Origin of the sequence: Desulfovibrio sp. ZJ369 (assembly GCF_011039085.1) — a bacterium.
GTDB lineage: Bacteria > Desulfobacterota > Desulfovibrionia > Desulfovibrionales > Desulfovibrionaceae > Desulfovibrio.
In genome coordinates this window covers 1-57,671 of sequence record NZ_JAAKEI010000016.1, presented here as the reverse complement: position 1 = coordinate 57,671, position 57,671 = coordinate 1, and the positions used below count along the sequence as shown (strand labels likewise).

Below are 57,671 nucleotides of genomic sequence, written 5' to 3'. Positions count from 1 at the left end.
TTCAACACCCGGCTTGAAAGCGTTCGGGAGCCGACTTCTTACTTCCCTCGTACACCGTCTTTTCCTCATCGTAAATGATCGGCTGATCCGCCCAGGTTTTCCCGTTTTTTTCTTCAGCCATCGCGCAGCGTAATTGCTTTCGCCATTTTGAGGCGTTTCCAGGTTCAGGGTCAGAAGGCCGGGCTCTGGCCAGGCAAGGCAGCTAGAGCATTTTCTCTTTGAAAATGCTCTGCTGACGCGAAAGCGGCAGCCGCCGCAACGCGGCGTACATTCAGGCGAAAACCGCGTTTTTCGCCTGAATGCCACCTTTGACTTTCATAAAAAGTCAAAGGTAATCTGCTCTAGGGAGCCGTGGGATCGCAGGAGGGGGCATTTGCGGATGCGGCCTATTTGTCTTAACCTCTCACTATGCGTTACCTTTCCGTAGAATTTTTCTTTCGGGCACGAACCGTGGCCCAGTTTCCATGGTATACGGGCTCCATGCTGCGTGGCGCTTTGGGCAACAGCCTGCGTCATGCCGTCTGTATGATGCAGGGCAAAGATTGCCCTGACTGTATGCTTGCTGGTACATGCGCTTTCCCCAGGCTTTTTACCTTTGTCAACGCGCCGGAAAACAGCCAGTCTGCCCCGATGCTGCCCCCTCCCTTCTGCATTGAGGCGCCACAAGGGGCAAGGGGGGATCTCGCGCCTGGGGACACCTTCAGGTTCACTCTGAAATTATTCGCCTATGCCGCAGATTACCTCCCGTATTTCATCCACGCCTTCAAACTGGCCGGGGAACGGGGTATGGGGCGCGGCATTGCCGAAGGGAAGGGCAGGCTTTCTCTTTGTGATGTCAGGCAGGGCGATGTCTCGATCTATGACGCGGAGAGCGAGAGGCTGCTGCCTCACAAGGCGGAAGATCTCTCGCTTCCCCGTCTTGGGGACTCCCATGTAACAGGGATGGTGAGCGTGGAGTTACGTACTCCATTGCGCTTCAAGCAAGCGAACCACCTCGCTGCGGAGCTGGATTTTCCGCTACTGGTACGGCTTATCTTGCGAAGGGTGGCGAATCTGGAGGCCCTGGAGGGGAGGTCGTTTCGTCTGCCCCCGGCCGAGTTTGCCGCCTTGCGAGAGACAGCCGCCACTGTCCGGAGCGAGGCTACCCATCTGCACTGGCATGACTGGCGCCGTTATTCCGGGCGGCAGAACACGGCCATGCAGCTTGGGGGACTGATGGGACGCGTCAGCTATACGGGACCATTGGCGGCATTTGCCGAATATCTCGATTTCGCAGCCAGGGTTCATCTGGGAAAGCAGACAAGTTTCGGCCTGGGGGCACTGAGTCTCAGCTGGGAATGCGCCAATGGATAGCATCCTGCTTGCGGTGAGCGGACTCCGGCCACAAATTTTTACGGAAACGCTCTATGCACTGCACAGTGAGGGGCATTTCCCATCCCGCGCAGTGATTCTTACCACCCAACAGGGGGCGGAACTTGCTCGATATGCACTTTTGGGCAGGGACGGACATATAGCGCTTTCCTTCACGACTATGGGCTGCCGTCAAGCGCCAACCCGCTTTCTGAAAAAGGAGAGCATTAACAATATGATGTAAATGTGTTATATCCTTCCAAAAGGAGGAGCGCATGGAAGCAAAGCCCGACTGCCCCAAGTGCCATGCCAGCACGGTATACGGATAAGTGGAAGGTTTATCCTCTGGAGACAGGCGAAAACGATCTGCTTCAGGGGAAAAGTGGCACAGTCCGCATAGAAAGGAACAATTGTCGCCAGCGTCACTGGTTTGCCAGATTCCGCCGAAAGTCGGTCGTTGTTTCACGAAGTCTGCACATGGTTGACTTGACGATGGCTCTTTTTGCCAGGTTTCATGTGAATGGAACTCTGGATGACATTAAAACATTATTTGATTAATACTCTCCGGAATTTTTACGCAACGACTCACACGGCCTGCAACAGCTCACTACGGTTTGACGCAGCAAGAGTGCGGACAGACCGCGCCTTGACAGCCCTCAACGAGCGTCGTAACAAAATTACGTTACGAGAAATCAAAAAAATGGAACAGACAGCATGCAGACCACATTTTCCGTGCGCTGCCGCGCATGCCTGACCATGATCCTGGCCGGGCTTTTTTTCAGCCTGCTTTTTCCGGCAGGCGGCAAGGCCGGGCCACTGGAGCAGCCCGCTGAGCTGCGCGTGCTGGCCACGACCTTTCCCGTCTATCTTTTTACCCGCAACGTGGCTCACAGCCGCCCTTATGTCCATGTGGAACTGCTGATCCCGGCTCCGAGCGGCTGCCCCCATGATTACAGTCTGACTCCCCGGGATATGCAGAAGCTGGATCAGGCTCAGGTGCTGGTGATCAACGGCCTTGGCCTGGAGGATTTTCTGGGCGCGCCACTGCAAAAAAACAATTCCCTGCGCGTCATCGACAGCAGCGCTGGCATTGCGCCGCTGTCTCTGCCCCCAGGCGCGCAGGCGCACGGACACGGGAAAGACAATAATAACGATGTGAACCCCCACCTTTTTGCCAGTCCTCAACAGGCTGCGGCCATGACGTATACTATCGCCAACGGCCTGGCGCGCATTGACCCCGCGGGAGCCGCAGCCTACCGCGCCGCGGCCGAGGCCTATGCCGCGCGCCTGCTGTCCCTGGGCAGACGCCTGCACATGCTGGGCGCCTGCGCCCCGCGCAAGGGCATTGTGCTCCAGCACGACGCCCTGGCCTATCTGGCGCATGACGCGGGCCTGGACGTCATGGCCGTGATTCAGGAAAGCGAGGATACGCAGCCCTCAGCGGCACGATTGATCGCGCTTGCGAAGCTGATCCGGCGGGAAAAGCCCGTGCTGATCGCCGGCGAGCCGCAGTATTCGGACAAGCCCGCGCTTGCGCTTTCCCGGGAAACCGGCGTGCCCACGGCTCTGCTCGACCCTGTGGCTTCGGGCCCGGCCGATGCCCCCCTGGATTATTACGAAACCGTGATGTCCGCCAATTGCCGAACCCTTGAGCACTACTTTGATCCGCGCTGAAGCTCCGGGCCCGGCCGTGCGCTTTGAGCATGTGAGCGTGCGCCGCGGCCAAAAACAGATCCTTGAGGATGTCTGCGCCGAAGTGCCGTGCGGCGGCAGCACCGTGCTGGTGGGCCCCAACGGCGCGGGCAAGACCACCTTGCTGCTGTGCCTGATCGGCGAGATTACGCACACGGGGAGCATTTGCCGCTTCACGCGGGGTAAAACCGGCGCGGCGCCGCGCCTGGGATATGTGCCGCAGCAACTGTATATGGATCACAGTCTGCCGCTGCTGGTCAGTGAATTTCTGGCCCTGGGCCGCCGACGCAGCCCGCTCTGGCTGGGTCTGCGCCGGAATGAGCGGGCGCGCAACCGTGACTTGCTGGAGCTTGTGCGGGCCGGTCATCTTGCGGATCGCCGTGTGGGCGATCTTTCCGGCGGCGAATTGCGCAGAGTGCTGCTGGCCGCGGCTCTGGCCCGCGAGCCGGATCTGCTGGTGCTTGACGAACCGGCTGCGGGTGTGGATGTGCACGGAGAGCGCCTCTTATGGGAAGTGCTGGACGCGGCCCGGCGGAAACAGGGCTTTACGCAGCTCATGGTCAGTCACAATCTCCCCCTGGCCGCGCATTACGCCACCCATGTCATCTGCCTGGACAAACGCGTGCTCGCGCAGGGGCCGCCGCGTTCCACGCTGACCTCAGCCGCTCTGCTGCAACTCTTCGGCGTGCCCATTCATCTTTACCCGGATCAGTGCGGCGTCGGCGATCCGCCCTGCCCGCAATGCGGGGCCCTTGGCGGAGCGGATCATGTGGCGCAGAACTCCTTGCAGCAAGCCGCGCCCTGCCTGGGCTGCGCCGCTTTTGCGGCGCCGGGCCCGGCAGAGGCGGCCACCGGCACCAGGCCCTCTGCCACAGCAGCCGCACGCGGATCACAGCCGGACCTTGCGCCCAAGGGAAAAGCCCATGTTTGATTTTTCCCCGGTTTACTCGCTGATCGCCCTCCTGCCCCTGGACTGCCTGCAAAGCCGCTTCATGCAGCAAGCCTTGCTCGGCCTGCTTTTGCTGACGCCCATGGCTGCGGTGCTGGGCGTGCAGGTGCTTAATTTCCGCATGGCCTTTTTTTCGGACGCCATAGGCCATTCCGCGTTCGCGGGCGTGGCGCTCGGCCTGATCCTGGCCGTGAATCCGCGCCTTTCCATGCCGCTCTTCGGCGTGCTGGTGGGCCTTGCGATCATGGCCGTGCGCCGCAAGAGCAATCTCTCCGCGGACACGGTCATCGGCATTGTCTTTTCCGCGGTGGTGGCTTTCGGGCTGGCGGTGGTCAGCCGCTTTCACGGCGTGGCCCGCGACATGCAGCAATTCCTGTACGGGGATATTTTAACGATCAGCGAGACCGAGATTACTTTTCTGGCCCTGCTTTTTCCGGCCCTGATGCTTTTTCAGGCCGTGGGCTATAACCGGCTGCTGCAAATCGCGCTGCATCCGGTCACGGCAAAGGCGCATGGCGTGCGCGTGGCCCTCTGGCAATACCTTTTCGCCGGGCTGCTGGCGCTGGTGGTGATGTTCTCGGTCCGGGCCGTGGGCGTGCTTCTGGTCACGGCCATGCTGATCGTCCCGGCGGCCACGGCCCGCAACCTGGCGCGGACGGCCGGCGGCATGTTCTGGTGGGCCCTGCTGGTGGGCCTCAGTTCCGGCTTTGCAGGGCTTACGCTCTCGGCTCAGGACTGGCTTGCCACAGCCAGCGGGGCCACTGTCATTCTGGCAGCCTGCGCCTGGTTCGCGCTCAGCGCCGCGCTGGCGGCCCTTCGCGGACATCGGCGGAATTGACCGGCCCTTCTGCGGCGGCGGAATCCGGGCCCGAACATCTTTTACGCGGATGACTCAAGCGGCGGCAGGCCCTGGCGGCTCAAGCGGCGCATGGTGGCATAATAGGCGATGCCCAGCGGCAGCGCCGCGCCGATCCAGGCCAGAGGATTGGCCAGGCATACGCCGTTAAAGCCCCACCACACGGCCAGCACAACTGCGGCCAGAGCCCGCATAAGCAGTTCCATGACGCCCGCCAGGGTGGGCACCAGGCTCTGCCCCAGGCCTTGCAGCGTATTGCGATAGATGAACAGCAGGGCCAGTGCCCAGTACATGCTGCCGTTGACCAGCAGATACGTCCGGCCCATTTCAATGACCCTGCTCTGCCCTTCGCCCACAAAAAGCGCGATCAGATAATGCCCGCCCATAATGTTGGCCGTTGCGATAAGGATGCTGAACCCCACGGACATCAGACAGCATTGGCGCACGCCCAGTCTGATCCGTGCCAGATCGCGCGCGCCGTAGTTCTGCCCGGTATAGGTCGCCATGGCCAGGCCAAAGGACATCATGGGCAGCACGGCCACCATGTCGATTTTCTGCGCGGCGGTATACGCGGCCACGGCCAAAGGCCCAAGGCTGTTCAAGGCGGCCTGCAGAATGATTGCGCCCACAGCGATCACGGACATCTGAAACCCCATTGGCAAACCGATATACAGGGGCTTCCAGAAATCCTTGAAGCCGAGCTTCCAATCTTTGGTATGAGGGCGCAGCATGGGCAGTTTTTTGATGATGTAGCCCGCGCACAGCACGCCCGCCACGATCTGGGCCAGCACAGTGGCCCAGGCCGCTCCGGCCACCCCCATTTTGAAGTAAAGGATAAACAAGAAATCCAAAATAATATTCAGGATGCAGGCGATGATCAGAAAACAGAGCGGCGTTCTGGTATCGCCCAAGGCCATGATCATGTTTGAAAGCAGGTTGAAAAGCACGCCCGCGCCGATGCCCCACGAAATGACGATAATATACCTGCAGGCGTCTTCCATGATTTCCGGCGGCGTGAGCATAAGCGTGAGAACCGCGCGCGAAAGGAGCACGCCGCAGACCGTAAGGATGACCGCGGCAAGAGCGCTCAGGATAATGCCCGCGCAAAAGCTGCGCCGCACGCCGACTTTATTGCGCGCGCCGTAAAACTGGGCCGTGACGATGGAAAAGCCGGATGTCATGCCCATCAGAAAGCCGACGATCAAAAAAAGCAGACCGCCGGTGCTGCCCACGGCCGCCAGAGCCGTGACGCCGATGGTCCGGCCGACTATCAGCGTGTCGGCCATATTGTAGATCTGCTGAAACAAATTGCCTATGAAGAGCGGCAAAGCGAAGAGGAAGATCAACTTTGCCGGATTGCCCTGGGTCAGATTTTTCGCCATAGATATCGTCGTAGAGTATTTTGCTTTTGAAATTTTCCAATTTCAAAAGCGGCGCTGCCATCATTTCCCCGCAAGCGGGACAAGCGCCTGAAAAACGTAGTTTTCAGGCTCATTCGGCGCGGGCGACAGCTAACGCTGTCGCCAGAGCTGTTTAGCTAATTTCATTAGCAAACAGCTCTAAAAAGCAGATCCGCCGCCACGGAAAAGGAAAATATCAGCTTTGCCCAGGCCCCGGCGTGGCAGTCTGCCGTGAGTGATTGTCCTGTTTTGCCTTTCAGGCCCGGCCCGCGAGATCGGGGCGCGCATAGCCGCCCGCAACGCCGCCGGGGCTGAGCATAATCTGCCACAACTGCAGATCCCTGGCGCGGAAGGCCCCGGCGCAGCTCAACAGATAATACCGAAACATGCGGAAGACGGTCTCGGAGCAGGTAAATCTGCCCTGCTCGCGTCCACGGCTGAAATTCCGCTCCCAGGCCATCAGGGTTTTGTCGTAGTCGGCCCCGAAGTTATGCCAGTCTTCCATGATGAAGCGTCCGGATATGGCCTCGCCAATCTGGGCAATGCTGGGCAGGATGCCATTTTTGAAAATATACTTTTCGATCCAGGGGTCAACGGACAACGTTTTTTTGTTGGAACCAATGGTATGCAGCAAAAAGAGGCCGTCCTTCTCCAGCAGCCTGCGGGCAGTCTCCATGAAGACAGCATAGTTTTTATGCCCCACATGCTCGAACATGCCCACTGAGACAATGCGATCATATTTGCCGGACAGCGAACGGTAGTCCTCCAAAAGCCATTCCGCATCCAGACCCTCACTGTGGGCTTGCGCATAGGCGGCCTGGGCTTTGGAAACCGTGATGCCTGTCACATGAACGCCGTACTGCGCTGCCATATAGCGCCCGAGACCACCCCAGCCGCAGCCGATGTCGAGCACGCGCATGCCCGGCCGCAGGCCCAGTTTGCGACAGATCATCTCCATCTTGTTTTGCTGGGCCTGCTCCAGATTTTCGGCGTCTTTCCAATACCCGCAACTGTATTGCATGCCAGAGTCAAGCATGGCCGCAAAAACGTCGTTGCCGAAATCATAGTGGCCCACGGCCACCATGCGGGCGCGCGCCACGCTTTGCAGATTGCGCAGGCGATACGCGACAATGCCGAGCAGAACCGGCAGATTCAGATGGAAATATTTTTCCAGCTGACCGTGGAGGACCCTGTAAAAAAACTGATCCAGGGCTTCGCAGTCCCACCAGCCTTCCATATAGGCCTCACCGAGCCCCAGACTGCCCTGCCGGATGACCCTGGACAAAAGACGATCATCGTGAATCTGAATATCCGAGGGGCGGGAACCGTTAATCCGCACATCGATCCTGGCCAGCATCTCTTTGATGACCGACTCTGTCATGGGTATCCTACTCCACTTCTGACTTTTACTTATTTTTTCCGCCACTGAGCGGCGTCAAAAAAATGCCGTTTAAACCCCGGTGGCGCGTCACATATCAGAGAGCCACGGCATTTCATAGATTATTTTTTACTCTTTTTGACTTATCCCCAACAAGGCAAGATGACAAGTGGATACCCGGAGCCCGACAGCATAGGGCCGTAACCATTGACTGCATCGCTGCCCATGTCGCACTGCTGTCCCTTCCCTTGCCGGGGGCGCAAAGAAGCAGGCTTTGCGCTGCGGAACAGATTTTGCTAATATATTAAAAAATCAAAAAATGCTGAAAAAGCCTCCTTGCAACACAACAGGGTATGTGAATGACGCACACTCTTCTGGTCACGGGCGGCGCGGGCTTCATCGGCTCGGCCGTGGTGCGCGAGGTGCTGTTGGCGAGCGCATGGCGCGTCGTCAACGTGGACAAGCTCACCTATTCCGGCAATCCGGCGTCTTTGGCTGATGTGGCCGATAATCCGCGCTACCACTTCATACACGCGGACATTGCGGATCCCGCGGCCATGCGCGCCGCCTTTGAGGTCTTCAAGCCTGCCGCTGTCATGCATCTGGCGGCCGAAAGCCATGTGGATCGGTCCATCGACAACCCGGCTGCCTTTCTGGAGACTAATGTGCGGGGCACGTTCGTGCTGCTGGAAGAAGCGCGCCGCTACTGGAAAGGCCTGAAAACCGCGGAGCCGCAAAAAGCCCGCGATTTCCGCTTTCATCACATTTCCACGGATGAAGTTTTCGGAGATCTCGCAGAGACGCAAACCGCTTTCTCCGAGAGCACGCCGTACGCCCCAAGCTCGCCCTATTCCGCGAGCAAGGCCGCATCTGATCATCTGGTCCGGGCCTGGCAGCGCACCTACGGTCTGCCCACCCTGGTGACCAACTGCTCCAATAACTACGGGCCGCGCCAATTCCCGGAAAAACTTATCCCGCTGACGATTCTCAATGCCCTGGCCGGGCGCGAGCTGCCCATCTATGGCGACGGCCGTCAGGTACGCGACTGGCTCTTTGTGGAGGATCATGTGCGCGCGCTTTTGCTTGTGCTGGCGCACGGCCGGGAGGGCGAGACCTACGCTGTGGGCGGGCATTGCGAAAAACAAAATGTGGAGGTGGTGCGCGCCGTTTGCGAGATACTGGAGGAATTGGCGCCGCAAAAACCCGCCGGTCTCGGCAGGTATGCGGATTTGATCCGTTTTGTGCGTGATCGTCCGGGTCACGACGGGCGCTACGCCATTGACGCCGCAAAAATCAGAAGGGAGCTGGGCTGGCGGCCGCGGGAGGATTTTGCATCCGGCCTGCGCAAAACCGTGCGCTGGTATCTTGAAAACAAAGCCTGGTGGCAGCCCATTCTTGACGGCACATACCGTTGCCAACGGCTGGGCGTCGCCGTCTGAGGTCAGCATGAACTACAAAGGCATTGTTCTGGCCGGCGGCACCGGCACCCGGCTGCATCCCATTACGCTCGGGGTTTCCAAGCAGCTTTTGCCGATTTACGACAAGCCCATGATTTATTATCCCTTGTCGGTGCTCATGCTGGCGGGCATTCGTGAAATACTGGTCATTTCCACGCCCGCCGATCTGCCCCAATACCGGCGTCTGCTCGGCGACGGCTCCCGCTTTGGCCTGGAGCTGAGCTACGCCGTGCAGCCCGAACCCCAGGGCATTGCGCAGGCTTTTCTGATCGGCGAAAAATTTCTGGCTTCCTCGCCGGTATGCCTGATCCTGGGCGATAATATCTTTCACGGCCAGCATTTTACCGAAAAGTTGCTGCGCGCTGTTTCCGTGACGGACGGAGCCACCATTTTCGGGTATCTGGTCAAAGACCCGGAACGTTTCGGCGTGGTCTGCTTTGACGAAAAAGGCAACGCAACTTCCATTGTGGAAAAACCGGAAAAGCCCCTTTCTCCCTTTGCCGTCACCGGGCTGTATTTTTACGATCAGACCGTCGTCGAGCTGGCCAGAGGCATCAAGCCCTCGGCACGCGGCGAACTGGAAATCAGCAGCATTAATCAGGCCTATCTTGAGCAGGGACGATTGCGCGTCGAAAAGCTGGGGCGCGGCTTTGCCTGGCTGGATACCGGCACGCACACGAGTTTGCTGGAAGCATCGTCCTATGTGCACACCATTGAGGAACGCCAGGGCCTCAAGGTGGCCTGCCTGGAAGAAATCGCCTGGAGACAGGGCTGGATTGACGACGCGGCAATGGAGCGGGCCGGCAAGATGTTTGCCAGGACCGACTATGGCCAGTATCTGCTGCGTCTCTTGCAGATGCGTTGACGCAGTGGAACCGCCAAGGAGAGAATATGGAATTTACTGTCCTGGCCCCGAACGGACCTGTCTTGCTGACCCCCCAAGTATTGGGCGACGAGCGGGGCTTCTTTCTGGAAACGTTTCGGCAGAATGAATTTGAAAGCCACTGCGGCCCATATACCTTTGTGCAGGACAATCACAGCAAATCCCGCCTTGGCGTGCTGCGCGGCATGCACTACCAGCTTGTCGCGCCCCAGGGCAAACTTGTGCGTGTGACGCTTGGGCAAGTCTATGATGTGGTTGTGGACCTGCGCGTCTCCTCGCCTACCTTCGGCAAAAGTTTCGGCGCGCTGCTGGACGATCAACAGCGTCGGATGCTCTGGGTGCCTCCCGGATTTGCCCACGGATTCATTGTCACAAGCCCGGAAGCGGAATTCCTGTACAAGTGCACGGCCTATTATGCGCCGGATGACGAGCATTGCCTGCGCTGGGACGACCCGGCCCTCGGCATTGACTGGCCGCTGCCTGCGTCCGGGCCCATTGTTTCGGCCAAAGACAGGCAGGGGCTTTCCTTTGACGCCTGCCCCAAATATCGTTGATCGCCATGAGCAAACCGGACACGCCGCTTGTCAGCGTCATTATCCCGGCCTACAATTATGCCCGCTTTTTGCCGTGCGCCGTCAAAAGTGTTCAGGCCCAGAGTACTGACGGCGTTGCAACGGAAATACTCATTGTGGATGACGGCTCCACGGACAATACAGCGGCCGAGGCTCAGGCCTTTGGCGCGGCCGTGCGCTATATTTATCAGGAAAATCAGGGTCTCTCGGCGGCGCGCAATACAGGCCTGCGCGCGGCGCGCGGCGAGTATCTGGTTTTTCTGGATGCCGATGACCTGCTCGGCAAGGGCAATCTGGCCAGTCACCTGCGCCTTTTCGCAGCCCGCCCGGATCTGGAGATCAGCGTTTGTCTCTGCCTGCAGACCTTTGAGAGCCGGGAGGCGTCGGATGCCTTCTGGCCGCTGATGCAAAAGCATCTTGATCTGCATTTATGCAATGCCAATATTTCGCCGGTGCATACTTTTATGCTGCGCTCGCAAACAGCAGCCCAAGTCGGCTTTTTTGACGTTTCCCTCGGCGCCTGCGAGGATCAGGATTTCTGGCTGCGTTGCGCGGTGGCGGGCAAAATTTTTGCCTGCAACCCCGAAGGTCTCGTGATTTACCGCAAACATGGCCAAAGCATGACCAACCGGCATGTGCGCCAGCTGGTGTATGACGCGGCCATGCATTCAAAAGTGGGAAAGGCGCTGGACGAGACGCCGGACTTTCCGAAGGCAGGCAAATTTTCCGGCTGGCTGGCGCATGCCGCGGGCACGCTGGCCTGCGCCAGCCAGGTACTCGCTTTCAATCCTGCCCTGGGGGAGCGTCTGCTGGCCGAATTCGCGCGGGCCGTGGAGCAGGCTGCGCAGGCGCGCGCCTTGTGCGCACATGGCCGCGAGGAAGCTGAGCTGGAACACATCCGCCTGTGTCACGCGCTGCAAATCCTGCTCAACGGAACTGTCTGCAACAGGCGGCATTTTCCGGCTGCGCACAAGGCCCTGTATATGGTCAGACGGATGTTTAAAGACGTTTTGCGGGACACTGACCCCTCCGCTTTGCAGGCCCGGCATCGCAAGCTCCTGCGTCGCCTTTGCGTGGAACCGGAAAAAATGCTTGCCGCTTTGGCCAAAGCTCATGTCATCTATCAGCCCGCGCGCGATGTATGAGGGCTGCTTCAGCAAAAACCCTGGTCTTAGAGCATTTTCACTTTGAAAATGCTCTGCTGACGCGAAAGCGGCAGCCGCCGCAACGCGGCGTACATTCAGGCGAAAACCGCGTTTTTCGCCTGAATGCCACCTTTGACTTTTATAAAAAGTCAAAGGTAATCTGCTCTAGGATCCTTTCCGAGGGCGTTGCCGCCGCCTTGGGCGCTCGTCTGACCGCAGCAGCCCTGGTGGAATGACTTTCAGCATCAGGCGACAGCCCTGAACCGAGGAGAGATCGATGCGTATTCTTTGTCTGGCCGTGTTGATCGCGGATTTTCCCCAATTATTGAAAAAATTCGATTCCCAGATCCGGCAGTTGCGGCTCTATAATGCCGATACGCTGGGCTTTGCCATTGGCCCCTCCAGAGCCGAACAGACGCGGGGATACAGCTTCCGGTATCTGAGCCTGCCCTTCAATTTAGCGGACTATATGGCCGCGGCCGACTCTCTGGCTCAGGACATCAGACCCGATGTCATCTACTTCCGCTATCCCGGCGCCACGCGACGTCTCTGGCAATTTACGCTCCGCCACCCCAACGTGGTTTTTGAGCACAACACCGTGGAAGAGGCTGAATTCACGAAGCAAGCGCGCCTCAATGAAATTCGTTGGGGCCCGCGTGTGCTGGCCAAAGCCGCCGGGCTGTGCGCGGTGACGCACGAAATTCTGCGCTATGAGCAGCAGCGGGCAGGCAATAACAGGCCGGGGCTGATGCTCGGCAACGGCATTGAGCCGCAAAGCGTGCCCAAGCTTGATTTTGCACTGCCGGACGAGGGCATCCATATGCTCTGCGCAGCGCATTTTGCCCCCTGGCATGGCGTAGACCGCCTGCTGCACGGCATGGCCGCCTATGACGGCCCGCAGCGTTTCATCCTGCATCTGGCGGGCAGCGGCGAGTCATTGCCCCAATATCTGGATCTGGTCCGACGCTTGAACCTGGAGAATCAGGTACGCTTTCACGGCAGGCTCAATCAGGGCGAATTGGATAAGCTGGCCGCCACCTGTCATCTTGGCGTGGGCAGTCTGGCGCTGCATCGCATGGGCATGGCCGAGCACGCGTCCCTCAAACATCGGCAATACTGTTTGCAGGGCCTGCCGTTTTTCTTTGGCGGACGCGACGTGGATTTTGACCCGCTGCCGGATTTTGTCCTGAGCGTGCCGCAGAATGACGCGCCCATCGACATGGCTCCTTTGGCTGCCCTGGCCCGTTTTCCCGAAGAGCATCCGGAGGCGCGGGCGCTCATGCGCCGTTATGGCGAGGAGCATCTCTCCTGGCAGAGCAAAGGCGGCCGGCTCCACGAATTTTTGCATGCCTGCGCCGCGCGATCAGGCGAAACACGCTCTTTTGCCTGCGTGAGCGAGGGCTCGCCGCGGAAGAATACCGCGCTGCCACGGCCGGATGCCGTCAGCGCCGTCATCGCACTTGGCAACGACTGTTCAGGTTTGGAAGCGACCCTGCAAACGCTGCGGGAACAGGAGCCCTGGCAGAACCTTGCGCCGCAGTTGGAAGTTGTGTTCTCCGGCCCGCCCCATCTGACTGAAAAAGCGGCAGCCCTCTGGAAAAGCCTGGGTGACGGGGTCACGACTCCTGTCGAGGCTTCAGAGCCTGGGCAACAGCCATTTCCGAGCAGGCCTGCCGATCATTGGGAGGCCTGGAATACGGGCATAATGGCCGCCCGTGGCCCCTGGCTGCTGCCGCTGCTGCCCGGCGACGAACTGAACCGGGATCTGCTGCGATCACTCGCGTATTCCGTGCAATCACGGCCTGAGCTGAATATGATCACGGCCAGGGCTCAGGATGCCGAGGGCCGGACGTGCCTGCCACAGGGACTTGAGGAAATCCTGGAGGAAAAGGCTGCCGCGGGCTGTTCCCTGTTTCGGAAAAGCCTTTGGGAAGATGTGGGCGGCTACAAAACGCTGCATCCTTTTGGTCTGACGGATGCGCTCTTCTGGCTCGACTGTCTGGGCAGCGGCCAGTTGCGCCGCCATCTGCCGCGGGTCTGCCTTGTACGCGCGCTTCCCGGCTCCGCTCTGAACCCGGAGATTCCCGAAGCTCTGAAAGCGGATGCTCTGGCCATGCTGGTGACCATGTCTCCAAAGGCTTTTAGCCCGGATGACGTGCTCAAGGCCCAATCACGGCTCCTGCATTTTGAGCCTGCGGCGCTTCCGGCGTTGCTGGCCTGTGCGGAACGGCACCCCGGCCAGGCCTGGCCGCGGTTTTGTCTCGGTTTGACCCACGAAGGCCGGGGCAATCTGGCTGCCGCGGTTGCCTGCCAACAGGCGGCCGCCGATCGTGATCCCGAAGATTGGCAACCTCATTTGCGCCTGTATCTTCTGCACAGGGCTCTGGGGCTTCATCCGCAGGCAATTCTGGATAAAAAAGCCTGCCTGGAGCGCGCGGACAGCCTTAGAGCATTTTTTGATTGAAAACATCCATTTTCAATTAAAAAACGCTCTAGCCGAAAGCTTTTCCGGTTTTTTCCGCCAGCCACTTCAGATAGTCCGGATAGTGCCGCCGCAACAGCCCGAGAGCGTTCTCTTCAGCCAAAAGGTATCGCCTGGGCGTCACTTTGCCGGTGCCCACCCAGTGCTTGAGGTAGGGCTTGAGTTCAAAATGCCGCGCTTGCAGGCCCAGGGCGTGCAAACCGCGGAACCACTCCACGCCGATATCCAGACAGATGGGGCCGCATTGGCGGTAGGCTCCGGGCGGCAGAACAGGCCCGAAGGGCACGCAGTGAGGCCGGGTCTTTTCCAAATCCAAGAGGCAGGCCCACTCGTTGATCCGGCATTCGGGCAGGGGCCAGGGTTGCCGATCAAAAATGCCTTCAAAGCCCTGATCATAAGGCCGCACGAAAACGCCTCTGGCCCGGGCCAGCGCGTAAAGACGCCGCAATGCCGCACAGGAAGGCTGAAAATCAAGGTAGCTGCGCGGCCCGCAGGCGCTGCGCCCAAGCGCTTCCTGCATCAACGCCTCATGGCTGGCCGGGCAGTTCCAGCACTGGCCCAGCGCGCCCAGGGCAAAGGCAGGGCCCATTTGGGGCAGCATTGCGCCCAGAATATCCTTGAGCACCAGCACGTCGTTGTGCATGAGAAAGAGCTTGCGGCTCGTGCTGTGTTCAAAAGCATACTGATAGCGGATGCCCAGGCGGTAGGCGGGATCGGAAAAACGCGCGGGATCCGCGGCCTTGAGATCCAGCCAGTGATCCGGCTGAAAAACCTTGCAGCGCTCGCCCACAAGCTCGCGCAAATATTGAGCGATATGATAGGTGCTGATGCTGTCGTGCCGTGAGCCGTAGGGCTCGAACTGCAGCCAGATCTCATTGATGTGCGGCCCGCTGTGCCGCAACAGGGACAAAAGAGACAGGGCCGTCTGAAAGGGCTTGGCGAAAATGTTGACCGCCACGTCCACGCGCTCTGTCGGCAAAGAATCCGGCAACACAGGCCCGCTCCTGGAGCATTTTTTGATTGAAAATATCCATTTTCAATCAAAAAATGTTCTAAAAAAGTCCGGTCACGCGGCCGCTTTCCACATCCACATCAATATTACGGAACGCGGGACGTGAGCCGGTGCCGGGCATCAGGCTGATGTCTCCGGCCACCGGGCAGACCAGGCCCGCGCCGCCGAAGAGCAGCACATCCCGCACATGCAGCCGCCACGAGGCGGGCACGCCCTTGCGCGTGGGATCATCGGACAGAGAATACTGGGTCTTGACCATGCAGACCCCGAGCGAAGCAGCGTCCGGGCGCTCCTGCAGGGCCTTCAGGCGCTGCGCCGCCAGCGGCTCAAAGTCCACGCCGTCCGCGCCGTATATCTCGCGGGCAATGCGGTTGATCCGCTCGGTAAAAGGCAGGCTCCAATCATACAGGGGCTGAAAATGCCGCTTTTCGGAATTGCAGGCGTCCATAACCGCGTCGGCCAGTTCCAGCGCGCCTTCTCCGCCCTTTTCCCAATGCCCGGAGACAGCGACACGGGCCCCCGCAGATTCGCAGATGCGGCGGATGGCCGCGATTTCCGCCGGGCTGTCCGTATGAAACCTGTTGATGCAGACCACCGAAGGCACGCCGGAGCGGCGCACAATGCCGATATGGTGGAGCAGATTGACGCAGCCCGCTTCCACCAGGCCCACGTCCTCGCGGGTGTAGGGCTCCGGCAGCGGCTGGCCGGGCCGGGGCCGGGGCGCGCCGCCGTGGTTTTTGAGCGCGCGCACCGTGGCCACAATGACCGCCGCATCCGGCGCAAGCCCGCTGTACCGGCACTTCAGGTTCCAGAATTTCTCATAGCCCATTTCAGCGGCAAAGCCGGATTCCGTCACATGCACGTCGCTGAGCTTGAGGCCGACCCTGTCCGCGATGACCGAGCTCTGGCCCAGCGCGATATTGCCAAAAGGCCCGGTGTGCACCAGTACGGGCTGGCCTTCGATGGTCTGGATCAGATTGGGCTTGACGGCCTCCACCAGCCATGCGGTCATGGCCCCGTCCACTTCCAGGTCGGCCGTGGTCACGGGGTTGCCGTCCCGATCCAAAGCCAGAACCATGCGGCCCATGCGCTCGCGCAAATCGCGCAGATCGCGGGCCACGGAGAGGATCGACATCACCTCCGAGGCCACGGTAATGTCAAAATGCGAGCGCATCATGAAGCCGTCGTTGCGGCGTCCGTCGCCTTCAATGCCGATAATCACGTTACGCAAAGCCTGGGCGCAGAAATCCAGCACCCAGCCCGTGCCCACGCGCGTAGGGTCCACATTCAGGCGGCGTATGCCGGAAAGCCGCGCCAGCGTGGCGTCGTCGTAGTTGCGCTCATGCTGCATGCGCGCGGTCAGGGCAGTCATGGCCAGATTGTGCGCCGCGCCCACGGCATGGATGTCGCCCGTGAAATTGAGCGAATACGGCGTGAGCGGGATGCACTGCGAAAGGCCGCCGCCGGCTGCCGAACCCTTCATGCCCATGGTCGGGCCGCCCGAAGGCTGGCGGATGGCGGCCGAGGATCTGTAGCCCCGCCGGGCCAGGCCCTGCACCAGGCCGATGGTGGTTGTGGATTTGCCCTCGCCCAGGGGCGTGGGCGTGATGGCGGTCACGTCCACATATTTGCCATTGGGCCGATCCGCCAGACGCCGCAGCACGGATTGCTGCTCGATTTTGCCCATATAATGCCCGTAGGGCAATACTTCCGCGGGCTCAAGGCCCATTTCCGAGGCCAGAGCGTCAATGGTTTTCATGCGGGATTCCGCATCCAGGGCGATTTCCCAGTCCGGGTGCTTGGTGGGATCAAGAGTCATGGCTGCTCCGTGCAAAATAAAGTGACAGGGCTGAAATGTAAGGCCCGCCCGGCACGGCGTCAAGCCTCGCAGCGCTTGCGCCTCTCTCTGACGAGACAACGGTATCTGAAAACAGATTCAAAAATATCATTGCCGCCCAACATCTTGCGGAGCATGACGCCATCCGCTAGCATGTTTCACCCATGACGGACGCAAGGGGGGGCGCATGGCATCCGATACGCGGCTTCAACTGGTCAATACCTATATTGCCGACATACAATGCGCGGGAACCGAAAGCGCCAAAAAAGAGCGCCTTATTGTCCTGCTGAAGGATCTTTTCCCGGGTGCCGAGGCGGACGCGCTGATCCGGGACTTCGTGGCCGGAGCCGAGCGCGGCGTGACGAATATCGAGCGTGCCGCGGGCCCGGGGCGGGGAAAGGCCGACACGCAATATCACTCGATCATTATTGAATTTGAAAAGGATCTGAGCCGCACCGGAGATCATGCCGCGGATCAGTTGCGCGAATATCTGAGCGGCAACTGGAATTCAAGCGTCAGACTGGAGTTTACGCTGATCGCCAGCGATTGTCTGACCTGGAAGGTCTACGCCCCGGACTTCCACAGCCTCATTGAGTTGGAAAGCCTGCGCCCCGGCGACATCGTGCTGGAGGAAATCGACAGCATCAGTCTCTGCCTTTGCCCCGATGCGGAGAAGGCGCAGGAACAGGCCGACGCTTTTTATTTTTTTCTGGATCGCCACCTCTTCCGCCAACAGCCCCTGCCCGCAACATTGGATGCCGTGCGCAAGGCGTTCGGTCATGCCTCCAGCGTCTACCGCGCGGCCATGCGCATTTTGCACGCGCTCTACAGGCAGCAGGAGGGCAGCCCGGCCATGCAGACGGCCTACAAGGAGTGGCATCGTTTTCTGAGCATTGCCTACGGCCGCTTCGCCGCTTCCGAGCGGGCCTTTCTGACCCAGTCCTATTTGAGCGTGCTGGCCAAGATGCTGGCTTTTGTGGTTATCGAACGCAGGGATTTTCTGGACAAGGCAGCCATCCGCGCCATTCTGGACGGCACGGCCTTTCAGCGCCACAACATTGAAAATTTCACGGACGACGATTTTTTTCGCTGGACAGCGGAGTCCGGGCATTTCGAGGCTCTGAGCCCGCTTTTTTACGCCATTGCCGATGAGCTGGCGCACTTTGACTTCAGCGCCGTGCATGAGGACATTCTCAAAGGCGTGTATCAGGAACTGGTGGATGAAGACACCCGCCACAGCCTTGGCGAGTTTTACACGCCTGACTGGCTGTGCGCCAAAATCGTGGGCGAGCTCGGCCTTAAAGCCGGGGAGAAAATTCTGGATCCGGCCTGCGGCAGCGGCTCCTTTCTCAAGGCCGCGGCCAATGAACTCTGCCGGCTCAATCCCCACATCACGGCTCAGGAGCTCAACGACAGCCTCTACGGCATCGACATTCACCCTCTGTCTGTGCAGATCGCCAAGGCCACCCTGCTGACCAGCCTCGGCCACAGGCTCCATGCCGCGCCGCGCCGCCTGAGCCTGCACATTTATCTTGCCAATACGCTTTTGCTGCCCAATGAGGACGTGGGCATGCGCCTGCTGGGCAAGCAGTACAAACTGCGCATTGCCAATCAGGAAGTCTCCCTGGCCGCAGAGATCTTTGATGATGAAAAAGAGTATGACAATCTGATTTTTTACTGCAATCTGTTTGTCCAGCGCGATGCTCCCGCGCGCCAGCAGAAGCAGCGCCGCGACATCGAAAATTTTTTCCGCCTGAGACTGAAGAAAAAAGAAACCTGTCTGCTGGAAGGGGCCTGGCGCATCTATTCCGCTCTCTACGCCGCCAGGGTGGAGGATCGCGACGGCATCTGGGCCTATGTGCTGCAGAACTCCCTGCGGCCCTTCTTTTTGCGCGAAAAATTCGACGTCATTGTGGGCAATCCGCCCTGGCTGACCTTTGCGGATGTGGAAAACGGAGAATATCAGGAAGACCTGCGCCGTCTGGCGGACTTGTACGCCCTCAAGCCGGATACGGCCAATATGCCGCATTTGGAACTGGCGGCCCTTTTTCTGGCCCATGCCTGCAATTACTTTATGAAGCCGGGCGGCCGCCTGGCCATGGTCATGCCCAGGGCCTTTTTTTCCGGCGGCCAGCACGAGCCTACACGCAGGGGCAAAACCAGAAAGGTGGCGCTCACGCAGCTCTGGAATTTGCAGGATGTCTCCCCGCTTTTCAAGGTTCCCTCCTGCGTGCTCTTTGCCCGGCGCAAAACCGGAGACGGCGCGCCCGGCCCCGGAAAATTGCCGGGCCGCGCGCTCTCCGGCAAACTGCCCGGCCACAATATCCCCTTGCCCGCGGCAGCCCCGCATATACGCGAAGAAGGCGGGGTCTTCCATCTTTCGCATCTGGGCGAGGCCACGGCCTGGACCTTTGGCGAACGCATCGCCCTTTCCGGGATCAATCCGTACAAAAGCCAGTTCCGGCAAGGGGCCACCATTGTGCCCCGGACTTTCTATTTTGTGGATATTGACCAGCCCTATGCCGGCAGCCTGCAAAACCGCCTTTTGCTGTTCAAATCCTCGCAGGCCGCGTTGAAAGAAGCCAAAGCCCCCTGGAAAATGACGATCCAGGGCACGGCCAGCACCCGCTTTCTCTTTCGCACGGCCCTTGCCAACAACATTCTCCCTTTTGCGCTCAACGGCACGCGCCTGGTTCTCTTGCCCTTAGAGCTCAAAAAGGGTCAAGCCGTCCTGCTCACGCCCGACCAGATCGAGCAGCACGGCGAAGCGGAAACGGCGCAGTGGTTTCGACAGGTGGAAAACCATTGGGAAGAGAATAAGACAGAACGCGCAAAAGAAATGACGATGCTCAATCGTCTGGATTTCCAACATGGCCTTTTGAATCAAGCCAAATTGACGGGGCAAAATATATATAACAGATTTTTTGTACTCTATAATACTTCAGGCACAAATGCCTGTTCTGCTGTCATTGACCAAAAAAAATTTGCTGACTTTCCTTTTTTTGCCGACTATACGACATATGTTTTTATTACCAACAGTATGGATGAAGCCCAATACCTTTCTGCATACCTCAACGCGCCGCACGTTAATACTGTCATAAAACCATTTCAGGCGTCCGGCCAAATGGGAGAGCGTCATATCTGTAAAAAAATCCTGAACATTCCCCTGCCGCTCTTTGACGCCAAAAATCCTGATCACCGGGCTCTGGCGGAGCTGGGGGCGCGGGCCGCCCAAAAAGCCGCAGCCTTTGTGGCCGCGCTCGATCTCGGCGAGGACGGCGGAACCCTGCCGCCCCACCAATTGGGACGCCTGCGCGGCGAGATCCGCGCTCATCTGGGCACGGAACTGCAAGCCATAGACGCGGCCCTGCGCCGCATCTGGAAAATGGCCTGACACAATCTTCACACCACAACCCCGGACAAAAGATGCGTTTCACAGCCCGCAGCGGACGACTGACCCTCACCCTGCGCCTCTGCCGCATGGGCAGGGACTGGCAGGCCGTGCTCACCGGCGGCGATGCGCATCTGGGCGGCACGGCGCTGGCCGTGCCAGAGGCCGCGCCCGCCGGCCCTGCCGGGGCTGCGGGGGTCACAGTCAGGGTACTCTCCCGCGACACGCGGCATAAGGATCATGAGCTGGCGGCCTTTCTCGCGCGCGCGCTGGCCGCGCAACTGGCCTGTGCCGTGTGCGTCAGCGCGGGCGTGCATTATGATCGAATCAGCAAAGAGGAGATCCGTGAGGCGCGACTTCTGACGGAACGGCTTGCCGGGCGCTGCCTGGCCGCGCTGGCCCGTGCCGGGAGGACATAGAGCATTCTTTGATTGAACATATTCATCTTCAATCAAAAAACGCTCTCATCTCTACAATACTCAGACTGGATACGAGGACACTATATGTTGACAGTCAAGGATCTGGAAGAATTGGAAGCCTATATGCGCTCCGGCGAGCTGGAGGCGGATTTTAAAGACGGTTGCGAAAACGACCGCTACTATCTTTTGGAACTTCTTGAAAAACTGATGGACATGGGCGAATTGGCCGACGCCACAGCCACGCGCCTGATATTCCGGGGTTTGCCGCTGCCCCCGCCTTCGGAATAGCCCCGTCGGAATAGCCCCGGCTGTGGCGCGCGTCAAACAACATCCGGCCGGAACCGTATGCCGGGCAAAGGCGAAAACTGTTCCGCGCCCCGCACGATATTGCGCGGGCTGCCGGAAAACACATCTGCAAACATGCTGCGAACACGTCACGGCAGATGTGCTTCAGCCCGTAAAGCGCCCTGTACTGCCTCGCAAAGCCGGGCCACGTCTTCGGCCGGGCTGATGAAGGGCGGCATCAGATAGATCAGGCGGTTAAAAGGTCGAATCCAGACGCCCTGCTCCACAAAATAGGCTTGCAGGGCCGCGGTGTTCACAGGCTGGCGGGTTTCCACCACGCCGATGCCGCCCAAAACGCGCACATCGGCCACGCCCGGCAATGTGGCGCAAGGGGCAAGCCCGGCGCGCAACGCGCTTTCCAAACCTGCCACCTGCTGGGGCCATGCGCCCTGCTCCAGCAGATCCAGAGCCGCATTGGCCACGGCGCAGGCCAGGGCATTGGCCATAAAGGTAGGGCCGTGCATGAAAACCATGTTGTCGCGGCAGATGTCCTGAGCCACCTGGGCCGTGCAGGCCGTGGCCGCAAGCGTCAGCACGCCGCCGGTCAGGGCTTTGCCGCAGCAAAGGATATCGGGCGTGACGCCAGCCCATTCCGCGGCAAACATCTTGCCGGTGCGCCCGAATCCGGTGGCGATTTCATCAAGAATCAGCAAGGCGCCTGCCTCTCTGCAAAGCCCGGCCAGACCGCGCAGGTACGCGGGATGATAAAACCACATGCCGCCCGCGCCCTGCACAACCGGTTCCAGAATCACAGCCGCAATTTCATCCCTGTGCATTTTGAGCAGACGCCGCGCGTCGTCCAGGCATGTCTCGTCAAAAGGCGCGTCAAAACGGCAGGCAGGCCGTTCCATAAAGATCTGTTGCGGCAGCAAGGCACTGAACAGGCTGTGCATGCCCGTGACCGGATCGCAAACCGACATGGCTCCCAGGGTGTCGCCGTGATAACCGCCGCGCGGCGTCAAAAAACGCGTGCGCCGCGCCTCTCCCCTGCCCTTTTGGCACTGGAGGGCCATCTTCAGGGCCACTTCCACGGCCACTGAGCCGGAATCCGCAAAAAAAACGCGGCTGAGCCCAAGCGGCATTATCGACAACAGCCGTTCAGCCAGAGTCACGGCCGGGGCATGCGTCAGCCCGCCGAACATCACATGCGGCATGCGCCCGGCCTGGGCGCGCAGCGCCTGGATCAACCTGGGGTGATTGTAGCCGTGCGCCGCAGCCCACCAGGAGGACATGCCGTCAATAAGTTCCCTGCCGTCGGCCAAGACAATGCGGTTATGGTGCGAACGCCGGGCCACATGCAGGGGTGGGGGCTGCACGGCCGAGGCATAGGGATGCCAGACGCAACGGTGATCGCGCGGCAGCAGATCCGCGGGGGGCGCGGGCCGCCCGCGCTGCCCGCTCCGCTTTTGCAGGGCCTGGGCCAGGGGCAGCATGCGCCGGGAAAGCAGTTGCCAGCCCGCTGCGTCCAGCCGCGCCAGGCGCGGCAGTTCCAGTACGGGCGCGTCGCTTCCCGCAGCCTGCAAACGCGCGCGCAGCAGAGCCGCATTGTCCTGTAAAATAAGCTCCTGTTCGGCATTGGCCCTGCCGTGTTCTTCGGGCAAGGCCGCCGTCAGGGCCAGAGCAGCCACGCGCAAACCGCGGTTCCGCAAAGCCTCCAGGGAAAGCAGGGCATGGTTGAGCGCGCCCAAATAATTGCCGCCCACCAGGAGCACAGGCAGATCCAGGGCCGCCATCAAATCCAGCATGTCCTCGCGCTCATTCAGCGGCACGCGCAGGCCGCCCGCGCCTTCCACCAGCAAAAAATCCGCAGCGCTTTGCCGCGCCCAGTGCGCGCGGATGCTGTGGCAGAGTTCTGCCACCTCCAGCCGTTCTCCAACCCGGGCCGCGGCCAGATGCGGCGACGCGGGCAGGGGAAAGCAATGCAGGGCCACAGCCGGAGAGAGTTGCGGCATGCAGGCCAGATCCGCCACAGCCGCCGCATAGACCGGAGCATCGGCCAGGGGCGAAGTCTCGGCTTCAGAAGGCGCGACACCGGTCTGCACGGGCTTTACGGCCTGCGCGGCAAGGCCGATCCCGCGCAATGCGCGCAGCAGCGCCGCAGCAGTCACGGTTTTGCCCACATCCGTGCCTGTGCCCGTGACAAAAAGGCCGCTCAAAGCACGGGAAGCGCCCATGCCCCGCGCAGTACCGGCATTACGCATAGCCGGCCGCCTCCAGGCCCTGGGCCGCAAGCATGGCGAGATCTTCTTCCACGCCCTGCCCCTGGGTGGTGAGGTAGTCGCCGGTCATCAGGGCATTGGCCCCTGCGGCGAAAATTTCCGATTGCCGCTTGCCCAGCACCAGCGGGCGGCCGCCGCAGATCCGCAAGGTGGCCTGCGGCAGAATATGCCGGAACACGGCAATGATCCGCAGTGCTTCGTCCGCGCCGAGAATTTCCTGACCCGCCAAAGGGGTCCGGGGATGGGGATACAGAAAATTGATGGGCACATGGCGCACGCCAAGGGCCTTGAGGCTGAAAGCAAAGTCAATGCGCTCCTCCCAGCTCTCGCCCAAGCCGAACAGGCCGCCGCTGCAAACCTGAAGCCCGGCGCGCATGGCCCGCACAACCGTATCCCGCCGCTGCTCCCAGGTCTGCGTGGTACAGATGCGCGGATAATGGCTTCGGGAGGTTTCAAGATTATGATGGTAACGGATCAGCCCTACTGCGGCCAACTGCGCAAGCTGCCCGGCAGACAGCCTGCCCAGGGAGGCGCAGACCCGGGGCCGGACCTCCGGCGGCAGGGAAGTCAGGACGCCGCACAGACGCTTGAGCTCATGGGCATGGAGCGCGCCGCCGCTGGTCACAACGCCGATATGCCGCACCGGCAGCGCCGCCAGAGTCAGGATGCGCGCGCGCAGCAGATCATCGGGAAGCAGGTCAAAGACCTTGACAGGCGTTTGATTATGCCGGCTCTGGGAGCAGAAGCGGCAATCCATGGCGCAATCCCCGCTGCGGGCATTGATGATCGCGCACAGGTCGATCCTGCGGCCAAAGGCTGCTTCGCGCAGGCATGAGGCCTGGCGCAGAAGCTGGCTTTCAGGCAGGGACAGCAGCGCCCGGGCTTCGGAAGGATTTGTGACAGGCTGGGGAAAACTCATTGCAAAAACCTGCGGCATACAGCTCAGACGTTTGCAGGCGGGCAATGCCCGCCTGCAAACGTCTTGAGCAACTATATTCCGATGAAATCCGCCCATGCACGGCGGCGTGACCCTGCCGGCGATAGATGGGCCGCTACGGTTCACTTATGAAATGACTTCTACTTGGCTTTGCGCCGTTTTTCCCACAGCTTCATGTCTTTCATCTTTTTGCGGCGCTCACGCTGCAGAGCTTTGCAAACCAGCGGGGCGTCCTTCTTGAAGCCCCACTTTTCCCTGTACTCGGCAGTATCCATGCCGTGACCGGCCAAATGCCGCTTCGTCAGAATTTTGAAGCTCTTGCCGCACTCAAGGCAGGTAACGGACTTTTCCTTGACTGATTTTCGAGCTTCCACGGCCATTTCCGCACTGTCGAGTTCAACAGGCGCTTCACCTTCGGCCACAGCGCGGATGCCTTGCGCCACCTTTTGGATAAAGGCCGCAATCTCCTCCTCGGTCATGATCCGCACACCGGCCTGGGCTCTGGTGATTTCCAGAGCTTCTTTTAAATAGTCGTCCATTACCTACCCCTTGATTTGTATGTTCGCTCATGCCAATACGGCGCAAATCCCCTCTTCTGCGTGAGCCGTCCCACCAAAGAACAGCCTTAACCCTGCCATATTGCATGATTGATGAATATACACACTGTTTCAAATCCAGTCAATACACTAGGAAATTTTTTCCCTGCTTCATGGCTTTCAAAACCTTCAAAAGGGAATCAATTTGTGTTGAAAATATCATACTGGGATACGGTGCCTAAAAAACGCTGATCCATATACTGCCATAGAATGCCCTGAGCATAGCCCTGCTGTATCCGGAGGGCGCCCGAAGGCAGCGACCCGACGCTGAAGGCCTCGCGGGCGCGTTGCTCGAAAGCCTTGACAAAGTCCGCCTGCCCGTATGGGAGAGCGGAAAGAGAGGTGATTTCCGCAGGCAGGGGCTCCCGGTATTCAAGAATAATCTTGTCGTCATTAAAGTTGTAACGGGCCGCGAAGCCGCGGGCTATCCAACGCAGGGGCTTTTCGCCGTTTGCCGTCTCCTGGCCTTTGACCAGATCCGCGAACGGGTCGCGCGGCCCGTCCACAATATAGGTGCAGGCCTGATACGCAACATTATCGAAGATTTCCACGCTTTCATCCACGCTGAAGGGGCGGCGCATGATTCCGTCCCAGTACCAGCCGGCAGGCACCTCGGCCTGGGCGACAATGGCCATAGGGCTTTGCGGGCTTGTGGCGCCATAGACGGCCAGCCAGACCCGGATGGGCAGACCGCCCAGCACGCTGCTCCAGGGGAGGTTGACCACGCTGCGCCCGGCGGTGCGCAGGGGAAGATTTTTGGCCTCTATGGAAATGGCCGGTCTGGCCGTGGAAACATACAGGGAACCAATCATGCCGCGTTGCTGCGCGCCTGTGCAGCCCGCAGCCGCCATGAGCAATACGACTATGCAAAAATGGCGTATGCCTTTCATATTCTTTCTCCCGTAAACAGCGGCCCGCCCCGCCCGTGCGGCAGAGGCCGGGTAAAGTGTTGCTTTGACTCTCGCAGCATATCCCAACAGTAATAAACTGGCAATGTTGCCGCTGCAAGCCTTTCTTTACCTGAGGCAGGCATTTTTTGTCCGCCGTTGTTTGCGGCCGCAGTGCAGACGCGCACAAAAAAGCGCGGCTGTCCGGAACCGTGTAACACATGCCATTGCAGCATGCCGGACAGTGCGCCTGAAAAGCCGGGGAATCCGGCAGGACAGGCAGCACACTTTGATATAAGCGGCCACGCTTTTAGACAAAGGGAGCTCAGGCAGCGGAAGGGCTGAAGGCGCGGCGAAATTTACTTTCGCCGTGAAGCGCAGGAGCGAGCGTTTCAAAAGCAATATGCTCTACGGAGCAGGGGCTTGCGGCGCTCTTGTCCCGCCGGGCATGTAGTCGCGCAGATCGCGGGACACTTCAAAGGTGCGCAATTCGCTTGCCGCGGCCTTGCCGAAAGGCGAGTCCGGAAACTGTTTGGCAACGCCCTCCAGCAGGGCCTGCGCCCTTGCCGTGTCGCCCAGCTTGCGATACAGGCGGGCCTCGCGAAAACGCAGCCCCGGGTATTCGGGCGAGGTTTCCGGCACAAAAGCATTATAGCGCGCCACCCATTGCAGAGCTTCGGGGATGCGGTTGCCCACCTCGCAAATATCCATGAGCGCGGCCACGGCTTCCTTGATCCGCTGGGGATCGGCCTTGTCCGAGCGCTCATCCTGCAGCCGGGTAAAGAGGTCGATAACCTGCCGGTTAAAATCATAGGCGTTCTTGATATCCTTGCGCTGTTCCGCGTCGCGGGCCAGAAAATAGGTGGCATAGGCGCGCTGATACAGCGGCATGTCGGCGCGCGCGGCCAGTTCGCGCCACATGGCCAGCGCCGGTCCGGCAAGATTGAGATTCTGCGCCGAAAGGGCAAGGGCATAGTCCAATTGCCTGCGCAGTTCGGGCTTCATCTTCCAGGCGGAAACCAGTTTGCCCAAATCCAGAATCTTGTCCCAGGCCCCGGCTTGCAGATAACGATTGAAAAACTCGGTAAAAGCCGCCTCGCCATACTCTGGATCCATAGGCGTTTTTAAAAATTCCGCCAGCATCTCATAGGCCCTGGCTTCCTCGCCGCGCTCCAGCCAGCCTTGCGCCAGCGCGTACCGCAAGCGGGGATCGGGCGGGCCGTAGCGTTCGCGCACCAGGGGAAAGCCGTTCCACAAAATCAGAATGCGCCCGTAGTTCTGCTCGGCCAGGGAATTGGCCAGCTCCTTTTGAAAGGCCTGCCAGATGATCTCCCTGGCCTGCGGCACATCCGGATGTTCAGGATAGCCGTCAATGAAATCGGCGGCCTTGCCCATGGCCTCGGTATACTCTTTATCCCAGTAGAGCCACATGGCCTGCTTGAGGCGGGCCAGGACCGCCTCCGGGGCTGTTTTGGAGGAAGCGGCAATCTCATTGTATACCTGCGGCAACGGCGGTTCCCCCGTTCTGGCGAAGACCCGGCTCATCTGCTCATAAGCGAGGGGCGATTGGTAAATGCCCTTTTCCGCCAGGCGCAGGCGGGCGACAAACGCGGACGGGGCCCCGGCAAAACGGCGCTCCAGCTCATGATAGACGAAGTTCGCCGCGCTCATGTTGCCCTTGCGCAGATACATGTCGCCCATTTTGAGCAGGAGCGCGTCATTGCCCTTTCGCCCCGGATCCAGATTGACGTACAGCCAGTACAGCGCAAGTGCCGCGTCCGTTTTCTGCAAAGCCTCGTCGTTGCCTGCCTGCAAAAGCAAAAAATCGGGGTGGTCAATATAATGGCGGGGCCAGCGCTTGCTGATGAAATCAAGAATGATTTGGGCCTTGTCGTACTTTTTCTGATTGAAAAGCGCCTGGGCCAAACCCACGGAAGCGTCCTGCAGATGCGAAGATTCCGGGTACTTGTCAAGCACGATGGCAAACGACTGCTCGGCCTCCGGATTCAGCCCGCGCTTGAGCTGCTCCCGCCCCAGAGCCGCAAAACCCTGCGCCACCCCCGGAAAGTCGGGATAACGCCTGAACAGGGCGACAACATAGCCTCCGGCATCCACAAGGTTGCCCACGTCCGCATTGGCAAGGCCCAGACGCAGCAAGGCATCGGGAACCCGCGGCGAGCGCAGATTGGCGTTCATGGCCTCATTGGTGGAAGAGACAATGGCTTCGTATCCGGCCAGGGGATTGGCAGCATAGAGGGCCCAGAGGCAGTCGCTGATATCATAGAGCACTTTTTCCCGCATTTGTGGCGAAATATCCGTAATCGCGCGGATTTTTTCCAGCTGCGGCAGGGCTTCGGCATATTTGCCTTCGCTGATCAGGCGCTCGGCTTCGGCCAGCATTTTGTCGGGTTCCGGCGGCTTGGGAACCGGGTTGCCCTGCTCATCCACATAAATGACTTCACGAGGCTTTGCATCGGAAACTTCTGTTTCTTCGGCGGGCTGTTTATCCACAGGCAAACCCACAGGCTCTGTGTCCACGGGGCCGGTCACAACCGGGCCTTCCTCCTTCTCCGCCGGGGCCTGAGTCTGCGGCGCAGCGGCCTTTTCGGCGTTGCCTTCCAGGCTGTCCGCCACCTTGTTTTGCGCGGTTTCGGCTTGCGTGGCGGACATTTCGCCGGGTTTGCCGGATTCGGCGGATTCGACGGATTGCGGCGCTTCAGGCGGCGCAGGGGCCTGATCGGCGACCGTAGCGGCCTGATCGGCGGGCGCAGGGGCTTTTGGGGTGTCGGGGGCAGCGGCGGTCTGATCCGCCAGAGGCGCGGAAGCCGGGTGCTCCTTGCTTGATGGGGGCACGGTGGCGGTGGTGGCGGTGGACAAGCCGCTCTCCTGCGGCCAGTCCTCCGGGCCGCCGGGATTGACTTTGCCGCGCAGATCCTGGCGCGTCAGCATCCGGCCGCGCTCGCCCAACGCGGCAGATTCCTGCGGATCGGGCGCTGCTGCGGCATATGCCGCGGACAGCCAGAAACCCGCGCCGGAAGGGGCAGGCCGCATGACTTCCTCTGCCGCCCGGCGTTCAGGCTCCGGCGTTTGCAGCGCAGCTTGCCGCGCGGCAAGGGCCTTCAGCCGTGAATACGGCAAGGCGCCCGCGCGGTTCAGACTTTGGCGCAGCATATCTGCCGGAAAGTCCCCGGCCAAAGCCGGGGATTCGCCTGCATCGGCCGCGGCAGGGCCGGACGCCGGGGAAAGAAGCGTGCTCGGCGCGCTCGCGGTTGCGGGCTCAGACGCGCCGCGTGCCTGAACCGGAACGGCTTCCGGCTCGGCGGCAGCGGCAAAGAATTCCATTTCCACCCTGTCGCGCGCGGGCCGGGTCAGCACATGATTAACCGCGCGCGAAGAAAGATTGATGCGCACCTGCCCGTTTTCAAGAGCCAGGCTTTCCAGCAGAGAGCCGGGAGCCGGGGGCAGGCCGGTGTGCCGCAAAGAGATTGCCGGGCTGTTCAGAAAAAGCGTCATGCCGGCCGGGCTGGTGCGGGCCACGCTGCGGGCCTGCCCCGGACTGTCGAGCACAATAATCAGACGCTCGGACGACGCGCCGGGCAGCCATTGCCAAAGCATGGCCCGCGCCGGTTGCGGAGAGGCAAGCCAGAGCAGACAGAGCGAAAAAAACAGGCAGGCAGACGGCAAAAGCCGATGCAGGCTTTGGCGCAATGTGCTCTTGCGGGCGGCGCTATGAGGCCGGTTCATGCCGGTGCAGCAGGCTGTATTCACTGGGCATTGCAAAAAGAATGAGATTTAGTATCTGCCGCGTTTTAATGCAAAAGATATGCCGATAAACACAGTTCAACAATGAGTCGCATCCACGCCTCCAACCTGCATATCCCGCATATCCCGCGCTCGGAATGTAGCGCGCTTTTGGGCGAATCGCCTCACAAAAGCAGCGGCGAGTGACGCCGCCGCGCATGTATCTTGTGTCTTGCCGCCAGGCCCGGCCGCAACAATGGGAAAAACTCTTTACAAATTCCTTTTCTTGAGCTTTTCAATCAAGGTGGTGCGCTTGACGCCCAAGAATTCCGCAGCCTGGTTTTTCACGCCCTGGGCCTTGTCCAGAGCCTCATCAATCAGGCGGCTTTCCACGGCATCCAGAAAATCTTTGAGATTCATGCCCTGCGCTGCCAGCACAGACAAATCCGGCCAGAAAAAAGCATTGGGATTCGCCGCGGCGGGCCCGGCTGCCGTGGCGGCAACATTCCCGCTCCGCTGCGGGGCTTCGGCTGCGCCCGGCTCTTCAATATCGGGCAGTTCCGCGGGATCGCCCACATGCTCAAGGATTTTTTGCGGCAGATCCGCCGCCTGCACCACATCGCCGTCCACCAGAATACTGAGGCGCTCCATGACGTTTTCCAGCTCGCGCACATTGCCGGGCCAGGCATAGGCAGCCAGAATACGACGCGCATCAGGAGCGAGCGCCAGCGGCTCGCGGGATTTTTTGCGGCAGAAGCGGCTCAGAAAATGCCGCGCCAGCAGCAGCACGTCGCCGCCGCGCTCGCGCAGGGGCGGCAGATGCAGGGGGATGACGTTCAGCCGGTAATAGAGATCCTCGCGAAAGCGCCCGGCCGCCACTTCGGCTTCCAAATCCCGGTTGGTCGCCGCCACAATGCGCACGTCCACCTTCCTGCTGCCGCTGCCCCCCACGCGCTCGATTTCTTTTTCCTGAAGCACGCGCAGGATCTTGACTTGCAGGCTGAGGTCCATTTCGCCTATTTCATCCAGAAAGATGGTGCCCCCGTCCGCCAGCTCAAAGCGACCGGCCCTGGAACGGATGGCATGGGTGAAAGCGCCTTTTTCATGGCCGAAAAGCTCGCTCTCCAGCAATTCCTTGGGGATGGCCCCGCAGTTAATGGGCACAAAGGGCTTGGCGGCGCGGCCGCTGTTGGCGTGCAGCGCGCGGACCAGCAGCTCCTTGCCGGTTCCGGATTCGCCGGTTACAAGCACAGTGCTGTCAGTGGGGGCGACTTTGCCGAGGATTCTGAAGACTTCGGCCAGGATCGGGCTTTGGCCGATGATACCGCTTGTGTTTAGCTCCATGAGGATTTCTCCGGGCAGGCGGCAATCGGATCCGTGCGCCTTTGCCCTGGCACGCTGCATCTCCCCTGTCTGTTGTGCAGCACTGCCGAGTCGGGCGCAGATCTTGCGGCTTGCACGATGTTTTATGTGTCAATACACTGACGCGCACGGAATTGCCAGTAAAAAGACGCGGCATCCGCTGTTTTTTCCACGTATTGCAACAGATATTTCGCACAGGTCACGCCATGCCGCAACTCCATTGCTCTGATGCGCCGCCTCTTGCGTGCTTGCCGCCATGTCCGGTGGACGGGCTGCGTGCCGAACTCAGCGCATCTCTTGCCAGAGGGGGCAATCTGGCGCTCAACGCGCCGCCCGGCGCGGGCAAGAGCAGCCGCGTGCCGCTCTGGCTTCTGGCCGAACCCTGGTCGGCCGGGCGCAAAATCCTGCTTCTGGAGCCCCGCCGGGTGGCGGCCCGCGCTTTGGCCCGCTACATGGCCAGGCTGCTGGGCGAAGAGGCAGGGCAAACCGTGGGCTTTCGCATGCGCCGGGAAAGCGCCATCAGCTCCGCCACCCGCATTGAGGTGATCACCGAAGGCGTGCTGACGCGCATGCTGCAGGACGATCCCGAGCTGCCCCGGGCCGCCTGCGTCATTTTTGACGAATTCCACGAGCGCTCGCTTGTGGCCGATACCGGCCTGGCGCTCTGTCTGGAAAGTCAGGCGGCGCTGCGGCCGGATCTGCGCCTGCTGGTCATGTCCGCCACGCTGGATATGCAATCCGTGTCGCGCCTGCTGGGGCGCTGCCCAGTATTATCCTGCCAGGGGCGTTCCTTTCCGGTGGAAATGCGCTATTGCCCTGTGCCCGGCAGGGCGGCGCGCGGAGCGCATGCCGCCTCCGGGATCTGGCGGCATGCGGCCGAGGTTGCGGCGCATTTGCTGCGCACCGAACACGGCAGCCTGCTGGTCTTTTTACCCGGCGAGGGAGAAATCCGACAGATGGCCGCGCTTCTGGAAGGCCGTCTGCCGCCGGACGTGCTTCTCTGCCCGCTTTACGGCAATCTGCCGCCAGAGCGGCAGGACGCGGCCATTGCCCCGGCCCCGCCCGGCTTGCGCAAAGCCGTGCTTGCCACAGCCATTGCTGAAACCTCCCTGACCATTGAAGGCGTGCGCCTGGTGCTGGATGCGGGCCTGACGCGCGTGGCGCGCTTTGATCCGGCAAGCCGCCTCAGCCGCCTGGTCACCGAACGCGTTTCCCTGGCCGGGGCGGCCCAGCGCGCGGGCAGGGCAGGACGCACGCAGCCCGGCATCTGCTGCCGCCTCTGGGATCGGAAAGAAGAAAACGGCATGCGCCCCCAGATCCGCCCGGAAATACTGGATGCCGACCTGAGCAATCTGGCGTTGCAACTGGCTGTCTGGGGCGTGTCCGACGCCGCGGCCCTGCCCTGGCTTGACCCGCCGCCCGCCGCGCATCTGGCCGTTGCCCGCCAAAATCTGCAAGAGCTTGGCGCCCTTGATTCACGGAACAGGCCCACGGCCCTGGGCCGGAGCATGGCCTCTCTGCCCCTGCCGCCGCATCTGAGCCGCCTGCTTCTCCTGGGCAGGGAGAACGGGCATGGAGCCCTGGCCTGCTGCATGGCCGCCCTGCTGGAAGAGCGAGATCCGCTCTTGCGCTTCAGGGATACAGCGGCAAACGCCCTCCCGATCGAAGCGGAAGCGGCCGCAAACCCCGGCCGCGCCCTTGCCCCCCGCGGCACGGGGGCCTGCGATCCGGGCTGTGATCTGCTTCGCCGCCTGGACTGGCTTTGCCGCGAGGGGCGCGGCGGCGCATGGCGGCGTCTGCGCGATTGGGCCGCGCGTTTGGCGCAGCTCACAGGCATCAAAGGAGATCTTTTCAACATCGCGACCGCGGATGCCGAGGCTCTGGGCAGGCTTCTGGCCCTGGCCTGGCCGGACCGCGTGGCCAAGCGCCTGCCCGAAAGCAAGGATGCTCCCGGCCGGGATCTGGGCACGGCTCACTTTCTGCTGCGCTCAGGACGCGCCGCGTGGCTGCCGGGCGGCGACGCCCTGGCGCGACGCCAGTTTCTGGCCATTGCCGATCTTGACGGCGCCGGAGCCCGCGCCCGCATCCGCCTGGCAGCCCCGCTCAAGCGTGAAGATGTGGAAGAACTGTTCCATGCGCAAATCCGCTTCCACGATCAACTGACGGTCAATGACGACGGCTCTGTCTCGGCCCGACGCCAAAAAACGCTTGGAGCTCTTGTTCTGGAAGATGCTCCCCTGCCCCGCCCCCCGGCCGGGGCCTGCGCCGCGGCGATCTGCGCCTTTTTGCGCCAAGGCGGCCCACAGGCTCTGGCTCGCCTGCCCTGGAGCGATGCAGCGCGTCAGTGGCAGGCCAGGGTCATGCTGCTGCGGGAGCTGGAAGGCGAACCCTGGCCCGATGTTTCCGATGCGGCCCTGTGCAACAGCCTTGAAAGCTGGCTGGCTCCCTATCTCACGGATTGCACGTCCCTGGGGCGCTTCAGCGCCGCCCGGCTTCAGGAAGCCCTGCGCGCGCAACTGCCCCCTCAGCTTGCGCGGCGGCTGGAAAAGCAGGCCCCCTGCCGCTGGCAGGTGCCCTCGGGCGCGCAGCGCCCCATTGTCTACGGCGAAGAGGGAGGCCCCTGGCTGGCCGCCAGGCTTCAGGAGCTTTTCGGCTGCCAGGACACGCCGCGCATTGCCGACGGCCGCGTAGCCCTGACCCTTCGCCTCAATTCCCCGGCCGGACGGACCTTGCAAGTCACGCAGGATCTCGCGCATTTCTGGCGTCACGGCTACCCTGCCGTGCGGGCGGAAATGCGCGGCCGTTATCCCAGGCATCCCTGGCCGGAAGATCCTCTCAGCGCCCCGGCCACAGCATTGACCAAGAAAAAACTGGCGGCCCAGGGCAAGGCGTGAAGCCCCCGGCCGCGCGTCAAGCTGGCTAACGGGAACGAGACGCCAGAGCGTTCAGCTCATTTCATGAGCAAAACGCTCCAGACCGGATTCACTTTGAAATTTTCCATAGCTCAAGGTTGGCATTCCGGGAAAAACGTCGCTTTTCCCCAAATCCACGCCGCTGTCGGTGAGAGCCTTGGCACGGACCCGGAGCTTGTGTAGGCTGGCGGCATGCACGCACCCTCAGTTTTTAGCTCCGCGCCGGAAAATCTGTCAAATGCCGCAGTGACGCGCGGCCCGCAGGCCGGTTTGCAGGTCGCCGGCACGGCGGATGTCTTGATACTGGGCGCAGGAGCTTCAGGGCTGATCTGCGCGCGGGAAGCCGCAGCCCGCGGTTTGCGCGTGATCCTGCTGGATCGCGCTGCCGCGCCCGGCCGCAAACTGGCTGTCAGCGGCGGCGGCAGGAGCAACTTCAGCAATCGGGAGGCCACGCCCCGGGACTATTGCTGCGGGCAACCGGATTTCTGCGGTCCGGCGCTGGCCGGATTCACTCCCGCGGACATGCTCACGCTGATCCGCGCCTGGGGCCTGCCGTTTGAGGAAAGGGAGCACGGGCAACTTTTTCTGCGCGTGCCCGCGCAAAGGCTGGTGGAGACCCTCAGCCGCGACTGCCGCCAACGCGGCTGCCGTATTGTCTGCAAGGCTCCCATCCATGCCGTTTGGCGTTCTGACCAGGGCTTCCGCGTGCAGGCCGGGAATGCCCTCTGGCACAGCAAGGCCCTGGTGCTGGCCCTGGGCAGTCCGGCCTGGCCGCAGATCGGCGGCAGCGGCCAGGGGTACAGGCTGGCTCAAAGCCTGGGGCATACGATCATCCCGCCGCGGCCGGCACTGGCCCCGCTGCTTCTGCCGCCCAGCGAGCCTTTGCGGAATCTGGCGGGCATCAGCCTGCCGGCGCAAATCAGCCTGCCCGCGCGTGCCGGTGGGGGCCGCTTCTGGCGCGATGATCTGCTTTTTACCCATGAAGGCCTGAGCGGCCCTGCCGCGCTCAAAGCTTCACTCTTCCTGCAGAGGAATGAGCCTGTTCAGCTTGATTTTTTACCCGGCCAAAACCTGTCCACCCTGCTGGATGCGCCCGGTGCCGGGCGTCAGACGCCCCGCGCCCTGCTGAGCCGCCTGCTGCCCCAGCGTCTCGCGGACGCAGTGCTGCCCGCGCACTCGGCCCGGCGCAAGATCGCGGAACTTTCCCGCGCCGCGCGCCGGGAAATTCAAATCCATGTGCAGGCGCGCACGGTTCTGCCGACCGGCACAGCCGGATTTAGAGCATTTTCTCTTTGAAAATGCTCTGCTGACGCGAAAGCGGCAGCCGCCGCAACGCGGCGTACATTCAGGCGAAAACCGCGTTTTTCGCCTGAATGCCACCTTTGACTTTCATAAAAAGTCAAAGGTAATCTGCTCTAAAAAGGCGGAAGTCTGCGCAGGGGGCGTGGACACGCGGGAAATCAACCCGCACGGCATGGCCAGCCTGCGTTGCGCTCATCTTCATGTTATCGGGGAATTGCTGGATGTGACCGGGCAACTGGGCGGCTATAATCTGCATTGGGCCTGGGCCAGCGGCGTGGCCGCCGGGCGCGCCGTATTGCCGGAACGCTGCGGATGATCGCCGGAACTTTTTTAGAGCATTTTGCTCATGAAATGAGCTGAACGCTCTCATGAGAGCTGACCCTGGAAATCATTTCTGAATGACTTCTACTCTATTCTGTCACAGTAGACGTTTTCGAGAAATCGCTCCATAGCTTCGTCGGCGCGGTGGATATACTCGCGGAGCGGATAGTGCGCCCGGCAGGCCGGGCAATACATGTGAACTTCGCGACAGGAACGGGCAATATGCAGACGCGTCCCGCAGGCCGGGCAGTGCAGGCTGGTTTCCGCGTCGCGAGGGGCAAAGAAGGTCATGGCAATTCGTTCAGAGCGTGGTGAGACGGTGAAAAGGTTTTGACGACCGCAACGCAAGCGCGGGTCACGTCAACAGGGCGCAGGCGAAATTTACTTGCGCCGTGAAACGCTCGCTCCGCAAAAAGAAAAAATCCGCACAGCCAAAGGCCTTGCGGGCTCGCCAAAACCTTAACGCCCCGCACTGGGAGGCCCCCAATGGGCCTCCCGGCGGGCATTTCAGGGCCGAAGAGGCAAGCCCTGAAAATCTGATACGGAAGGGAACATACAGCCTGCTGACTCCTGTCGTCGCAGGGGTATGCGCTCCCGACCGGTGAAAAGACATAGTAGCGCAACCGCGCTTGTGCCGTGACTTTACAGCCACGTTTTTTCCGTCACAGCAGTCCGCGTTGAGAGCGTTTTGCACATGAAAGCAGCTCAACGCTCCGGCAGGGCGAAGCCCTGCCCGCGCGCGTCAGCCGTTGGCGGCTGTGCCGCCTTGCGGATGACGACAACAGAGACAGGCGCTAGTCAGCCTGCGTCCGTATGAAGGTCGGAATTTCAAAATCATCCTCATCATAGGTAAAATCTTCCTGCCCCGGGCTATGGGGCCGACGGCGGCTTTGCCCCATGGCTTCGCGCTTGAGCAGATACGGGGGGCGATTGCTCTTCTCGTCATACCAGCGCTCCACCTCGGAGCGGCGTGTGGCGCGGGGCAGGCGCGTTTCCATTTCTTCCGGCGCGTCCGGAGCAGCCTGCACCAGATTGCCCTGCTGCGCCGCGCGCCCGGCCTGGCGGCGACGCGGCTCGGCCATGACGGCATCCGGGCCCGGCTGGCGGAAATTGGTCACCGTGGCTGCCGGCGCCTGCACGGGCTGCACGGCCTGCGGGGATTCAATGCCGGTGGCAATGACGGTAAGGCGGATTTCGTCGCCCACATTGTCGTCAAAAACCACGCCGAAGATGATATTGGCGTCCTCGGGAGTTGCGTCGGCAATAATATCGCCGATCTCGGCGATTTCCTCGGCGGTGATGTCCATGGGCGCGGTGATGTTATAGAGTACCGCCTTGGCGCTCTCCAGCGAAACGTCTTCCAGCAGCGGGCTCATGATGGCGCGCTGGGCCGCTTCGCGCGCGCGGTTTTCGCCGGAGGCCATGCCCGTGCCCATCAGCGCGAGGCCCGCTTCCGACATGGTGGTGCGCACATCGGCAAAATCAAGATTGATCAGGCCCTCGCCCACAATAACATCGGAAATGCCTTTGACGGCGTAAAAGAGCACGTCATTGGCCTTTTGCAGCATTTCGGAAAACGGGGCTTTTTTGGGCGCAAAGGCCAGCAGCCGGTCATTGGGGATGGTGATCAGGCAGTCCACATGCTGTTTGAACTCCTCCAGACCTTCTTCGGCGACGCGCTTGCGCTTGACGCCTTCAAAGCTGAAAGGCTTGGTCACCACGCCCACGGTGAGCGCGCCCATTTCCTTGGCGGCCTGGGCCACCACCGGAGCCGCGCCGGTGCCGGTGCCGCCGCCCATGCCGGCGGTCACAAAGACCATGTCCGCGTCGCCGATGGCCTCGCGGATGGCGTTGACGCTCTCCACGGCGGCTTCCCGGCCGATGGCGGGGTTGGCGCCCGCGCCCAGCCCCTTGGTCAGCTTTTCGCCCAGCTGCACCTTGAAAGGCGCGTTGTTCTTGGTCAGCGCCTGCAAATCCGTGTTGGCGCAGACGAACTGCACGCCGCGCAAGCCGGAATCAATCATATTTTTTACGGCATTGCCGCCGCCGCCGCCCACACCGATGACTTTTATTTTTGCGCTTCCGGCTAAAGAAGTGTCGATATCGTCAACTATTGACTGTGCCATGGTAGCCTCTCCTGTTTTGCTGTCCCCACATGCCCGCTGGAGGTTATGATATATCCGCGAACCATTTTTTCATGCGTGAGAGCACGCCGTCAAAAACGCCGGATTCGCTGCGCGTGGTAAACTTTTTCTGCCCGGACATTTCCTTTTCGGCGCCGTAGCGCAAAAGCCCCACAGCTGTCGAAAACTTGGGGCTGTTGACCACATCCTTGAGTCCGCCCACATTGCGCGGATAGCCGATGCGCGTGGGCAGGTTGAAAATCTGCTCGCCCAGTTCCTGGCAGCCTTCCATCAATGCCGTTCCACCGGTGAGCACCACGCCCGCGCCGATCAAATCCTTATAGCCGGAACGCACCAGGGTTTGATCCACAAGATAGAGAATTTCCTCCATGCGCGGCTCGCAGATTTCCGCCAGCACCTGACGGGAAAGGCGGCGAGGTTCGCGGCCGCCCACACTGGGCACTTCGATAAATTCATCGTGACGGACCATGTCCGCCAGGGCGCAACCGTATTTGATCTTGATCTTTTCGGCAGAGGCAATGGGCGTGCGCAGGCCAAAGGCGATGTCGTTGGAGAGGTTCTGGCCGCCCAGAGCCAGCACGGCCGTATGCTTGATGGCGTCATTGGCAAAAACCGCGATGTCTGTGGTGCCGCCGCCCAGATCCACAAGGGCCACGCCGATCTCCCGCTCCTCCTCGGTCAGCACGGCCTTGGCCGAAGCAAGGGATTCCAGCGCGATATCCGAGACTTCCAACTGGCTGCGGTGGCAGGAACGCACAATGTTCTGCGCGGAGGAAACCGCGCCGGTCACGATATGCACCTTGACTTCCAGGCGCACGCCCGCCATGCCCAGCGGGTCGGCAATGCCGCGCTGGTTGTCCACGATATATTCCTGCGGGAGAATGTGAATCACTTCGCGATCCGCGGGAATGGCCACGGCCCGCGCCGCGTCCAGGGCGCGTTCCACATCCCGCTGGGCCACTTCGCCGCCCTTGACGGCAATGACCCCGTGGCTGTTGATGCCCATAATGTGGCTGCCCGCAATGCCGACATAGACCGAGTGGATCTCGCATCCGGCCATGAGCTCGGCATCTTCCACAGCCTTGCGGATGGACTGCACGGTCTGTTCGATGTTGACGACCACGCCTTTGCGCAAGCCCGTGGAAACGCTTGTGCCGATGCCCACCACATCCACCAGGCCCGACTCCGAAAGTTCTCCGACCACGGCGCAGATCTTTGTGGTGCCGATGTCGAGGCCCACGATGAGCTCGGACTTATTCATACATTCTCCTCACGAACGCCTGTCTTGCGCCTTCAGCTGTGCGCGGACCCGTTGAGTATGACCCAGACGTTGCCGTTCACGGCGCGCGCCTCGCGCACGTTTTTCAACTCATGGCGACGGGCAAGATCTCCGAGGGTCACGCTCATCCGGGCCAGATTGCCGCTCCAGTCGTCCGTGGCGACGGAAAGGCGCATTTCACGGTCTTCCAGATACATTTCAATGCCCCTGCCCGGGCTCACGGTCACTGAAGCCACGGCTCCGGCCTCTACAGGCAGCGCGCCGCCCTGCAGGTCTTTCAGCAGCCGGGCGAGGAAGGGAACCGCCTTCTCGGCGCCGGGCTCAATGGTCAGGGTCGGCAGCGAGAGAAAATTCCTGCTCTCCACCGGGGCAATGATCTCGCCGCGCTCATTGGCGTAATACAACACCCCGTCCTTGTGCACCCAGAAGGAAGGCATGCGCTCCTTCACCTTGATCACAAACCTGTCCGGCAACAGGCGCTTGACCGAGACTTCCTGCACCCAGGGGGTCTGCCTCAGGCTTTGTTCCACCTGGGCGATGCTCACGGCCAGACTGTTGTCCCCTTCCCTGATGCCGCCGTATTGCAGCACCATGTCTCTGGAGAGACGCACATTGCCTGTAACGTCCACATGCCTGGTGGTGAAAAAGTCGCTGGTGACAGCCTTGTCATACAGCCAGAGCGATGTCGCGCAGACCGCGGCCAGCACCAGCGCGGCCGACGACAAAAGCGCGGAAAGCACCGCAAGGCTTTTCAATCCGCCAAGGCCTCTGAGCTTTTCCGAGAACCAGGAAAAAAACCGCGGCAGACGGAATTTCTGGCCTGCCCGGCCCTTTTTGCCTGATGCAGGCTCTCTGGTATATGCGTTGCGGGCTTTGCGGCCGCTCATTTTCAGGGCAAGGGGCACGGCGTTATCCTGACTTCCGGCTCAAGCGCGAATCCAAACCGTTGCCGCACGGCCTCCCGGGCCTCCTGCAGCAAAGCCAGGGCCGCTGTGGCGCTGCCTGTGCCGTCATTAATCAAAAAATTGGCGTGCAGACTTGAAAAAGCCATGCCGCCCAGCTTCTTTCCCTTGCAGCCGGCGAGCTCAAGCAGTTTTCCGGCGGGCATGTCCGGCGCGGGATTTTTAAACACGCAACCCGCGCTCCAGGCCGTCACAGGTTGTTTAGACTTTTTCTCGAAAAAGTTGTGACGCATGCGTTTACTGATGCCATCCCTTGCGGATCTGGTCAAGCTAAATGTGGCTTCCACAACCAGAAATCCCATCTTTTCTTCCGTTATATAGAGGCTGCGATAGCCGTAGTGCAGTTCACTTGCTTTGACCGGGCGGACTCTTCCTCGGCTGAATATATCTATCTGTTTGATATTCTTACAAGTTTCCGTTCCAAAGGAACCTGCGTTCATGGCCACGGCCCCCCCCACGCTGCCGGGGATGCCCACAAGACCTTCCAGACCGGAAAGGCCATGCGCGGCGCAAAAACGCAGCAATCGCGGCAAGGGCAGGCCCGCGCCCGCGCGCACCAGAACTCTGCCTTCTTCTTCCCCCACAATCTCCGGCCCGTGCAGGAAACGCGGACGCACAAGCACCAGGGGCAGCTGGCCGTCGAGCGCCAGAATATTGCTGCCCGCGCCGAGAATCAGCGGCCTGCCGCCCAGAGCGCGGAGACGTTCGGGCAGGAGCGCGCAATCCGCGGCGCTCTCAAGAATCAGCTCGGCTATGGCTGTGCCGCCCAGGCGCAATGTGGTCCGCTGCGCAAGGCTGGGGCCCATGATCTCACGCATGCCCGTTCCCTTCCAGCCATGCCGGGCCCAGGCGAGTGATCGTGCCCGCGCCCAGGGTCAGCAGCACGTCGCCGCGGCGCAAGACGCCCGGCAAGGCTTGAGCCAGCGCGTCCAGAGTCTGAAAATAGCTCACCGGCGTGCTGGAAACCTGCTGTATGCCCTGGGCCAGACTTTGGCCGGAAACGCCGGGAACGGGTTTTTCGGAAGCCGCGTAGATTTCAGTCAAAAGCAGCATGTCCACGCTGTCGAACACCTTGCAGAATTCGCCGAAATGGGCCTGCGTGCGGCTGAAGCGGTGCGGCTGAAAAGCCGCCACAATGCGCCGGCCGGGGAAAACCTGACGCGCCGTGGCCAGCGTGGCCGCGATTTCCGCAGGGTGATGCCCGTAATCGTCCACCACGGTCACGCCGTCTTTTTCGCCCTTGAACTCAAAGCGCCGCCCCACGCCGCCGAAGGAATTCAGGCCCGCGGCACAACGGCTGAAGCTGATATCCGCCTCCAGAGCCGCGCCGATGGAAGCCAGAGCGTTGAGGATATTGTGCCGGCCGGGCTGGGGCAGACATACTTCGCCCAGTTTTTCGCCCTCGCGCCAGACCTCGAAGCGACTCTTCAGCCCGCTTTCCAACGGCACGGCGCGCAGCTGATTGCCCTCGGCAAAGCCGTAGGTCAGCACCGGGCGCTTGACCCGCGGCAGCAGCGCGCGCACGCCGGGATCATCGCCGCAGACCACATTGATGCCGTAGAAAGGAACATTGTTCATGAACTGCACAAAGGCCGCATCAATGCCTTCACGACTTTTGTAGTAATCCAGATGATCCTCGTCCACATTGGTGACCACGTTGATAATCGGCAAAAGACAGAGAAAAGAGCCGTCCGATTCGTCGGCTTCGGCTATCAGGTAGTCGCCGTGGCCTAAATGCGCGTTGGTGCCGTAAGCATTGAGGCGGCCGCCGATGATCACTGTGGGATCCAGCCCGGCGGTGTCGAAAATGGAAGCGGTCAGCGAGGTGGTCGTGGTTTTGCCGTGGGTTCCGGCAATGGCTATCCCCTGACGCAAACGCATGAGCTCGGCGAGCATTTCAGCGCGCGGGATGATCGCGATATTCCGGGCGCGGCCCTCCACCAGCTCCGGGTTGTCGTCGCTGATGGCCGTCGATCTGACCAGCACCTGCACGTCGCCCACGTTTTCGGCCGCGTGCCCCACGGCCACGCGCGCGCCCAACTCGCGCAAACGGCGCACGACAGCGGAATCGCTCACGTCCGAACCCGAAATTTCATAGCCCAGATTGAGCAGCACTTCGGCAATGCCGCTCATGCCCGCGCCGCCGATGCCAATCATGTGAATACGCCGTATTTTGCTGTTCATGTGCCACCCTTTTTGCAACTGATGTGGAGAAAGCCCCGCCTGTGCGCCGATTCGCGCATGGCCCTCAGCCTGCCTCGCTGCGCCTGCGGCGCGCTTCCTGCCTTTTTAGAGCATTGTGCTTTTGAAATTATTCAATTTCAAAAGCGGCGCTGCCATCATTTCGCCTGAAAAGCGTGGTTTTCAGGCTCATTCGGCGCGGGCGTCCGCTCCCGCGGCCGCCAGAGCGGTTGCCGTTTTCAACAGCAAACCGCTCTATCCTGAGCGTACTCCCGGCGCGTGGCCTGACATATTTGAAATTCTCCAGAAAAAATCCAGACATTCCGCGCCCATAAGGCCGCCATCTGTCATGCCGGGCGCCAACGCGGCGGCAGATTCAGGCGTGTTGCGCGGCTGCTTCTTCCAATACGGCGACTACCCGTTCTGCCGCGTCAGGCCGCGCGGCGGCCAATGCGGCGGCGGACATGCGGGCGCGACGCCCGGAATCGGCCGCGAGGTCCAGCAGCAGGCGGCCGAGCCCCCGCTCGCGCATCTCCGCTTCCCGTACCAGCAGAGCCGCTCCGGCCTTTTCCAGAATGCGCGCGTTGGCGGTCTGATGGTCGTGAACGGCTTGCGGAAAAGGCACCAGCAGCGCGGGGAGACCGGCTGCGCACAGCTCGGCCACGGTGCTGGCCCCGGAACGGCACAGCGCCAGATCGGCCCAGGCATAGGCTCCCGCCATGTCGTCAATGAAGGCTGACACGCATGCCCCGTCATAGCCCGCCGCCAGATAGGCCGCGCGCACGCTTTCCTCGTCCCTGGAGCCGCTCTGATGGCGGATTTCCACTCCCGCGGCTTTCAGGGCCGGTAAAATTTCCGGCACAAAGACATTCAGGGCATGCGCGCCCTGCGAACCGCCCAGAATCAACAGATGCCGCGTCTCCCACTGCCGGGGCAGACGCCCGGCCGCGCTCACGGACCGGCGCACCGGATTGCCGGTGAGCACGCATTTTTCCGGCGCAAAGCCCCCGGTGCCGGGCAGGGAAAGGCAAATCCTTTGCGCCAGCCGGGCCAGCACCTGATTGCTTGTCCCGGCTATGGCGTTCTGCTCGTGCAAAATGCCCGGCACGCCCGCCAGACGCGCGGCAAGCATGGGCGCAAAAGCCGCGTAGCCGCCGAAGCCGGCCACGGCCCGGGGCCTAAAACGGCGCACGATGCTCAGGGCCTTGAGTACGGCCCAGCTCATGCGCGCGCCCGCGCCAACGGCCCGCAGGCCCCGACCCAGAAAGCCGCGCACGGGCAGGCCCTCGAAGGGGATGCCCGCCTGTTGCGCCAGGCGCTCCTCCGGCCCGTATAACGAGCCCACGAAAAGCAGGCTGACGGCCGGATCGCGGCGCAACAGCTCCTCGGCCACGGCCAGAGCCGGAAAGATATGGCCGCCGGTGCCGCCGGTGGTCAGGAGGATTTTGTCCACGGGTCCGCCGTTCGTGAAAAGTTCAGGAGCAATCCCACGCAAAGCATGGTAGCCAGAAGATTACTGCCGCCGTAACTCATCAGCGGCATGGGCACACCCTTGGGCGGAGCCACGCCCATGACCACGGCCAGATTCATCACTGCGCCCATCACCAGGATCGTGGTGAGCCCGAACGCCGTGAAACGATCCCGCAGATTGTGCTGGCCCATGATGATTCTGTAACAGCGCCAGAACAGCAGGGCAAAGAGCAGCATGACCACGGTCACGCCCACAAAGCCCAGTTCTTCGGCCAGCACGGCCATGATGAAGTCATTGTGCGCTTCCGGCAGATAAAACATCTTCTGTTTGCTGGCGCCCACGCCTACCCCGAAAAAACTGCCTGAGCCGATGGCCAGCAGGGATTGCACCAGTTGGTAGCCAGTATTATGCGCGTCCTGAAAGGGATCCAGAAAGGCCAGGAGGCGGCGCAGGCGGTACGGCGAGGCAATGGCCAGGGCCATGGCGCCCGCGCAGGCCAGGGCCAGGGAAAAGAAAAGATACACAAAGCGGGTGCCCCCGGCCACGCACATGAAAAAAAGAATCCCGGCCAGCACCACGGCGCTGCCGAAATCCGGCTGCAACAGGAGCAGAAAGCAGAACAGGCCGGTCACGGCAAAGGGCGGTATCACGCCCCGGCTGAAGGTTTTGATCAAATCCTGCTTGGCGCTCATGAAGTACGCCAGATACAGCGCCAGGGCGATTTTCACGAACTCCATGGGCTGCACCGAAATGGGCCCCACGGGAATCCAGCGCTTGGCGCCGTTGATGGCCGGGGCAAAGGGCGAGAGCGTGATCAGCAGCAAAAGCAGCGCAAAAAAAAGCGCCGGGTACTGCAACCTGTACAGCCAGTGGCGCGGCAGCAAGGCCGCGGCCCAGAGCGCGATGCCACCCAGCGCGGCGAACGCCAGTTGCCGTTTGAAGAAATAGTATTTGTCGCCATTGACCTGCTCGGCCACAATGCCGCTGGCCGAAAGCACCATAACCAGGCCGATGGCCAGAATGGTGAGCATGATGGTGAAGAGCCACCAGTCAAAAGGCGCGGCAGGCTCGGCCCTGGCGGCGTTGCTCACGGCTCTGGAAAAGGAGCTGCGGCTTTTGGCCGTTTTTGGTTTTTCGGTAAAGGTGTTTTTCATGAAAGTTCACCCACGATGCGTTTGTAGTCCTCGCCCCGGGCCATGTAATTAGCGTAGAGATCGAAACTCGACGTGGCCGGAGCCAGCAGAACCACGTCCCCTTTCCGCGCTCCGGCCGCCAGATGCCGCACCGCCGCTTCCAGCGTCGGATGCCAGCTCAGGGGCACGACGCCCTGCCAGGCCTGCTCGAATTTTTCCCGGCTCGCGCCGAAGAGCGCCACTTCCGCGACTTTGGCCTTGACCAGCTCCCCAAGGGCAGCCAGATCGCCGCCTTTGAACTTGCCGCCGCAAAGCAGCCGCACAGGCCGGTCAAATGCTTCCAAAGCCACTTTGAGCGCGGAAACCGTCGTGCATTTTGAATCATTGACAAAAAGCACGCCCTTATGTTGCCGGACCGCCTCCAGGCGGTGCGGCAGGGGGGTGAAACGGGCCACGGCGCGGGACGCGTTGGCCTCGCTCACGCCGAAAAAGCGACAGGCCTGCCAGGCTGCCTCTTCATTGAAGGCATTGTGCGCGCCCAACAGGCGGCTTTGCGGAAAGCGCCCGCCCCCGCGCACCCGGACCTGCCGGGCCCTGAGATGAAAACCGGCCGCCAATTCCTGAAGATCCGCGCCCAGCACGGCCAGATCGCCCTCGTCCTGGCAGCGGAAGAGGCGGAATTTGGCCTCAATGTATTCGGCCATATCCTTGTGGTAGTCCAGATGATTGGGCGTGATGTTCAAAAGCACGCCCACGCGCGGGCAGAACGTGGAACAGGCCTGCAACTGAAAGCTGGAAATTTCCAGCACCAGCACGTCCGCCTTGCGGCCGGAAAGCACATATTCCGAGAGGGGCGTGCCGATATTGCCGCCCAGGAAGACCGTATAGCCCTGGGCCTGAAGCATGGCGGCCGCCAGAGAGACCGTGGTGGTTTTGCCGCTGGTGCCGGTAACGGCCAGCACCGGCTCATTATCCAGACAACGCCAGGCCAGTTCCATTTCCGCCAGCACTTCCGGCCCGTTCTCGCCGGTCGGCCGCACCAGGCCGCTCAACGTGGCCACGGGCATGCCAGGGCTGGGCACCACAAAGGCCGCGTGCTCGAACTGTTCCGGCCGGTGCTCGCCCAGCTGCACCTCCACGCCGAGTTTTTGCAAGGCGGCGGCCTGTTCCCCTGACAGCGCGTCGCTGCGGCGGTCCAGCAGGCGCACGCGCGCGCCTTCCCGGCGCAAGAGCCGCGCCGCGGCCAGGCCCGAACGGCCCGCGCCGACAACGATTGCCAGTTCACCGGCAGCTATGCGTCTGCCGCGAGTTTTTTCCAAGGCCATGCGTCATCTCCTCAGCGCAACTTCAACACGGAAAGAGCCACAAGCCCCAATAAAATGGAAGTAATCCAGAAACGGATGATAATTTTGGATTCCGGCACGCCCTTCAACTCGAAATGATGGTGCAGCGGAGCCATGCGAAAAATGCGTTTGCCGCCGGTCCAGCGAAAGTAGCCCACCTGAAGGATCACGGACAGCGTCTCGGCCACGAAAAGCCCGCCCACAACGGCCAGCACCAGCTCCTGCTTGCAGAGCAGGGCCAGATAGCCCAGCGTGCCCCCGATGGAGAGCGAACCCACGTCGCCCATGAAAACCTGCGCCGGATACGCGTTGAACCATAAAAATCCCAGGCCCGCGCCCACCAGGGCCGCGCAGAAAACCGTCACCTCGCCCACGCCGGAAATGTAAGGCACCAGCAGATAGCCGGCAAAGCGCGCATTGCCGGTGATATAAATGAAAATGGAAAAAACCGCGCAGGCCACAATGGACGGCCCGATGGCCAGGCCGTCGAGGCCGTCGGTCAGGTTGACGGCGTTGGAGGCGGCCACCATCACGAATATGCCGAAAGGAATATACAGCCACCCCAGATCCGGGCTCCATTCCTTAAAAAAGGGGATTGTCAGCCTGCTGCTGTAATCCGGGTTCAAAGCCAAAAACCACACGGCAATGAAAGCCACCAGAATTTGCCCGGCCAGCTTCGCCTTGCCGGAAATGCCCCGGTTCTGGTGGTGGCGCAGCTTGGCAAGATCATCCCAGAGCCCCACTGCCCCGAAGCCGACAAAAACGCACATGGTCTGCCAGATATAGGGATTGGTCAGATCCGCCCAGAGCAGAAGGCTGATGCCGAGGCTCGCCAGCATGAGCAGCCCGCCCATGGTCGGCGTGCCCGCCTTGGCCGCGTGCGCGACAACATCCTCATGGATATACTGGCCGCATTTCAGACGGCGCAGCCAGGCGATGAAGCGCGGCCCGATCAAAATGGAAATGACCAGAGCCGTGATCAGCGCGGCCAGAGATCGAAAGGAAATATAGCGGAAGACGTTGAAAAGCGTCCACTCTGAAGCAAGGGGAGCCAGAATGTTATAAAACATGCCCGCTCTCCCCTTGGCTTTGGCTCCGCGCTTCTTGTGCCGCCGCGGTGGCGTGGCAGTCGCGCAAAGCCGCCAGCAATTCCTCCAGACGGTTGCAGCGTGAACCTTTGAAGAGCAGCACGCCGCCACGATTTTGCTCCGGCCTGGTGCTGCGCAGAAATGCTTTCCAGGCGGCAATGAATGTTTCCACCCCATCCACGGGCCAGTAAGGACCGCCGTAGCCGCCGCGCGCAAGCCCGGCGCGCACTTCTCTGGCATGGCCGCCTTTCCAGATCACGGCAGCCGGCTTGAGCTTTGCCAGATGCCGCCCCAATTGCTCATGCAGGGCGTCCGCGGCTTCGCCCAATTCCCCCATTTCACCCAGTACCGTCACAAATATCCGGCCGCGGGCCTGCTCGGCGGCGGCCTCCAGCATCCGGCGCATGGACAGGGGATTGGCGTTGTAGGTGTCGTCAATAAGCTCCCAGGCTCCGAGACGGCTTTGACTGAAGCGTTGCGGCGGCAAAACGGCGCGGGCGAAGCCCTCCGCAATCTCCCCGGACGAAAGGCCCAGAAGATGCGCCGCGGCGGCGGCCGCAATGCTGTTTTCCGTGCCGTATTCGCCCCGGAACGGCGCAAGAACTTCGCATGTCTCGCCGTTCAGCCAGAGACGATAGATTCCGCGCGCCGCGCCCTGGCTCTCTGGCGCCGGCCCCACATAGGCGGCGCGGTATTCCACGGCCTTGCCCGCGGCACTGAAAAAACGCAATGGCGCGCCTGAGGCCCTGGCCTCACGCACCAGATCGGGATAATCCGCGCTGACCAGGCCAAGGCCGCGCGGCGCGAGATGCGCCAACAGGCGGGCCTTGTGCCAGGCCACGCCCTTTTTGCCCAGGCCCGCGGTATGCCCGGCCCCCACATTGAGAATCACGGCCAGGTCGGGGCGCAGCACCGGGGCCAGCTCATCCATGTCGCCTTCTTGGCTGATCCCGGCCTCCATGACCCAAAAAGCCTCATTTCCTTCAGCGGCCAGCACGGAACAGGGCATGCCGATCTGATTATTACGGTTCATGGCGTTGCGCGCTGTCCTGCCGCGCGTTGAAAGCACCTGGGCCAGCGTTTCCTTGAGCGTGGTCTTGCCCGCCGTGCCGGTGACGGCCACCACCCTGGCCGTGGTCCTGCCACGCCAGAGAGCTGCGATTTGCCCCAAGGCCTTCACCGTGTCCGGCACAAGCAGCACGGGCAGGCCCGCGCCCGGCAGCGGCCGCGAGGCCAGGAGCGCAACCGCGCCCCGTTCCCGCGCCATGCCCGCGAAGTCATGCCCGTCCGCGCGCTCGCCCGGCAGGCAGACAAAGAGCGCGCCCGGCGTGACTTCCCTGCTGTCCGTAACCACGGAAGTCACCCAAAAATCATCAGGCAGCGCCGCATGCCCCAAATGGGCCGCTATTTCATTATGACTCAGGCGCACTGCAACAACTCCCGCACCACTTCCTGATCGCTGTAGTGGTGTTTGACACCCCGGATGAGCTGATAGTTCTCGTGGCCCTTGCCCGCAATCAGCAAGGCATCGTTTCTGCCCAGCATCTCCAGGGCCCTGGCGGTGGCCGTCCGGCGGTCAACCTCCACCAGGACGTGGCGCGCTTCTTTCAGGCCCGGCAGCACATCCTGCAAAATGGCTTCAGGCTCCTCAAAGCGGGGATTGTCCGAGGTGAGCACGGCCACATCCGCATAGCGCGCCACGGCTTCGCCCATCAGCGGGCGCTTGCCGCGATCGCGGTTGCCGCCGCAGCCGAAGACAGTGACGATCCGCGCAAAACCGGCTCCGCGCAAGGCCTTGAGCACATTGACCAGCGCATCCGGCGTATGCGCGTAGTCCACAAAAACATTGAGGCCACGGGGATTCTCCACCCGCTCCAGGCGGCCGCAGACGCCGGTAAAGCTCTCCAGCGCCTTGAACTGCGCCGGCTCCAGCCCCATCTCCAGGGCCAGGGCCTGCACGGCCAGCAGGTTGGAGGCATTGAACGCTCCGACCAGAGGCGAACGCAATTCCCAGCTCTGCGGGCCAAGGCTCATGCGTAAATGGCAGCCGTCCGTGCCCGCGGAAAGGAGCTCGCCCCAGAGATGCCGACGGTTGGGCGCGCCTTTTTGCAGACCAAAAGAAAGAGCGCGCGGACAAAGCTCCAACAGGCGGCGGCCCCAGGGATCGTCGGCATTCACGGCCATGAGCTTGTCGTGCCGCGGCAGCTCCAGGAAGAGCCTGGCCTTGGTCTTGAAATAGCTTTCCATATCCTTATGAAAATCAAGATGATCCTGCGTCAGATTGCTGAAGGCCGCGCCCGCGAAAGGCACCCCGCAGACGCGCTGCTGGTCGATGGCGTGCGAGGAAACCTCCATGACGACCACGTCCACCCCGGCTTCAGCCATTTGGGCCAGCATGGAATGCACCCGCAAGGGGCCGGGCGTGGTCAGGGGCGCGCTTTCCTCGTGGCCGGGCCAGCGGTAGCTCACGGTTCCTATAACGCCGACCTTGTGCCCTGCCTCGCGGAACAGGCGCTCCAAAAGATAGGTGCTGGTCGTCTTGCCGTTGGTGCCTGTAACGCCCAGGACCCTGAGATGCAGCTCGTCTGTGCGCCAGCGGGCCTGGGCCAGCCGCCAGAGCGCCTCGCGCGGGTTCTCATGCTGCACGACGCGGCAGCCGCGGGCCTGAGCCGCCGCGCTTTCCGCTGTGCCCGGACGGCAGACAATGACGCCTGCCCCGGCTTCCACAGCCGCGGGAATAAAGCGCGAACCGTCCTCGGCAACGCCGGGAACAGCCACAAAAATATCCCCTGGCCTGACCTCGCGCGAGTCGTCGCGCACTTCTGCGGCGCTGTCTCCGTTGGGGCCGCCACAGCGGCAGGTTTCCAGAAGAGCCGCAAATTCCCGCTGCATAGTTACCTCACAAATCTTGCCGCAAGTTGTCCCGAACCCCGACAGAGCCGCTTCAGCGGCACTGCCTGATTGCCACGCGCGCGCCGCTTCAGGCCGAGGTCAGGTTCAGGCATAGTAGATCATATTGCTTTTAAAACGCTCTATCTCTCCGAGAGCCATAAAATACAGGCCGCGCCTTGCCCTTGCGCGGGCCAGGCCGCGCCGGGCGGCGGGCTCTGGCGCACCACCCTGCTGCCCGAACCCTTGAGTTCCGGCACAACGCCCGCGCGCGCGAACAGCTCTACAGCATTACGCACGGATTTGCCCTGCACGTCCGGCACCTTGTCGGAGGCTTTGGCCAGATGGCCGGGCAACTGCATACCCGAATCGCGCCGGGGCGCGTGCGCCACCTGGGCCAGATACGGCGTCTCCAACGCGGAAACCTTGAGGCCGCGCCGCCGCGCGCCGGAGGCGAGCGCGCCCTTGCCGCTTTCGTCAACGTGCCTTTCCGCCAAAATGCCGCTATAGATCAAGGCGCGACCCGCGATTTCACGAAAGACCGGCGCGGCCACCACGCCGCCGAACTGATTGCGCGAGGGCTCGTCCACCATGACCAGAACCAGATAGCGAGGCCTGTCTGCGGGCAAAAAGCCCACGAACGACGCCAGGCGCTTGTTGCCGTATGTGCCGGCCCTGTGATCCGCTTTCTGGGCAGTGCCTGTCTTGCCTGCCACTTCCACGCCCTCAATGCGCGCGCGCTTGCCCGTGCCGTCTTTTTCCTCAACCACATCACGCATCATCTTCATGACCTGGCGCGCCGTCTGTTCGGTAAAGACCCGTTGGCGCGGCTCTTCCACGTTGCCCTCTTCCCTGATCAGCCGTAACGGCTTGTAGACGCCCTTGTTCAGCAACGTCAGGTAGCCTTGGGCCATTTGCAGGCCCGTGACGGAAATACTCTGCCCAAAGGAAGTGGACATGATGTCCACTTCGCTCCAGTCGCGCGGCATGCGCAAAATGCCGCGGCTTTCCGCAACAGGCACGCTGGTGCGCTCGCCAAAGCCAAGGGCATGCAGATATTTGTAAAACGTGGGCGCGCCCAGCGCGAGACCGATCTTGGCCATGCCGATATTGGAGGAGTACCGCAGCACCTTGTTTGCGGGCAGTACCCCCTGATTGGACGTATCGCGGATGATGAAGTTTTTGGTTTCCCATTTGCCGCGTTCGCAGTTGATGGGCGTCGTGGTCGTGATTTTGCGCTCTTGCAGGGCAGCAGCCATGACAAAGGGCTTGAAGGTGGAACCCGGCTCAAGCGCGTCGGCGGCCAGCCGGTTGCGGTAGATCAGGGGGCTTGATTCCCGATATGTATTGGGATTGAAAAAAGGATACTGCGCCCAGGCCAGGATCTCGCCTGTGGGCACGTCCACGACCAGAGCGCCGCTCCAGCGCGCGTCATGCTCCCGCGCGGCGCGGGCCACTGCTTCCTCGGCAATGAATTGCATCTGCACGTCGATGGTCAGGGTCAGATCCTGGCCGCGCGGCTCCGACTGACCCTCCTCATGCAGGTAAAAACGACGCCCCATGGCGTCGCGCTGCACGATCTGACGGGTGGGAATGCACCCCAGACGCGCTTCCAGGGCGCGCTCTATGCCTTCAAGGCCCTTGTCGTCCAGACCCACAAAGCCCAAAAGCTGCCCGGCCATGTGCTTGAACGGATAGACGCGGTCATATTCCTTGCTCAGGCCGATGCCCGCCAGATTGGCCTTGCGCACGGCCTGAGCCGTGTAATCGTCCACCTTGCGCTTGAGCCAGACAAAACGGCGGCTCGTTTTTGAAAGGTCGTCATACAGCTTTTGCGGCTCCATGCCCAGGATCGGCCCCAGGGTATTGGCCATCACCAAAAAGTCCTCGACTTCCTGAGGCTTGACATACACAGAGCGGGCCTCCACGCTGCGGGCCAGCACCTGCCCGTTGCGATCATAGATCATGCCGCGGCGGCCTGTAACCAGTTCAGAGGCCATGTGCTGACGGTGCGCGCGATCCGCCAGACGCGGCCCCTCGATCATCTGCAGATACCAGGCCCGCCCCCAGAGACCGGCCCAAAGCAGACAGAAAATGCCGACAACCACATTGATCCGGAAGCGCGCCCAGTCGACCCCGGCAAACCTTGCGGCAAGGCCGGGCCGGGAGTTCCTGCCGTTTCTGGCGCGCAGAATGCGGCTGCCGCGCGGGGACGTGTCGCGCTTTACGGCCGGATTCGGGCGGTTGCGGTTGCGTTTGCTGAACTTGAACATCTTTCCCCCGATAACGGGATCGCTTTGTATTCGAGCCGTCTGCGACGGCTTTTTTTCAGACTGTTTCAGCTTCCTGCACGGCGGGCGGACGTGCTCCTGCCCAAAGCCGGGGCAGCCGTCTTTTTTTGCGCGAGAACCCGGCTCCTGGAGCGGGCAAGGGGCCGTTTTCAAGATCCGGCGTCAGCTTCAGGAGCTTGTTTCTGCAAGGAGAGCGTTTTGCGCATGAAATGAGCTCAACGCCCTACTGTATTTCCATGCGCCGCACCTGACCGGGCCTGGGCTCGCGCATGCCGAATTCCTCTGCCCTGCGGCGCAGCTCATACGGAGAGAGCAGCCGCTCGCGCTCCACTTGCAGCTTTGCGCGCAGATCCCGGCGTTCGCGCAATTCGTTCTGCGCAATATTGATGAAATAGGTGGTATCCATGCGTTCAATATTGCTCCAGACAAGCACGAGGCCCATGACCATGCAGGCCATCAGCCCCAAAGCCAGAACAAGCAGCCAGCCCTTGCCGCCCCGCGCTTGAGGCGGGACGCTCTTTTTAAGAGACATTCCCGCTTTCAATGAAAATGATAGTGCAACCATATGAAATTCAAAACGAATTTTTTAAAAAATCATCGAAAAGGTGAATGTATCCTTTTTCATGAGACGGCCTCGGCTGTTTTTTCCGCGGCCCGCAGCTTGGCGCTGCTCGCGCGCGGATTCACGGCCAGTTCATCAGCCCCGGCCTGCACCGGTTTTTTGTACAAAATGCGCACTTCCGGCTGATGCCCACAGATGCAGACCGGCACATGCCGGGGGCAGCGGCAGCCTTCGGCCCAATGACGCATGGCCAGCTTGACCATGCGATCCTCCAGCGAATGAAAGGAAATCACGACCAGACGCCCGCCGATGGGCAGCCGGGCCAGAATCTGCGACAGAAAACGATCCAGCTCCCCCAACTCGTCATTGACCGCCATGCGCAGCGCCTGAAACGTGCGCGTGGCCGGATGACGTCTGGCCTTGGCCCGCCAGGCGGCCGGATAGGCTTTTTCCACCAGCGCGGCCAGTTCCGCCGTGCTGTCGATGGGAGCCTTCTGCCGGGCCTCCACAAGAGCGCGGGCGATACGCCCGGCCTGCGGCTCCTCGCCCAACGTGGCTATGCACTCCTTGAGCCGGGCGAAACTCTCGCGGTTGACCCAATGCCAGGCCGACAATTCCCCGGAATGCCGATCCATGCGCATATCCAGCGGGCCGTCGCCGTAAAAACTGAAGCCGCGCTCCTTTTCGTCGATTTGCAGAGATGAAACGCCGATATCCAAAAGCGCGCCGTCAACCTTGTCCCAACCGAGTTCGGCCAGAGCTTCGCTAAAACGGCTGTAGCGGCAGTGGAAAAAATGCGCACGGCCACCGTACGGGCTCAGTCGCTCGCGGGCCAGCGCCAGGGCTTGCTCGTCGCGATCCAGACCGCAGATCTCGGAGCCCGGCGCGGCGGCAAGCAGCGCCGCGGCATGCCCGCCCAGGCCCAGCGTGCCGTCAAGATAACGCCCGCCGGGTTTCGGAGCCAGAGCGCGCAGCGTTTCGGCGAGGAGCACGGGCACATGACGCTGTGCCGCGCTCTGCCCGTTCCCGGACATCACTTCCGCCATGGGGCTCGACCTTTTGAGCAATTTCCGATTGTCATTGCGTATCCGATCATAAAAGCATCCGGACCTCACAGCGAAATGTCCACGCCGCTGGCCGCAAGCTCTTCGGAGACATCCTCAAGCTGCAGTTCATCGAAGCGTTTTTGATCCCATATTTCAAACTTGTTGAGCATGCCCACCAGCATGACGTCCTTCTGCAAGCCGGCCTCGCGCATCAGAGATTGCGGAATGCGCACCCGGCCCTGCGGATCGGGAATCAACTCCTGCGCCAGCCCCATGATTTTGGTTTTGAAGTGCGAAAGCCTGGGCGACGGAATACGGATGCGACCCAGCTGCTCGGTGACGGCTTCCCATTCCGCGGGCAGATAGGCCGTCAGGCGGCCGTAAAAACAGGTCAGCCAGAAAGCGCCCGCGCCTTCACCATCCCCTCCCCCTGCGCAGAGGGCCTCGCGGTATTCCGGAGGCAACATCAACCGCCCCTTGGCATCAAGGCTGCGGGAAAGGCTTTTGGTGAAGAGCTTTTGCACGATTTACCACTTTTTTACTGATTCTTACCACTTTTTCCCACTTATGCCCCAAGCCCAACAGGGTGTCAAGCCGACCGCCTCCCGATCCCTGGCAGCGGCATCTAAAAATATTCAAAAATATCAATGAATTAAAATGAATGACAGGAAGAACCGCGGCCACGGCGGCTGTGCCTGTTTGCCTGCCGCGCATGACGGAGAAAGAGCATCGTTAAGCCGTACTTTGCCCCCGCGGCATGCGGCTTCGGGCGATGCTGTCGCATCGCCGCCAGGGCTGCCGCATACGATGCGTCTGCCCTGGGTATTTTGGCCGGATGCCTTGACAATGCCGCTGAAAACCAAGATGATTTATCCTACCCGGCCTTTTGAGCGAAATTTTTTCCGCGCACGCCCAACGGGTCGCCAACAAGAAGGAATCGCCATGAAAACAAAGATTGTCGCCACCATCGGCCCGGCTTCCAACAGCAAGGAAAAACTTTTGGCTCTGGCTGAGGCCGGCGTCAGTGTCTTCCGGCTCAATTTTTCTCATGGCGGAGCTTCAGATTTTGTAAATATCATCAAATATATACGCGAAGTTGAGCAAGAGATCGGGCGTCCCATCACGATCATGCAGGATCTTTCCGGCCCTAAAATCCGCCTGGGCGTGGTGCCGGAAAACACCATCCAGGTCAGCAAGGGCATGCGCCTGCTGCTCGGTCCCAGCGCCCGGCGCGTGGAAGAACTGCCCTACCTGCCCTTTGACCATGACGTCATTCTGGAAAGCCTGGAACCCGGAGATCGCATGGTGCTGGCCGATGGCGGCCTGCAGTTCATAGTCCGGGAGCGCCGCTCCGACGGTCTTGTGCTCCTGGAGGCCGACAACGCCGGGCTGGTTACTTCACGCAAGGGCCTGGCGCTGCCCGGCAAAGCCACCAAAGTGCGCGCCCTGACCGACAAGGACAAGAAAGACCTGGCCGACGGCCTGCAATTGGGAGTGGACGCTGTGGCCATCTCCTATGTGCAGACGGCTGACGACGTGCGGGAAGCCAAGGCGCTGATTGCCGCCGCCGGGCGTCGTGTGCCGGTGGTGGTCAAACTTGAGCGTCAGAGCGCCGTGGACAATCTGGCTGAAATTCTGCAAGAGACGGATGTCGTCATGGTGGCCCGCGGCGATCTCGGCGTGGAATGCCCCCTGCCCCAGCTCCCGGCTCTGCAGAAACGGATCATCAGCGCCTGCAACAAAGCCTCCAAACCGGTCATCGTGGCCACGCAGATGCTGCTTTCAATGGTCAACAGCCCCGCGCCCACCCGCGCGGAAACCACGGACGTGGCCAATGCCGTGCTGGACGGGGCCGATTGCGTGATGCTTTCCGAAGAGACTGCCATGGGCAACTTTCCTGTGGAAACCGTCCGCTATATGCGGCGAATCACGGATGAAGCCGAAAAGCTGCTGCTGGTCAACCGCAAGCTGGAAGAGCCGGACGGCGACAAGGGCATCCCGGAATTTCTGGCGTATTCAGCCTGCCTGCTGGCCGACAAGGCCCAGGCCCAGGCCATTGTCTCGCACAGCCTTTCCGGCGGTTCGGCCCGCCAGGTTTCCGCGCGCAGGCCGCCGCAACGCATTTATGCCCTGACGCCGGATCCCGTGACGATCAAGGCTCTCAATTTCGTCTGGGGCGTGGAGCCTGTTTTTGTGGACAACCCCAAAGCCGAGCCGAGCCACCTGAACAGGGCCGAGAACTTCATCCATGCGAGTCCTGACTTCAAGGCCAACGACTGCGCCGTGATCACCGCGGGCCAGCTCAAAGGATCCTCGGCCACGCCGCGCGGCACCAACCTCGTCAAAATCTACTGGAAATAAGTTATGGCCGTTGAAGCCCGGACAGCTCGCGAGATTCCTCACAACATCAATGAGGAATACTATCAAATCAACAGTGAAATTCTGGCGAGTTTTCCCAAATACCGGCCGCCGGTGGATCTCTTCTGCTTCCGCGAGGATATCAAGGTGCTTGCGCCCTACTCCAAAAAGGGCGTGCGACTGAGCAACGAGCAGGTGGAGGAGGTGGCCCGGCTTTGCGCGGAGGGCAATCTTTTCGTGTCGCGCTCCGATCATTCCGTGTATTCCCGGCACATCGTCAAACAGCTTGATCTGGTGCTTCAGGACAACAATCTCAAGGAATCGGAAATCGCGGACATCTGCATCCGCGCACTGGCCCTGCGCTATACGGATTTCAACGCGCAACCGGTCAAGTCGGTGTTTGAGCCGCTTTACCGCGACGTCATGGTGGTCACAGAGTACATCTGGGAAGACAAACACCGTATCAATGCCTTTGTGCGCCGGCTTTTTCGCAAGCACCAACCGGCCCGGCATGCCCTCAACACCATGTCCGTGGGGCTCTGGCTCTGGCTTCAGATTGTCTCCGACTTCCGCCGCAAGGATCTGGACCGCATGGCGCTCGCCCTTTTGCTGCATGACGTGGGCATGAGCAAGGTTCCGGCCTTTGTGCTCAACAAGCAGGGGCCTCTCAAGCCCGAAGAGTGGGAAAAGGTGCTTTTGCATCCCATGGTCGGCGTAAAGCTGATGCAAAAAACGGATATTGCCTTTGAAGAGCTGTTGCGCGCCAGCTTTGAGCATCATGAGCGCATGGACGGCTCAGGCTACCCGCAAAAGCTCAAAGGCAGCCAGATCAGCCGCGTAGGGCGGATCACGGCCATTGCCGATTCCTTTTCAGCCATGATCTGCGAAAAATCGTACGGCCAGACGCGAGAGCCGCTGGAGGCCGCAAAAAATCTGGCTGCCGACGCCCAGCGCTACGATCCGGAATTGACCAAACTCCTCATGTCAGCCTTTGCCACTGACGGCTTCGGACAATTTGTGGACATGGACAAAAATGTAGACGAGCCGTTGTAGAGGGCCACGCGGGCCCAGTCCACAGCCGTAACGGATTTTTACAGGCTGTTTTGCCAGATTCCGGCCGTATGCCGGGGATTGCATCAGACAAAGAAAATGCCGCGCAAGCGGCATTTTTACATGACGGCGCAACCAAGGCGCGCCACCCCGGCATTGAGATTAGAGCAGATTACCTTTGACTTTTTATGAAAGTCAAAGGTGGCATTCAGGCGAAAAACGCGGTTTTCGCCTGAATGTACGCCGCGTTGCGGCGGCTGCCGCTTTCGCGTCAGCAGAGCATTTTCAAAGTGAAAATGCTCTAGAGCAGATTAACTTTAAATTTTTTCATACCCGCACGATTCAAACCAGCCCTGGGCATCATTCTGTGTGATCATGCTCAGGGCTTTCGCTACTACCGCATAAAGCTCTTCATGGGTACGGGCCTTC

General features: G+C 61.2%; 42 protein-coding genes and 1 pseudogene. 17 read left to right on the top strand and 26 right to left on the bottom strand.

Features of this window, described 5'->3' with window-relative positions:
• Positions 1-450: 450 nt before the first annotated feature.
• From cas6 to G7Y51_RS07330, 4 genes are all read left to right on the top strand, one after another.
• On the top strand, positions 451-1,353 hold the full coding sequence (cas6, locus tag G7Y51_RS07355; protein ID WP_206214273.1) for a CRISPR system precrRNA processing endoribonuclease RAMP protein Cas6: 903 nt from the start codon (positions 451-453) through the stop codon (positions 1,351-1,353).
• Between the two features lie 711 nt (positions 1,354-2,064).
• Positions 2,065-3,024: a metal ABC transporter substrate-binding protein gene (locus G7Y51_RS07340; protein ID WP_165176050.1), complete on the top strand. Its 960-nt coding sequence runs from the start codon at positions 2,065-2,067 to the stop codon at positions 3,022-3,024.
• On the top strand, positions 3,011-3,973 hold the full coding sequence (locus G7Y51_RS07335) for a metal ABC transporter ATP-binding protein (RefSeq protein WP_165176064.1): 963 nt from the start codon (positions 3,011-3,013) through the stop codon (positions 3,971-3,973). The genes G7Y51_RS07340 and G7Y51_RS07335 overlap by 14 nt, the downstream gene beginning before the upstream one ends.
• Positions 3,966-4,829 carry a metal ABC transporter permease gene (locus tag G7Y51_RS07330; protein ID WP_165176048.1) on the top strand — a complete coding sequence of 288 codons (864 nt, stop codon included), beginning with the start codon at positions 3,966-3,968 and terminating at the stop codon, positions 4,827-4,829. The genes G7Y51_RS07335 and G7Y51_RS07330 overlap by 8 nt, the downstream gene beginning before the upstream one ends.
• A gap of 41 nt (positions 4,830-4,870) precedes the next feature.
• Here the strand turns inward: G7Y51_RS07330 and G7Y51_RS07325 are convergent, their stop codons facing one another.
• Positions 4,871-6,229 (bottom strand): MATE family efflux transporter, encoded by a 1,359-nt coding sequence (locus G7Y51_RS07325; RefSeq protein WP_165176046.1) that lies wholly within the window; start codon positions 6,227-6,229, stop codon positions 4,871-4,873.
• A gap of 274 nt (positions 6,230-6,503) precedes the next feature.
• Positions 6,504-7,628 (bottom strand): cyclopropane fatty acyl phospholipid synthase, encoded by a 1,125-nt coding sequence (gene cfa, locus G7Y51_RS07320; RefSeq protein ID WP_165176044.1) that lies wholly within the window; start codon positions 7,626-7,628, stop codon positions 6,504-6,506.
• Between the two features lie 356 nt (positions 7,629-7,984).
• Between cfa and rfbB the strand changes: the two genes are divergently transcribed.
• From rfbB to G7Y51_RS07295, 5 genes are all read left to right on the top strand, one after another.
• Positions 7,985-9,064, top strand: coding sequence for a dTDP-glucose 4,6-dehydratase (rfbB, locus tag G7Y51_RS07315; protein WP_165176042.1), 1,080 nt, complete (start codon positions 7,985-7,987; stop codon positions 9,062-9,064).
• A 7-nt stretch (positions 9,065-9,071) separates the two neighbouring features.
• Positions 9,072-9,947 (top strand): glucose-1-phosphate thymidylyltransferase RfbA, encoded by an 876-nt coding sequence (gene rfbA / locus G7Y51_RS07310; RefSeq protein ID WP_165176040.1) that lies wholly within the window; start codon positions 9,072-9,074, stop codon positions 9,945-9,947.
• Between the two features lie 26 nt (positions 9,948-9,973).
• Positions 9,974-10,519, top strand: coding sequence for a dTDP-4-dehydrorhamnose 3,5-epimerase (gene rfbC, locus G7Y51_RS07305; protein ID WP_165176038.1), 546 nt, complete (start codon positions 9,974-9,976; stop codon positions 10,517-10,519).
• Positions 10,520-10,524: 5 nt separating this feature from the next.
• Entirely contained in the window at positions 10,525-11,682 is a 1,158-nt protein-coding gene (locus G7Y51_RS07300; protein ID WP_165176036.1) for a glycosyltransferase, read from the top strand.
• Positions 11,683-11,959: 277 nt separating this feature from the next.
• Entirely contained in the window at positions 11,960-14,146 is a 2,187-nt protein-coding gene (locus G7Y51_RS07295; protein ID WP_165176034.1) for a glycosyltransferase, read from the top strand.
• Positions 14,147-14,174: 28 nt separating this feature from the next.
• On the opposite strand, the gene G7Y51_RS07290 is transcribed toward G7Y51_RS07295, so the two are convergent.
• Positions 14,175-15,158 (bottom strand): hypothetical protein, encoded by a 984-nt coding sequence (locus G7Y51_RS07290; protein ID WP_241160167.1) that lies wholly within the window; start codon positions 15,156-15,158, stop codon positions 14,175-14,177.
• A gap of 58 nt (positions 15,159-15,216) precedes the next feature.
• The gene (locus G7Y51_RS07285) at positions 15,217-16,995 is read right to left on the bottom strand and encodes a formate--tetrahydrofolate ligase (protein ID WP_165176032.1); all 1,779 of its coding nucleotides are present in this window, start codon (positions 16,993-16,995) and stop codon (positions 15,217-15,219) included.
• A gap of 205 nt (positions 16,996-17,200) precedes the next feature.
• On the opposite strand from G7Y51_RS07285, the gene G7Y51_RS07280 reads away from it, so the two are divergent.
• The 3 genes from G7Y51_RS07280 to G7Y51_RS07270 all read left to right on the top strand — a co-directional run bounded on the left by G7Y51_RS07280 (position 17,201) and on the right by G7Y51_RS07270 (position 21,111).
• A complete protein-coding gene (locus G7Y51_RS07280) occupies positions 17,201-20,407 on the top strand; it encodes an N-6 DNA methylase (RefSeq protein ID WP_165176030.1) in 3,207 nt (1,068 codons plus the stop codon).
• A 32-nt stretch (positions 20,408-20,439) separates the two neighbouring features.
• The gene (locus G7Y51_RS07275) at positions 20,440-20,823 is read left to right on the top strand and encodes a hypothetical protein (RefSeq protein WP_165176028.1); all 384 of its coding nucleotides are present in this window, start codon (positions 20,440-20,442) and stop codon (positions 20,821-20,823) included.
• An 84-nt stretch (positions 20,824-20,907) separates the two neighbouring features.
• On the top strand, positions 20,908-21,111 hold the full coding sequence (locus G7Y51_RS07270; RefSeq protein WP_165176026.1) for a hypothetical protein: 204 nt from the start codon (positions 20,908-20,910) through the stop codon (positions 21,109-21,111).
• 146 nt (positions 21,112-21,257) lie between these two features.
• Here G7Y51_RS07270 and bioA read toward each other — a convergent pair whose 3' ends face one another.
• The 6 genes from bioA to G7Y51_RS07240 all read right to left on the bottom strand — a co-directional run bounded on the left by bioA (position 21,258) and on the right by G7Y51_RS07240 (position 30,892).
• Positions 21,258-23,369 (bottom strand): adenosylmethionine--8-amino-7-oxononanoate transaminase, encoded by a 2,112-nt coding sequence (gene bioA, locus G7Y51_RS07265; RefSeq protein WP_165176024.1) that lies wholly within the window; start codon positions 23,367-23,369, stop codon positions 21,258-21,260.
• Positions 23,362-24,306, bottom strand: a complete 945-nt coding sequence (gene bioB / locus G7Y51_RS07260) for a biotin synthase BioB (RefSeq protein WP_165176060.1) — start codon at positions 24,304-24,306, stop codon at positions 23,362-23,364. The genes bioA and bioB overlap by 8 nt, the downstream gene beginning before the upstream one ends.
• 158 nt (positions 24,307-24,464) lie before the next feature.
• On the bottom strand, positions 24,465-24,863 hold the full coding sequence (locus tag G7Y51_RS07255; protein ID WP_165065063.1) for a MucR family transcriptional regulator: 399 nt from the start codon (positions 24,861-24,863) through the stop codon (positions 24,465-24,467).
• Between the two features lie 197 nt (positions 24,864-25,060).
• A complete protein-coding gene (locus tag G7Y51_RS07250) occupies positions 25,061-25,810 on the bottom strand; it encodes a DUF4851 domain-containing protein (protein ID WP_165176022.1) in 750 nt (249 codons plus the stop codon).
• 405 nt (positions 25,811-26,215) lie between these two features.
• Positions 26,216-29,551, bottom strand: a complete 3,336-nt coding sequence (locus G7Y51_RS07245; RefSeq protein ID WP_165176020.1) for a tetratricopeptide repeat protein — start codon at positions 29,549-29,551, stop codon at positions 26,216-26,218.
• 267 nt (positions 29,552-29,818) lie between these two features.
• Complete coding sequence (locus G7Y51_RS07240; RefSeq protein WP_165176018.1) at positions 29,819-30,892, bottom strand: sigma-54 dependent transcriptional regulator; 1,074 nt, start codon at positions 30,890-30,892, stop codon at positions 29,819-29,821.
• Between the two features lie 281 nt (positions 30,893-31,173).
• On the opposite strand from G7Y51_RS07240, the gene hrpB reads away from it, so the two are divergent.
• From hrpB to G7Y51_RS13740, 3 genes and pseudogenes are all read left to right on the top strand, one after another.
• Positions 31,174-33,804, top strand: a complete 2,631-nt coding sequence (hrpB, locus tag G7Y51_RS07235; protein ID WP_241160166.1) for an ATP-dependent helicase HrpB — start codon at positions 31,174-31,176, stop codon at positions 33,802-33,804.
• A gap of 210 nt (positions 33,805-34,014) precedes the next feature.
• Positions 34,015-35,118, top strand: coding sequence for an aminoacetone oxidase family FAD-binding enzyme (locus G7Y51_RS07230; protein ID WP_165176014.1), 1,104 nt, complete (start codon positions 34,015-34,017; stop codon positions 35,116-35,118).
• A 121-nt stretch (positions 35,119-35,239) separates the two neighbouring features.
• Positions 35,240-35,440: pseudogene (locus G7Y51_RS13740) on the top strand (NAD(P)/FAD-dependent oxidoreductase); the annotation flags it as partial.
• Positions 35,441-35,529: 89 nt separating this feature from the next.
• Here the strand turns inward: G7Y51_RS13740 and G7Y51_RS07220 are convergent.
• The 16 genes from G7Y51_RS07220 to G7Y51_RS07145 all read right to left on the bottom strand — a co-directional run bounded on the left by G7Y51_RS07220 (position 35,530) and on the right by G7Y51_RS07145 (position 54,358).
• Positions 35,530-35,736, bottom strand: a complete 207-nt coding sequence (locus G7Y51_RS07220; protein WP_165176010.1) for a dual CXXC motif small (seleno)protein — start codon at positions 35,734-35,736, stop codon at positions 35,530-35,532.
• 503 nt (positions 35,737-36,239) lie between these two features.
• Positions 36,240-37,571: a cell division protein FtsZ gene (ftsZ, locus tag G7Y51_RS07215; RefSeq protein ID WP_165176008.1), complete on the bottom strand. Its 1,332-nt coding sequence runs from the start codon at positions 37,569-37,571 to the stop codon at positions 36,240-36,242.
• A gap of 43 nt (positions 37,572-37,614) precedes the next feature.
• Entirely contained in the window at positions 37,615-38,850 is a 1,236-nt protein-coding gene (gene ftsA, locus G7Y51_RS07210; protein WP_165065084.1) for a cell division protein FtsA, read from the bottom strand.
• 32 nt (positions 38,851-38,882) lie between these two features.
• Positions 38,883-39,773 carry an FtsQ-type POTRA domain-containing protein gene (locus tag G7Y51_RS07205; protein ID WP_165176006.1) on the bottom strand — a complete coding sequence of 297 codons (891 nt, stop codon included), beginning with the start codon at positions 39,771-39,773 and terminating at the stop codon, positions 38,883-38,885.
• Complete coding sequence (gene murB, locus G7Y51_RS07200; RefSeq protein WP_165176004.1) at positions 39,758-40,648, bottom strand: UDP-N-acetylmuramate dehydrogenase; 891 nt, start codon at positions 40,646-40,648, stop codon at positions 39,758-39,760. Before murB ends, G7Y51_RS07205 begins: the two co-directional genes overlap by 16 nt.
• Complete coding sequence (gene murC, locus G7Y51_RS07195; protein ID WP_165176002.1) at positions 40,641-42,014, bottom strand: UDP-N-acetylmuramate--L-alanine ligase; 1,374 nt, start codon at positions 42,012-42,014, stop codon at positions 40,641-40,643. Before murC ends, murB begins: the two co-directional genes overlap by 8 nt.
• 373 nt (positions 42,015-42,387) lie before the next feature.
• Positions 42,388-43,464, bottom strand: coding sequence for an undecaprenyldiphospho-muramoylpentapeptide beta-N-acetylglucosaminyltransferase (murG, locus tag G7Y51_RS07190; RefSeq protein ID WP_165176000.1), 1,077 nt, complete (start codon positions 43,462-43,464; stop codon positions 42,388-42,390).
• Positions 43,446-44,636 carry a putative lipid II flippase FtsW gene (gene ftsW, locus G7Y51_RS07185; RefSeq protein WP_165175998.1) on the bottom strand — a complete coding sequence of 397 codons (1,191 nt, stop codon included), beginning with the start codon at positions 44,634-44,636 and terminating at the stop codon, positions 43,446-43,448. The genes murG and ftsW overlap by 19 nt, the downstream gene beginning before the upstream one ends.
• Entirely contained in the window at positions 44,633-45,940 is a 1,308-nt protein-coding gene (gene murD / locus G7Y51_RS07180; protein ID WP_165175996.1) for a UDP-N-acetylmuramoyl-L-alanine--D-glutamate ligase, read from the bottom strand. The genes ftsW and murD overlap by 4 nt, the downstream gene beginning before the upstream one ends.
• 11 nt (positions 45,941-45,951) lie before the next feature.
• A complete protein-coding gene (gene mraY, locus G7Y51_RS07175) occupies positions 45,952-47,028 on the bottom strand; it encodes a phospho-N-acetylmuramoyl-pentapeptide-transferase (RefSeq protein ID WP_165175994.1) in 1,077 nt (358 codons plus the stop codon).
• Positions 47,018-48,475, bottom strand: a complete 1,458-nt coding sequence (gene murF / locus G7Y51_RS07170; RefSeq protein WP_165175992.1) for a UDP-N-acetylmuramoyl-tripeptide--D-alanyl-D-alanine ligase — start codon at positions 48,473-48,475, stop codon at positions 47,018-47,020. Before murF ends, mraY begins: the two co-directional genes overlap by 11 nt.
• On the bottom strand, positions 48,466-49,938 hold the full coding sequence (locus G7Y51_RS07165; RefSeq protein ID WP_165175990.1) for a UDP-N-acetylmuramoyl-L-alanyl-D-glutamate--2,6-diaminopimelate ligase: 1,473 nt from the start codon (positions 49,936-49,938) through the stop codon (positions 48,466-48,468). The genes murF and G7Y51_RS07165 overlap by 10 nt, the downstream gene beginning before the upstream one ends.
• A 140-nt stretch (positions 49,939-50,078) precedes the next feature.
• Entirely contained in the window at positions 50,079-52,208 is a 2,130-nt protein-coding gene (locus G7Y51_RS07160; protein ID WP_165175988.1) for a penicillin-binding transpeptidase domain-containing protein, read from the bottom strand.
• Positions 52,209-52,449: 241 nt separating this feature from the next.
• Complete coding sequence (locus G7Y51_RS07155) at positions 52,450-52,758, bottom strand: hypothetical protein (RefSeq protein WP_165175986.1); 309 nt, start codon at positions 52,756-52,758, stop codon at positions 52,450-52,452.
• Between the two features lie 89 nt (positions 52,759-52,847).
• Positions 52,848-53,834, bottom strand: a complete 987-nt coding sequence (gene rsmH, locus G7Y51_RS07150; RefSeq protein WP_165175983.1) for a 16S rRNA (cytosine(1402)-N(4))-methyltransferase RsmH — start codon at positions 53,832-53,834, stop codon at positions 52,848-52,850.
• A 65-nt stretch (positions 53,835-53,899) separates the two neighbouring features.
• Positions 53,900-54,358: a division/cell wall cluster transcriptional repressor MraZ gene (locus tag G7Y51_RS07145; RefSeq protein WP_165065121.1), complete on the bottom strand. Its 459-nt coding sequence runs from the start codon at positions 54,356-54,358 to the stop codon at positions 53,900-53,902.
• A gap of 418 nt (positions 54,359-54,776) precedes the next feature.
• Between G7Y51_RS07145 and pyk the strand changes: the two genes are divergently transcribed.
• Together pyk and G7Y51_RS07135 are read left to right on the top strand one after the other, a co-directional pair.
• A complete protein-coding gene (gene pyk / locus G7Y51_RS07140; RefSeq protein ID WP_165175980.1) occupies positions 54,777-56,195 on the top strand; it encodes a pyruvate kinase in 1,419 nt (472 codons plus the stop codon).
• A 3-nt stretch (positions 56,196-56,198) separates the two neighbouring features.
• Complete coding sequence (locus tag G7Y51_RS07135) at positions 56,199-57,245, top strand: HD domain-containing phosphohydrolase (RefSeq protein WP_165175978.1); 1,047 nt, start codon at positions 56,199-56,201, stop codon at positions 57,243-57,245.
• The last annotated feature ends 426 nt before the right edge of the window (positions 57,246-57,671 follow it).

Bases quoted from the DNA above. Each gene is read 5' to 3' on its own strand.
- cfa (WP_165176044.1), bottom strand. From the start codon at position 7,628: ATGACAGAGTCGGTCATCAAAGAGATGCTGGCCAGGATCGATGTGCGG.
- G7Y51_RS07250 (WP_165176022.1), bottom strand. From the start codon at position 25,810: ATGAAAGGCATACGCCATTTTTGCATAGTCGTATTGCTCATGGCGGCT.
- murD (WP_165175996.1), bottom strand. From the start codon at position 45,940: ATGGCCTTGGAAAAAACTCGCGGCAGACGCATAGCTGCCGGTGAACTG.
- G7Y51_RS07295 (WP_165176034.1), top strand. From the start codon at position 11,960: ATGCGTATTCTTTGTCTGGCCGTGTTGATCGCGGATTTTCCCCAATTA.
- G7Y51_RS07160 (WP_165175988.1), bottom strand. From the start codon at position 52,208: ATGTTCAAGTTCAGCAAACGCAACCGCAACCGCCCGAATCCGGCCGTA.
- ftsZ (WP_165176008.1), bottom strand. From the start codon at position 37,571: ATGGCACAGTCAATAGTTGACGATATCGACACTTCTTTAGCCGGAAGC.
- rfbB (WP_165176042.1), top strand. From the start codon at position 7,985: ATGACGCACACTCTTCTGGTCACGGGCGGCGCGGGCTTCATCGGCTCG.
- bioB (WP_165176060.1), bottom strand. From the start codon at position 24,306: ATGAGTTTTCCCCAGCCTGTCACAAATCCTTCCGAAGCCCGGGCGCTG.
- G7Y51_RS07165 (WP_165175990.1), bottom strand. From the start codon at position 49,938: ATGCAGCGGGAATTTGCGGCTCTTCTGGAAACCTGCCGCTGTGGCGGC.
- murB (WP_165176004.1), bottom strand. From the start codon at position 40,648: ATGCGTGAGATCATGGGCCCCAGCCTTGCGCAGCGGACCACATTGCGC.
- rfbC (WP_165176038.1), top strand. From the start codon at position 9,974: ATGGAATTTACTGTCCTGGCCCCGAACGGACCTGTCTTGCTGACCCCC.
- pyk (WP_165175980.1), top strand. From the start codon at position 54,777: ATGAAAACAAAGATTGTCGCCACCATCGGCCCGGCTTCCAACAGCAAG.
- G7Y51_RS07240 (WP_165176018.1), bottom strand. From the start codon at position 30,892: ATGGAGCTAAACACAAGCGGTATCATCGGCCAAAGCCCGATCCTGGCC.
- rsmH (WP_165175983.1), bottom strand. From the start codon at position 53,834: ATGGCGGAAGTGATGTCCGGGAACGGGCAGAGCGCGGCACAGCGTCAT.
- G7Y51_RS07275 (WP_165176028.1), top strand. From the start codon at position 20,440: ATGCGTTTCACAGCCCGCAGCGGACGACTGACCCTCACCCTGCGCCTC.
- murC (WP_165176002.1), bottom strand. From the start codon at position 42,014: ATGAACAGCAAAATACGGCGTATTCACATGATTGGCATCGGCGGCGCG.
- G7Y51_RS07340 (WP_165176050.1), top strand. From the start codon at position 2,065: ATGCAGACCACATTTTCCGTGCGCTGCCGCGCATGCCTGACCATGATC.
- bioA (WP_165176024.1), bottom strand. From the start codon at position 23,369: ATGCGTAATGCCGGTACTGCGCGGGGCATGGGCGCTTCCCGTGCTTTG.
- G7Y51_RS07280 (WP_165176030.1), top strand. From the start codon at position 17,201: ATGGCATCCGATACGCGGCTTCAACTGGTCAATACCTATATTGCCGAC.
- G7Y51_RS07255 (WP_165065063.1), bottom strand. From the start codon at position 24,863: ATGGACGACTATTTAAAAGAAGCTCTGGAAATCACCAGAGCCCAGGCC.
- G7Y51_RS07220 (WP_165176010.1), bottom strand. From the start codon at position 35,736: ATGACCTTCTTTGCCCCTCGCGACGCGGAAACCAGCCTGCACTGCCCG.
- G7Y51_RS07155 (WP_165175986.1), bottom strand. From the start codon at position 52,758: ATGTCTCTTAAAAAGAGCGTCCCGCCTCAAGCGCGGGGCGGCAAGGGC.
- G7Y51_RS07330 (WP_165176048.1), top strand. From the start codon at position 3,966: ATGTTTGATTTTTCCCCGGTTTACTCGCTGATCGCCCTCCTGCCCCTG.
- G7Y51_RS07270 (WP_165176026.1), top strand. From the start codon at position 20,908: ATGTTGACAGTCAAGGATCTGGAAGAATTGGAAGCCTATATGCGCTCC.
- G7Y51_RS07325 (WP_165176046.1), bottom strand. From the start codon at position 6,229: ATGGCGAAAAATCTGACCCAGGGCAATCCGGCAAAGTTGATCTTCCTC.
- G7Y51_RS07300 (WP_165176036.1), top strand. From the start codon at position 10,525: ATGAGCAAACCGGACACGCCGCTTGTCAGCGTCATTATCCCGGCCTAC.
- ftsW (WP_165175998.1), bottom strand. From the start codon at position 44,636: ATGAAAAACACCTTTACCGAAAAACCAAAAACGGCCAAAAGCCGCAGC.
- G7Y51_RS07230 (WP_165176014.1), top strand. From the start codon at position 34,015: ATGCACGCACCCTCAGTTTTTAGCTCCGCGCCGGAAAATCTGTCAAAT.
- ftsA (WP_165065084.1), bottom strand. From the start codon at position 38,850: ATGAATAAGTCCGAGCTCATCGTGGGCCTCGACATCGGCACCACAAAG.
- G7Y51_RS07135 (WP_165175978.1), top strand. From the start codon at position 56,199: ATGGCCGTTGAAGCCCGGACAGCTCGCGAGATTCCTCACAACATCAAT.
- G7Y51_RS07285 (WP_165176032.1), bottom strand. From the start codon at position 16,995: ATGACTCTTGATCCCACCAAGCACCCGGACTGGGAAATCGCCCTGGAT.
- G7Y51_RS07245 (WP_165176020.1), bottom strand. From the start codon at position 29,551: ATGAACCGGCCTCATAGCGCCGCCCGCAAGAGCACATTGCGCCAAAGC.
- mraY (WP_165175994.1), bottom strand. From the start codon at position 47,028: ATGTTTTATAACATTCTGGCTCCCCTTGCTTCAGAGTGGACGCTTTTC.
- rfbA (WP_165176040.1), top strand. From the start codon at position 9,072: ATGAACTACAAAGGCATTGTTCTGGCCGGCGGCACCGGCACCCGGCTG.